We start from the raw sequence: 57,671 nt of genomic DNA, 5'->3' as shown, positions 1-57,671 counted from the left end.
CGAGACATCGCGACTTAGTTCAACCGTTACGCCCGGGTTCAGTTTCCAGGCCGACCGTACGGCCACATTGTTCAGCATTCGATACGGCGTTTTGTCTGTAAATCCGCCCCAGATGATCTCGTCATGCTGACCCGTTTGGCCAATGTAATCGCCATTGATTTCGACCACGTTGCGACCATTGTTGTCCGTAAATGTTGAGGCTGCATCTAGTTTGGCTACATGGTCAGTCGATAGGAGGATACCCGCTTCGGCATTACTCTGAAACGAGTTCTTTGAAAACTCACGCAATTGAGCGCCTTCAGCCAAAAATAGACCGTAGCCATTGTTTTGAGCGAATAACGAATTTTTTACGGCCAACTGGCTCTCTTTGAAGAGGACCAATCCCGCTTTTTTATTGTCGAGAAGTGTCTGACTTCCGGCGTTACGTACTTCGACGTACTCCATTACGTTGGCGCTGCTTCCTGAGAAAAGCATGATACCGGTCCAAAAACCTTTCGTCTGATTAACACCATCGAAGCGGATTTTTTGATCGGTGGTTCCTTGAGCAATCAACTGACCACCGTTTGCAGTAATATCGAACCGAACGTCGCGCTCGAAGGCAATAACTACGCCAGGTTTGATGGTCAGTTGGTGCTTAACGGCAATACTTTTGGTGACAATATAATCCGGTAGGGCAGGATTCAGGATGCGATCTTCCAGCACCGTCTGTACGGTAATATCGGCATTGATGGTGATGGGTTGAGCTACCGATGCTGAGATCAGCACATTATCGGTGCGCGTTTCTTTGCCGTTCGAGATCGTTAGCGTCAGTTCGTATTCGCCAACTTCATCGGGTTTGAACGTAGGTGTGGCGGTTGTAGGGGCCGTTAGCGTGACTGCGCTTTTGGCGGGTTTGCGAATAATCGTCCACTGATAGGTTAGGGGAACTCCCTGATCATCACGAGAACCTGTTCCGTCGAGGGTTACGAGCTGCCCTACCTGAACAGGCTGGTCGGGGCCGGCATTGGCAGACAGACCAGAAATAGGATCAATTTTATCGTGTTTACAACCTATGAGATACAGACTGACTAAGAGCAGCATGAATCGGCGGAGGCCGAAGTAAGAAGCAGACAGCGTTTTCGTACTATTCGACGTACGTATGCTTTGTCGGGTAATTTTTGTTGAAGAGAACATTGTATTGTTGTTTAGAAGACGTATTAGAAAAATGATTGAAAACTTAGTACTTAATGTTGACTGCGATTGAGGTAGACGTGCCCGCTAATAGGAATTGTGCGAACCGGATTATCGACTCCACCCAGTGGTAGCAACGTACCTGTAAATGTTAGCTCGGCTAGCCTATCGCGGTCGAATCGTTCCACTGTAACCTGACCCTGGGTTAGTAGTGGTTCGGGGGTTAACCAGGCTGTAGAGCCGTATGACGAGTAGATGAATTGGTTCGATGCATAAGTCACTATGCCTAAGCCATACTGTTCTGGCAGACTATAGCCTAGTTGGAAGCTGCCTGAACAGTCGCCATAGAGAGCGATAGATAAGTAGGTTGTACTTCCTGACCCTACATCGAGATACCAGAATTGAGTCTTATCGCGCTCAGTAAACTGGCAGTCGTTTATGTTGTCGTATCGTCGGGTATGGCCATCGAACGTAATTTCGATATGGCTATTCCCTTTAGTAAGAATGGAATGGCCGGCTGGTTGATGGCTGTTGGATTTTAGATGGGGTGGTCCTAAACCCATCAACAAAAAATGATTGAATGTCATGTAATCAGGAATCGTATAAGAGATGGTAGATGAACCTTTTATTGGATCGAGCGGAAATACCGGTAGAGAGAGGCTAGTTCTTTATCGCTGTACTGAGCCGTCATCTTCCAGGGCATATCATCGTTGCTGATCTGATGGCCCTTTGGCGTTTTGCCGGTACGTAGGGTATTCACAAACTGAGCTTGAGTCCAGCGTCCCACGTTACCTGTACGGGTAATATCCGGTACGGGCGGCTGACCGGGCACGAGTGGTTCGCCACCTTTCAGGGAAGGCTGATGGCAGCCTGTACACGATACGGCCAGGTATTTACCCTGCGCAACGCCTTCGGTCGTATCCACGTGAGCTACTATGGGTTTGGTGTGATCAATTTTCTCGACCGATAGGAGAGGCATCTTGTCCAGGTATGCCATGATATTCACCACAGGCCCGAGATCATTACTCGGAAGGATATGATCAACGGCTGGCGCTTGCTGACAATAGGCAATTAAGGCTTGTAAATCGGCTTCAGCCAGTAACGTAGATTCATGCGAGGGCATGAACAAGAGCGGCCGCCCCGATCGATCGATGCCGTGTCGGAGGGCAATGAGCCAATCGGCGGTGCTGTAGTCGGCAGGTAAGCCTCCTTTGCCTTTAGTTAAATTGGAAGCAACCAGTCGACCCAGAGCCGGGTCGTCGATCATCATTTTTCCGGCCAGATTAGCGCCGTGGCATTCAATACAGCCTTTAATTGTGGCCAAATGCTCGCCCTTCTTCAGGGTTGTGCTATCGGGCGAAATGGATAAAGTTTCTCTGGCGAATGAATAAGTTTTCTGGCTGCGTTGGCTAATATTATAGGCCACAAAGCCATAAGCCAGCGACCCAAGGACGATTAGCGTTAGTAGGCCGAGGCCTAACCATTTGCCGATTTTCCGAAGTGCGTTCATGAGGATCAGTTGTAAAAGTGTCCGTCGTTTGACTGGGACAAAATTCAGCTTCTGACACTCCTCGGTGCCTACGCACAACGGATTAGCACCTACGCGGTAAGGATTATCCTGACTCTGGTTAAACCAGAGCGTTCATCGGATAACAGTTTATACCCGGAAATAACCAGTCTAAATATACGATATAACCGTTCAGGCGAAAGGGGTTGAAGTAGAGCTGGGCAATCCTCTAGATTTACGACTACATCTGATCGGGTAATACACAAACCGACCGCTTTTCTTTTCAACTTATGGGCGCTCCCGTTCTAGAAGCAAATGCGATTTTTGACCCGCAATTTTTAGAGCCTCTATCAACCAATTCACTTGTAAAAACGAATTCACCAGGAGCGATACCTGGCTCTCCGGAGACGGGCGTTTGTTTTCAACACCCTGAAGCTGGGCAAGTTCGAGGCAAACACACAAGCTTTTCTCATCTCCAGCTTTTGGATCTTCACTGGCAGACGCATACTGATTTTACGCTGCTGGATCCCGATCCTGTCGAAACAATTAGCCTGAATTTTGTCGTAGAAGGTCGGCTGGATTCGCGGTTCAAGGGCTTGTCGCATAAGCTGCCGATGCGCGATCGAACGCATAATCTGGTTCACACGCCGGAGGCTGGCCACGTGAATCAGATCGGGGGAGGACAGAATTTATCGATGCTTCTGATTGATCTGGATAAAGATTTTTTCAAGTCATCAATTGGGCATGATGACGCCTGGAGTGACGCAGTACATACCGATTTGGCACATGAACGACCCATTACGGGGAGTTGCGAGATACATTCAATCACTCCACAAATGGCTTTTTTGATTGACGAAATTCGGAATTGTCGAGCTATAGGCCCTATGCGTAACCTCTTGATTCAGTCGCGCGTACTGGAATTAGTAGCGCTTCAGATCGACCAGTTTCGAGTGCCCATTAACGCAGCATCCGATCTGCTACCGGCTGACGAAGTCGAGAAATTGTTTCAATTAAAGGCTTATCTCGATGCTAACTTTCTGGCTGATCATAGCTTAGCCCATCTCAGTCGATTCTGTACACTGAATGAGTTCAAAGTAAAAAAGGGCTTTAAGCAGCTGTTCGACACTACCGTATTCAATTACCTGCGCAAGTTGCGTATGGAACATGCCGGAGAATTACTGCGTCATCACAGTCTATCTGTTGATGAAGTAGCCGACCGATTGAACTACGAACATTCACAGCATTTTTCGATTGCGTTTAAAAAGTATACCGGATATACGCCATCTGAGTACCAGCATGGCCGATTGCTAGTCTAATGAGCAATTCTAAAGGCATACGGTGTCATCGAAACTCAATTGTGTTTATGATCTGGTCAACCCTTTACCAGATAATTTGTTACTTGTTGTCAATCGGGAACAGTCATATTTTCGTACTTTGAGCGTACATATGATTGAAAATGTATTTCCTCTCGTTACTGTTTCTGCTTTTATCAACTAGCCTGCTGGCACAACCCAAAGGATGGCGGGAACTGACGATTTCGGACGGCTTGTCACAGGGGATGATTTATGACCTCAAGCAAGACAGTAAGGGCTTCATCTGGGTAGCTACCAAAGATGGATTAAACCGCTACGATGGGCATAATTTCGCCATCTTCACCCACGATCCCTATAATAAGTACAGCATTTCGGATGATGCCTGCTCGGCGCTGCTGATTGATCGTCGGGGGCGGTTATGGGTTGGAACGCTGAATCAGGGACTGAATCTGTATGATGCCCAAACGCAGCGATTTTACCATATTGATATCAATGACCGGCGTTCTGCCAACGCGGGCAACTACGAAATAAGGCTACTGTCCGAGGACCCCGAGGGAAACATCTGGGTCAACACCAATCAAAACAAGCTCTTCAAGATTACGTTGCCGGACGAACTGAAAACGGGCTATCCCAGAGTCGTTAACTTTACCAGTCAGGCAACGTTTGGGCAGATTCCTCTGGTCGGGATGTCTGGCAACCCCTCCGTTCACCATATCCAGTTTCGGGCAGATGGTTCCGCCATCGTGGGAACTACGGCTGGTATGTGCGCCTTCAACTGGCGACGGATGGCAGATATGCGGGCTTTTAACCGACCACTTGATGTTTTGCCCCGGGATTGGGTGGTGAGTGATGACGCGGGCGCGGGGGATTACTGGTTCTCGGCGACGAACGACCATATCCATGCCTGGCGGGGAACCACGCACAAAACCATTCGTTTGCCCCGCGAGACCGTCAGCGTGATGGTGAAGCTGGTTGATTCCAACACAGTGGCGGTGGCCACGCTGGAGTATCTCTGGCTGATGTCACCCGCTCAGTTACTAACGCAGGAAAGCCTGAGCTCAGCCAATGCCTTTACGGTTATGCCGTCGGGCCTGTATGGCCTGCGAACCCTGACCAAAGATGAAACCGGGCTAGTCTGGATAGGTACAACGGGTTACGGCCTGCGCGTCTTTAACCCGACGGTTAAACGGTTCAGAACGTACCTGCCCCGGACTTCCCTGACCTACCTTTTCGAGGACCGACAGGGACGCTCGTACGTGCGCTTCATGGAGCAGTATGGTCAGCTGGACCGCGCCAACAACCGACTCGTTCCGTTCTTACAAACGAAGTTGCAACGCGAACACCAGCGTTTTCTAACGCAGAGCAGAGCTGGATTTTTTTGGACGTCCAATACGGACGATAACCTTGGCGTGCATTATTTACGCAAATACTCCGCCGATTGGCAGTTGTTAAAAACGTATCCCTTACCGACTCAGGCGGGGCTGGGTATTTATTTAAATCAAATCATTGAAGATCAAACCGGCCAACTCTGGATTGGTGCTACCAAAGGCAAATTACTCCGCTTTAATCCGGCAACAGAAGCGTTTACGATGTACAGTTATGCCCATCTGTTACCCCAGAGTGGAGCCGAAATAGAAACCTATGCCCTTTACTTCGACGGGCTGGGCACGCTTTGGATCGGGACGCCCCGAGGACTGTTCAGGGCCGATCATCCGCTCACAAAACCCAGTTTCTCACGGTATAAAAATAGCTCCTCAGACCGACAGAGCCTTAGCAATGATGTGGTGTCGAACATGGTTGATGATCCTTATGAACCGCTACATTACCTGTGGGTCAGTACCAAAGGCGGGGGGCTGGAGCGACTGGACAAGCAAACGGGTCATTTTCGGCATTTTACCGAAGCACAGGGATTACCCAACAAAGTAGTCTATGGTATCCTGGTCGATTCCTTTAAGAATTTGTGGATGAGTACGAACCGGGGATTGGCTCAGCTTAACCCCCGAACCTTCGCCTTTCGTACGTTCACCAAAGCTGATGGGTTACAGGACGACGAGTTCAATACCGGTTCATTTTTCAAAGCGGCTTCGGGTAAACTACTATTTGGGGGCGTGAACGGGTTAACCGAATTCGATCCGCGAGAGATCGTGGGACGTGTTATCCCTGAGGTACACATTGTAGGTCTACGAATTAATAACGAGCCCGTAACAGCTGGTGCCCCTGATGGTATTTTGCCCAAAAGCCTCGAAAGCGCACCGGCCGTCAATTTATCGTATGATCAGAACGGGGTAACGCTGGAGTTCGCGGTGATGGATTTTACCAACCCCGCCAAGAATCGCTACCGCTACCAGATGAGGGGAGTTGACGACGATTGGGTAGAGGGTGGAACAAACCGATTTGCCAACTACGCGCAACTACCCGATGGCAACTACACATTTCAGCTGATCGGCTCCTCCGACGGACAGCACTGGAGCAAACCTGTCGAGCTTCAGATTCGCGTCCATCCACCGTTTTACCGTACCTGGTGGGCTTATTTGTTGTACACGATCTTTCTGGCAGTCGCCGTCTGGCAGTTCTTTCGGGTGCAGACCCAGCGGCTGTTGCTCGAGCAGCAGATTGTTTACGAGCAGAAGGAAGCGACCCGGCTGGCCGAGTTGGACGGGCTGAAAACGCAGTTCTTTACCAATATCAGCCATGAGTTTCGCACGCCCCTGACGCTGATTCTGGGACCGCTTGCCGACCTTCGACAGCGCTTTCCAGCGGAAGCCGCCCTGGGATTAATGGAACGGAATGGGCAACGGCTACTTAATCTGATCAATCAGCTTCTCGATCTCGGCAAGCTGGAAGCGGGACAGTTGCGGATCAAAACCGAGTCGGGCGACCTGGCTACGTTCTTCCGCACCATGGCCTACTCGTTTCAGTCGCTGGCCGAAAGCCGACAGATTACGTTTTCTTTTCAGCAACCGGAAACAGAATGGTGGGCCGGCTTTGATCGCGATAAACTGGAAAAGATCGTAACGAATCTGCTGTCGAATGCCATCAAGTTTACCCCGTCGGGAGGAGACGTCGGGATGACAGTTGATTACCCGCTTGATGCCAACGAAGAAAACGTACGGTTTACCGTGCGGGACACGGGTATTGGTATCGCCCAGGATCAGTTGGCGCATATTTTCGAGCGGTTTTATCAGGTCGACGGGCAAATCAGTCGGTTGTATGAGGGTACCGGTATTGGGCTGGCGCTGGTCAACGAACTGGTAAAGGTGATGAACGGAACGATCACTGTAACCAGTGTAGAGGGACAAGGAACCACCTTCATTGTATCGCTTCCTATAACCACTGTCCAAGCGGGACAAACCATCCGGTCATCCTCCCCCGAAGAGGCCATGCCGGTTCAGTGGGGGCAGCTAAAAACGCAGCCGGATAAAACCACCGTACCCCCATTACCGGCTGCCGGCGAAGACAACCCGGTGCTACTCATCATTGACGACAATGCCGATATACGTGTTTACGTACGCAGCATCTTTGAGGCCGACTACCAGATCATCGAAGCGACCGACGGTCAGGAAGGGTTAGCCGTCGCCACATCAACGTTACCCGATGTTGTGGTCTGCGATCTGATGATGCCCCGGCTCGATGGGTTTGGCTTCTGTCAGGCACTGAAAACGCAGGAAGCAACCAGTCATATCCCGGTCGTCATGTTAACGGCCAAAGCCACCGTTGAAGACCGGATCGAAGGGTTTGAGCGGGGGGCGGATGATTACCTGACCAAGCCCTTTAACCGAACCGAACTACAAACCAGGGTACGGAATCTGATTGAGCAGCGGAAGCGACTGTATGGCTGGTTTAGTCAGCAGCGCAGCGTAACGGATATCGTGGTTGCTGATGGCGTTGACACAAACACCACGGTAACGGATACAACGCAGAAATCAGTGCCGGCGCTGACTTTGCTGGCGACTGAGCAAGCCTTCATCGACCGGCTGACAAGGATTGTTCATCAACATCTGAGCGAGCCGGATTTCAGCGTCGAAGCGCTCGCTGACGCCATCAACCTGAGCCGTTCCCAATTGCATCGAAAGGTAAAGGCATTACTCGATACGTCGCCGACTGGCTTCATTCGGGATATCCGATTGGCCAAAGCGGCTGAACTCCTTACCGAAGGCAACCAGAGCGTAACGCAGGTGGCGTATGCCGTTGGCTTCGATAACCTGTCGTACTTCGCCAAGACCTTTCAGGAACGGTATGGGGTCTCTCCCTCCCAATACGGCCGAGCGGCCACTTCACCCTCCTAGATCAGCGATTTTACCTTAAAAAGCCCGAAGAATTCGGGCTTTTTTTGTGCCATGCGACGAGGGTGTTAATCAATGCGACGAGCGCGTTAGCGCCTGAGAGCAGCTAGGTGATACTTGCCGCATACTTTCTCCTATCGTTGATGAAACCAAATTTCTACCTTCTTTTCCTGGTAGTGCTTGGCCTAAGTGGACCCTTAGCCAAAGCGCAAACCACGTTCACCGTTACCAACACGGCCGATGCGGGCGCGGGCAGCCTGCGCCAGGCCCTGCTGGACGTAATGGCCAGTTCCAGCCCCGCACCCTTCACCATCACCGCCAGCGTGAGCGGCACCATCAACCTGGCCAGCGTGCTACCCGATATCACCCAAGACATCGCCTTCATGGGGCCAGGAGCCAGCAACCTCACCGTGCGCCGGGCCTCGGGCGGGGACTACCGTATTTTTAATATCCCCAACAACAACACGGTCAGTTTTACCGGCTTTACGATTGCCGACGGGAATGCCAACACCGGTGGGGGCATTGCCAGTAGGGGACCATTGAGTCTATCCAACTGTATCCTGCGTAATAATACGGCTTCCGTTGGGGGAGGAGTGTATGGCGGAGCGGCCACTTCCCTGACCAACTGTCTGTTGGTGGGAAACTCAGCTGGCAACGCGGGCGGAGGAGTGGGCGCCGAGACAAACCTCAACCTGACCAACTGCACCTTCAGCAGTAACTCGGCTGGTCAGGGCGGGGGCGTGTACATGGATGCCGGCACGGGTCTGTTTGTCAACGCTACCTTCAGCGAGAATAAGAGTAACTCCGGGGGCGGAGTCAACATTTGGCAAAACGCTACGCCTACCTTCATCAACTGCCTGATTGCGGGTAACACCAACGCGGAGGGCACAGCTCCTAACGACGTTTTTCAATCAGGTAGTGTCAGCCCTTCTTCATCCTACAATGTGATCGGTGCAGTGGTCAACAACACCCAAAACCTGCGCAATGGGGTCAACAACAATCAGGTAGGCGTCACTGCCCTGCTGGGTGGGCTGGGCAACTACGGGGGTGGGCTGCCGACCTACGCGCTGTTGCCGGGTAGCCCGGCCATCAATGCGGGTACGGCCAGTGGCGCTCCGACTACCGATGCGCGGGGGCTTGGTCGGGTAGGCGTTCCCGATGTAGGGGCGTTCGAGTCGCAGGGCTTCAGCCTGGCTCTGACGGCCGGCGACAGCCAGAGTGCCCTTATCGGAGCAACCTTCGACCCCCCCCTGACGGTTAGCGTGAGCAGTGCCAACGCCGAGCCCGTGGCGGGTGGGGTGGTTACGTTTACGGGGCCGGGATCGGGTGCCAGCATCAACCCCACCTCCGTCACGGCCAGCATTGCTGGCACGACGGCTACCGTCTCGGTGACGGCCAATGCGACGGCAGGTGGTCCTTATTCGGTGACGGCCAGTGCCCGGGGGGGTATCTCCAGCGTGGCCTTTAGCCTGAGCAATGTTTTTTCGTCTTTGTTCATCCGTTACGTCAGGCAGGGGGGCACGGGCAGCGGCAACAGCTGGGCCGATGCCTCGGGCGACCTGCAAAGCCAGATCAACTTCACTGGTGCCCTACAGGTGTGGGTAGCCTCGGGAATCTACAAGCCCACCACCGGCAGTGACCGCGAAGCGAGTTTCTCGCTCAAGAACGGGGTGGAAGTCTATGGTGGCTTTGTGGGCACGGAAACCGACCTGAGCCAGCGGGGGGCGGTGAACCCGGTGACGGGCAGTCCCTCCAGCAGCACCCTCAGCGGGGACATCGGCGTCGTAGGCGACAACACCGACAACAGCTATCATGTGATCAGCAACCGCAATCTCAACGGCACGGCGGTGCTGGACGGTTTTCTTATCAGTGGGGGCAGGGGCAATAGATTTAGTGACTCCGGTGGGGGTATGTCGAATACCAACAGCAGTCCGAGCGTAACCAACTGCTCGTTTGTCAATAATTCCGCTTCTCAAGGCGGGGGGATGGGTAACGTTGACAACAGCCGTCCGAGCGTAACTAACTGCTCGTTTGTCAATAATTCCGCTTCTCAGGGCGGGGGGATGAATAATGATAACAACAGCAGCCCGAGCGTAACCAACTGCTCCTTCCTTACTAATTCCGCTTCTCAAGGCGGGGGGATGTATAACATTAACAGCAGTCCGATTTTAACCAACTGCACCTTCCTCAATAACTCCGCTTCTTCCAGGGGCGGGGGAATACGTAATCTCAGCAGCCGTGCAAGCTTGATTAACTGTGTGCTGTTCGGCAACGGGGGGAGCAATACGATTTATAATGACAATTCAAGTCTGACCGCCCGCTACAGTCTCTTGGAGGCTTCGGTAACCGGCTACACCGATGGGGGCAACAACCTCACCACCACCACCAGCCCCTTCGCTTCTACCGGCTCGGCCCAGCTCAGCAACTGCTCGCCCGCCATCAACGCGGGTGACAACCAGGCCTACGCCACCGCCAACGGCCCGGCTACCGATCTGGCGGGCAACCCCCGCTTATTCAACAACGGCACCATCGACATGGGCGCCTACGAGTATCAGGGTGAGCCCATCCGCATCACCCTCAGCAACCCCGCCACCACCACGGCGACCCAGGGCGTGGCTTTCAGCCAGTCTCTCACCGCCCTGGGGGGCAGTGGTCCCTACAGCTTCAGTGTAGTGGAGGGCAGTCTGCCGGGCGGGCTAAGCCTGGCCACCACAGGTGAGCTGAGCGGCACGCCGACTCAGGCGGACAGCTACTCCCTCACTGTGCGAGCCACTGATGCCAATGGTTGTTCGGGCACGAGTGCGTATACGTTGACGGTGCAACTCGATTCGCCCATCCGCTACGTCAAGCAGGGGGGCACGGGCAGCGGCAGCAGCTGGGCCGATGCCTCGGGCGATCTGCAGAGCCAGATCAACTTCACCGGTGCCCTACAGGTCTGGGTAGCCGCGGGAATCTACAAGCCCACCACCGGCAGTGACCGCGAAGCGAGTTTCTCGCTCAAGAACGGGGTGGAAGTCTATGGTGGCTTTGTGGGCACGGAAACCGACCTGAGCCAGCGGAGGTCGGTGAACCCGGTGACGGGCAGTCCCTCCAGCAGCACCCTGAGCGGGGAGATTGGTGCAGCGGGTGACAGCAGGGACAACAGCTATAATGTGGTCAGAAACAATAATCTCAACGGCACGGCGGTGCTGGACGGTTTTCTCATCAGCGGGGGCTATGGCAATGCTCCCAGCATTGTTAACGGCAATGGGGGGGGGGTGTATAACATTAACAGCAGTCCAGGCATAGTTAACTGCTTGTTTGTGGGCAATTATGCTTTTTATGGCGCGGGGATGAATAACAATAGCAGTAGTCCGAGCTTAACCAACTGCTCCTTCCAAAACAATTCGGCTTCTCAAGGCGGGGGGATGTATAGTGTTGGCGGTAATCCGAGCTTAACCAACTGCTCCTTCCAAAACAATTCCGCAATTATTCACGGCGCGGGGATGCATAATAGGGGCGGTAGTCCGAGTTTAATCAACTGCTCCTTCCTCAACAATACCTCTTCTTCATCTTATGGCGGGGGGATGAGTAATGACGAAAGCAGTCCAAACCTAACTAACTGCTCGTTTGTGGACAATTTCGCTTTTTATGGCGGGGGGATGTATAACATTAACAGCAGTCCAAGCTTAGCCAACTGCTCCTTTCTCAATAATTCCGCTTCTTCCCAAGGCGGGGGGATGTATAATTCCTCCGACAGCCGTCCAAACTTAACCAACTGTGTGCTGTTCGGCAACGGGGGGGGCAATACGATTGGTAATGATAGTAATTCAAGCCTGACCGCCCGCTACTCGCTCTTGGAGGCTTCGGTGACAGGCTACACCGATGGGGGCAACAACCTCACTACTACCACCAGCCCCTTCGCTTCCACCAGCTCGGCTCAGCTGGGGCCCTGCTCACCCGCCATCAACGCGGGAAGCAACCAGGCCTACGCCACCGCCAACGGCCCGGCTACCGATCTGGCGGGTAACACCCGGGTGTTTGGCGGCACCATCGACATGGGCGCTTACGAGTATCAGGGTGAGCCTACCCGCATCACCCTCAGCAACCCCGCCACCATCACGGCCAGCCAAGGCGTGGCCTTCAGCCAGTCCTTCACGGTCGTGGGAGGCAGTAGTCCCTACAGCTTCAGTGTAGTGGAGGGCAGTCTGCCCGGCGGGCTGAGCCTGGCCACCACAGGGGAACTGAGTGGCACACCGACGCAGGCGGGCAGCTACTCGATCACCGTGCGGGCCACCGACGCCAACGGCTGCGCGGGAACAAGTGCGGTCTATAGCCTGACGGTGACTGATGCCACACCTACCATCGCGGGCCTGTCGGCCAGTCCAGCCGCGGTCTGTGCAGGTAGTCCAGTGACGTTCACCGCCACCATCAGCAACGTAACGGGCAGCTACAACTACACCCTCACCAACGGTAGCAGTCCCCTATCCGGCACCGCTACGGGCACCGCTTTCAGTCAGAGCCTGACGGCTGCGGGCACGGGCAGTCAGAGCTTTACCCTGACGGTGGAGCAGAGCGGACAAAGTGCCCAGGCAACAACGGGTGTGACGGTCAACGCGACTCCTACGGCGAAATTAACCAATAATGGTCCCTTGAGCTGCACGCTGAGTAGTGTAACACTGACGACATCGGGGGGAACGTCGTATAGTTTCAGCACGGGAGCCACCCCGATAGGTACCAGCAATCAGGCCACAGTGAGCACCGCGGGTACGTACTCCGTGACGGTCATCAACGGGGTGAACGGTTGTTCATCAGTAGTATCGACTACCGTAGACCAGGCCGCCACAACAAGGCTAACCTGGACGGGGCAGACCAGCACCGACTGGAATACGGCCGGTAACTGGTGTCCGGCGCGGGTGCCACTCAGTACGGATGATGTGGTCATTCCGGCAACCCCGCCTAACAAGCCTGTTCTGGGTACCAACGCCGTGGCCAACTCGGTGGAGGTGCAGAGTGGGGCATCGCTTGCTATCACAAACGCGGGAATACTAATCCTCAACGGGTCAAGATTAATTGGAAACAATACCGTGACCTTGTTCACAAGCGGAACCGTTGTTAATAGTGGGCAAGTGGTTGTCGGTAATTTGTCGTCAGCTACCGTAGGTCAGTTAGGGGTGTTGAACCAGGGGGCGTTCCAAAACAACACGGGCGGCAGTATCCGTATTGACCGGACAACCAGCCACGGCATCCAGAATACAGGCACCGCTACCAACTCCGCTACTATCACCATCGGTCAGTCGGCGTCTATTGGTGGAAACGGGCTATTCATTAACGGCACGGGCTCGTTCAGCAACATCGCCGGAGGCTATATCCAGGTCGACAACGCGGGAATCAATGGTATTCGATTAGATGGTGGTACGTTCACGAATGCAGCCGTCATCCAAATCGGTAGTTATTCGGCTGTAACCAGCTACGGCATCTTTATATTAAAAGGAACAGATACGTTTACCAATGCCGATGGTGGTGCTATTACTATCAACCGGACAGGTAATAATGGCGTGCTAAACAATGGAACATTCACGAATGCCGCAACACTGACCATCGGTAACGTCGCTTTTTCCGCGCAGGATAATATTCAGACCGTTGGTACATTCATTAACACAAGTACGGGGGTAATCTATGCCGCCCGGACAGCCAATAGTAACGGGAACGGTATCTGGAACGTGGCGAACTCCTCCTTTACCAATAGCGGAATGATCAGTATCAGATCCCTTTCTATTACGGGCGGTAACGGTATCCTTAACGCCGGAACCTCCTTCGCTAACCTGGCCGGGGGCCGTATTCAGCTCGACGGCGTGCTTCGGGGAGTAGTCAACCGGACTACCTTTACCAACGGGGGCGAGATACGAATGGGTGACAACGCACCCTTGGGCGAGCGGGGGATTCAAAACACAACCAACAACGCGCTATTTACTAACCTGGCGGGGGGAGTAATCAGTATCGGCCAAGCGGCCTATACCCGGGACGGCATCACCAACGAGGCTGGTAATACCTTTACTAATTCAGGTACGATCAGCATTGGCACCTCGAGCAGCATTGCGGGCAACGGCATCACCAACGCCGGTACACTCAATAACAGTGCCTGCGCCACACTAACCGTTTTCGACAATGTTGCTAACAGCGGCAGCTTTACCAATGCAGGCCTGTTAACGGTCAGTACGACGCAGCCGCACACGAACACGGGGTCGTTCATCAACACGGGTGATATTGCGTATCCGCAGGGAAATCAAATCCCGAACGTGACGAATAATAACCCATTTGATGTGCCTGTCATTGGCTGTGTCAGTGGGATTAGTCCGGCGCTTCAACTGGGCGAAAACAGCAGCCAGCTTACCATTGGTACAACCTGGTATAAAGACCCGGCGCTGACTCAGCCAGCGGGCAGTTATGACCAGGCCAGTAACACGTTTACGCCCAGCAATCTGGCCGCGGGCAGCACCACAATCCTGTATTTTTCGGTCAACTACGGCGCCAATGCCTGTACCAAAACCGAATCGGTGACGGTGACCCTAACCCCTCAGGTAACGGCCAGCATCAGTCCAGAATCGGCTATACTAACCTGCGCCAGTCCTACCGTAAGCCTAACAGCCAGTGGAGGTACCAGCTACATTTGGGATGATGCTTCAACCAACCCTGTTCGGACGGTAAGTGTGGCTGGTACGTACTCCGTAACGGTACTTTCGGGCAGTGCGTGCTCAGCCGTAGCCAGCACCACGATTACCAGCAATACAGCGACTATCGCCGTGAGTAACCCCACTATTACCGCGGCCACCCAAGGCGTAGCATTCAACCAATCCTTCACGGTCGTGGGAGGCAGTAGTCCCTACAGCTTCAGTGTGGTGGGGGGCAGTCTGCCCGATGGGCTGAGCCTGGCCACCACAGGGGAACTGAGTGGCACACCGACTCAGGCGGGGAGCTACTCGATCAGCGTGCGGGCCACCGACGCCAACGGCTGCGTGGGAACGGCAATCTATAGCCTGGTGGTGACTAATGCCATACCTACCATCGTGGGCCTGTCGGCCAGTCCAGCCGCGGTCTGTGCAGGTAGTCCGGTGACGTTCACCGCCACCATCAGCAACGTAACGGGCAGCTACAACTACACCCTCACTAACGGTAGCAGTCCCCTATCCGGCACCGCTACGGGCACCGCTTTCAGTCAGAGCCTGACGGCTGCGGGCACGGGCAGTCAGAGCTTTACCCTGACGGTGGAGCAGAGCGGACAACGGGCTGCGGCTCAAACCAGCCTCACCCTGAGCGCGGCACCGGCACTGAGCCTGAGCAACACGGGACCCTTGTCCTTCACCAACGCCAGTGTCAGCCTGGTGGCCAGCCCTGGCTTTGCCCGCTACGTCTTCAGTTCTGGGGCCAGCCAGCCCGGTGGCACTGCCAGCAACACGGCCCAGGTGAGGGCGGTGGATGTCTACTCGGTGACGGCCACCACCAGTGAAGGCTGCTCGGCCACGGCCAGCACCACCGTAGTAGGGGGCGTCAGTAGTCTGACGGTGTGCCGGGGTGGTACGGTGGTGATTAGTGTCGCGGTGAGTGGCAGTCCGGTCAGGTACGAGTGGTACAAGAACAGTCTGACCACGCCCAAGATCATGGAGACCCCGCAGTTGTTTCGGGGCACGGCCACCAGCAGCTTAACCTTGATCAACGCCCAGAGCAACACCCAGGGTGACTTCTACCTGAAGGTGACGGATGGATTGGGGACAGTTACCATCTACGGTCCCTACCGGCTGTATGTAGATGGCAGTTGCCGGGCTCGTGTAGGGGCCGAAACGGTCATAGATGAATCGCCTTTAGCGGTGGTGCTGGCTCCCAACCCTCTTCAGCAAGAGCACTTACGGGCGGTGGTGAGAGGAGGGGAAGGGCGCTCGTTGTCGGTGAGCTTGGTGGACCTGCGGGGTCGTCTGGTCCGTCAGCAGATCTGGTCAATGTCGGGCTCGGTGGAGGAGCTGGACTGGGAGTTGGCAGGTCAGCCTAGTGGGGTGTATGTGCTGGAGGTGATCAGCGGCTCGAGTGCTGGTGGAGCTGGTGAGCGCCGGAGCGTGAAGGTGATCAAGCCCTAGAGGAGGGAGACTCTCTGTACTAAAAGACGCCCGGCTGGAAGGTCGGACGTCTTTATCGCTTTATGGTTCGATAACCTCCCTAAATGGTTCTGCTTTAGGTGATTTATTGGGTTCCTACGGTCTAAAAGACCTAAATGCCGAAAATGGAAAACCACCAAGGGCCAACTCATCCGAGCTTTAGGCCCACTATAACCCGTCAGCAATCCCTCCTGCCTGGCGGGCTCATGGATGAAAACAAATATACCCCACAACTTCCAACAATGGAGGGAGATGTCCAATAATTAAACGGTGAGTGGCAGTCTGGCCCAACTACTTATTGAGGGCGAACTAAACGTAACGCAGGTGGCGTATGCCGTTGGAATCGATAACCTGTTTTACTGCGCCAGGACCGTTCAGGAACGGTATGGGGTCTCTCCCTCCCAATATGGCCGAGCGGCCACTTCACCTTCCTGGACATCGATTTTACCCTAAAAAGCCCGAAGAATTCAGGCTTTTTTTGTGCCATGCGACGAGGGTGTTAATCAATGCGACGAGCGTGTTAGCAGATTTTTTCGCCAGGTGACTACTTGCACCACCATCTGGTGTACACCTACGCGCCTGGTGGTACCCCAGCCAGCTCATTGCTTATGAAAACAAACCTACCGGTTAACCAGCCTGCCGCTGACGCGTCATCGGATCACCAGTCAGATGATGGCTTTGCTCGACTCTACCAGCAGTACGTCGGTAAAGTATTTCGGACCTGTCTGTCGATGACAAAAGATGAAATGGCGGCTCAGGACTACACTCACGACATTTTCCTCAAAGCCTTCGAGAAGCGTAACACCTTTCAAAATCGCTCCTCCTTCTCAACCTGGCTGTACGCCATCTCCTACAATCATTGCCTGACGAAGATCCAGCAGGACAGCCGCCGAAAAATGGAGCCACTGACCCAAGCGTGCAGCGCCCAGCTGGCCAGCGAGGAAACGGATGCGGACTCACTTCTTCAGGTGCAGGAAGCAGCCCTGAACCGGTTGCCAGCTGAGGAGCAGAAGTTGCTTCGCCTGAAGTATGAGCAAGGCTTATCGACCCAACAAATCTGCCAGCAATTCAGCCTGTCAGAAAGCGCCGTTAAGATGCGGCTGAAGCGGAGCAGGGACCGGTTACGGTCGGCGCTTTAGGCCGACGGGGACCTGGCTCCGGTCAGGTTTAGTACAATCTTTTTTCTTGTCGCCAACAAGCTATAGCGATGGGGCTGATTTAGTAATAACCTTCTTTCTTGCTTTAGTTTATGAGCAGTAACCTCTACATTTTTTCCTGCTTCTCTTCCCGGCGCTCCTTTTTGGTAAAAGCGCTCCAGGTTAGCCTTCTGCTGGTCACTCTGCTGGGGGGCGCTCTGGTCGGACACGCGCAGGAAAGCGCACTACCGTCTTCGCATTGGGCCAACGAACTGGCTCAACAAACTGACTCTACCCGCAAAGCTGAGGTACTGCTCTTCATGGCGAAAGATCTCGAACCCAGTAATCCAAACGGCGCACTTACCTACGCTCAGCATGCCCTCGACCTCGGTCAAAAGCTCAACGCCACCAAAGTAATTGGACTGGCGGCTCTGCAACTCGCCAGACTTCACACCACCCTCGGCAACAAAGCCAAAGCCCGGCGATTTCGTAAACGGGCTGAGGAAACGCTGCGCTCGGTTGATCTAATGGCCGAGTTGAACCGGCTCGAAACCCAGAAAGCACAGGCCGAAGAAACGGCCGCCAACTCCCGGCAGGCCGTGAGTGCGTTGAGTACCGAAGCCCAGCAAAAACAGACCCTGCTGAGCAAGCAAGGTCAGCAACTCTCGCTGCGTACGCAGCAACTCCAACAGCAGGGTAAGCTCATGGGGCAGAAAGACCAGCTCATCGGGCAAAAAGATCGGGTAATTAGTCAGAAAGATTCAATGCTGACCATGCGGGAATTGATTTTGCGGTCTCAGCAGGATCAACTCCAAATTCTTGAACAGGAGAAAGCTCTCAAAGCCGCCGAAGTTGAGCATGAACGCGCCATTCGGAATGCCCTGCTGGTGGGGGCTGGCCTGCTGATAGCGCTGGCGGTTCTACTCTGGCGACTCATTATCAATAAGCAACGCGCTAACCGCGAACTGGGTCAAAAAAACACCCAGCTCGATCTGGCCCGTAAACGCTCCGATGAGTTACTCCTCAACATCCTGCCCGGTGAACTGGTTGATGAGCTGAAGGTTCAGGGCATTACTCGCACCCGCCACCACGAGGAGGTGACGATTATGTTCACCGACTTCCGCGACTTCACCAAAATCAGCGAACAACTCTCGCCGGTTGATCTGGTGCAGGAAATCGACTACTGCTTCCGCCACTTCGACCACATCATCGGAAAGTACCCCAGTCTCGAAAAAATCAAGACCATCGGCGATGCTTACCTGTGCGCGGGTGGGTTACCCGCGGCCCACCCCGATCATGCTCACGAGATGGTAGCAGCCGCTCTGGAAATCCGGGACTTCATTGGCGAACTCGAAACCCAGCGCGCGCGCGAGGGCAAAATCGGCTTTCAGATTCGGATCGGCATTCATACCGGACCGGTGATTGCGGGGGTGGTAGGCGCTACCAAGTTTGCCTACGACATATGGGGCGACACGGTCAACACGGCGGCCCGGCTCGAATCAGCCAGTGAGCCGGGGCAGGTTAATATTTCCGGTGCTACCTACGAACGGGTACAGACACGGTTCAACTGCCGACACCGGGGTGAAATAGCCACCAAGAATAAAGCTAATATGCGCATGTATTTTGTTGATAGCCAGTAGGTTTAGTTTCCAAGTTCAGTGATCAGTCAAATCCCGTTATTCCATGAGGCTTGCAATCGAACCCTTAGTTAACGCCCATCAGAAAGAACAGCTACTGACGAACCTGCATCGCATTTTTGGTCAGTTTGATACAGCTATGCTCGCCATGCTCGAACCCATGCTGGAGTGGGTGGAAATCAGCGGAGGTGAAGTTTTGTTCCGGCAACACGAACCCGGCGACTGCCTGTATTTCGTTATCAGTGGTCGGTTGCAGGCATATATAATTGATAAACAGGGGAACCATCAGGTAATGGGTGAGATCATCCGGGGCGAAACCGTAGGCGAGATGGCCATATTCACCGGTGACCCGCGCAGTGCGACCATTGTAGCGCTGCGTGACAGCGTTTTGGTGAAATTATCCCAAAACGCCTTTGAACAGGTTATTGCCGCCTATCCTGCCGTGGCAATAAACGTAACCAAACTCATCATCAACCGGCTTCGTACCTCGCAGGAGCAGCCCAAAGCAGCCGGGTCAGACGTAACCTCACGCCCAACCCGGTCGCACCCGGCCAAGAAACCCGTTAACATCTGTGTGCTGGCTCTGCACAACGGCCCGGCAGACTCCATCAGCCCGGCTTTGCGGCTAGCGGGCGAGTTGTCGCCACTGCTGCGCCGGAAAGGAACGACCTTCGTGGTGTCGAGCGATGAGGTAAACGACGTCTTCAACCAGCCTAACTTCGCTCAAGTTGACAAAGACAATCCGGTAGCGTACCGTCAGCTAAGTCAGTGGCTCGACGATCAGGAGTCGCAGCACGAGTTTATGCTGTACCTTGCGGACCCGTTCCGGCCCGACCAGTCGGGAAATGGCCTTCCGGTTCTCTCGGAGTGGACGCGCCGGTGTTTGCGGCAGGCCGACGAAATTCTGCTCCTGGCCGATGCCACCCAGTCACCCGACCTGACGCTCGTCGAAAAGCACTATCTGATGAATGAACAGTGGACGGGCGCTCCGCACACGCTGCTGTTGATGCATCCGTCCGAAACGACCCATCCGCGTCATACGGTTCACTGGCTGGCCCCGCGTCCGGCGGTGAAGCGGCATTATCACCTGCGCGCCGGACTGAAGCGCGATATGGCCCGGTTTGCCCGCATCCTGAGCGGCACCTCCGTTGGGTTGGTACTGGCTGGGGGCGGGGCCAAAGGCTTCGCCCACATTGGCGTTCTGCGGGCGTTGCAGGAGTGGGACATTCCGGTTGATGTTGTCGGTGGGACGAGCGTGGGTGGGCTGGTAGCCGCTACGTTCTCTTTTGACGAGGCCATAGAGCCCACTACCCAGCACCTCCGCAAAGCCGCTCGTTTCAACCCTACCAAAGACTACAACGTTCTGCCGTTTATTTCGCTCATCCGGGGCCGGCGCATCGAGCAGATGATTCAGACCTGCATTAGTGATTTCACCGGCAACCCGACCCCCTACATTGAAGATAGCTGGCTAACTTTTTTTGCCTTGTCGAGTAATTACACGCGTGCCCGCGAGGAGATTCACACGCGGGGCCCCATGCTCAAATACCTGCTGGCGACTTCGGCCATTCCGGGGGTATTTCCGCCCGTAATCGACGGCGATGACCTACTGGTGGACGGTGGGTCATTCAATAATTTTCCCGCCGATGTGATGAGCCGGTTCGGGGTGGGTAAGGTCATCGGCGTGGACCTGAACATCGACAAACCCCGCAAGCTGACCATGGAGCAGATTCCCAGCCCGACGAGCCTGCTGCGGGATCGGTTTCGGGCTAAACGACAACGCAAATACCGACTCCCTTCGCTCTTATCGCTCATGCTCAATGCGACCCTGCTATACAGCAGCGCCCGGCGTAACGAAAACATTCGCCATACTGACCTGTATTTCAACCCCGATGTGAGCCGCTACGGCATCATGAACTGGGCCTCGTACGATCACATTGTGCAGAAAGGCTATGACCATGCTGTAGAGGTGCTCAACAGTCTTCATCCCGATGAACTTGCCCGGTTACGGGCATAAGTAACCGCATTCATGCAAACCCAACTTGCCTGCCAGTTTATGCTGGATACTCTGACCGCACACCTGTCCCCCCTGCTTACCTACCACAGCGTTCATCATACGCAGGACGTAATGAAGCAAGCTGACCGGATCGCCCGGGCCGAAGGAATTACCGACCCTGATCTGCTGCACCTGCTCCAGACGGCAGCCTGCTATCACGATGCGGGATTTCTGAACGTTTACGCCGAACACGAGGCCGAAAGCTGCCGGCTTGCCACGCTGCACCTGCCAACGTTTGACTACGCGCCTGCTCAGGTCGCCCAGGTTTGCCAGCTTATCCGGTCGACGCGGCTCCCCCAGGCGCCGTCTACGTTTCCCGAGTCCATTCTATGCGATGCGGACTTAGACTATCTCGGGCGCGACGACTACGCGCCGATTAGTCATTCACTTCTGTCGGAGTGGCTGGCCTACGACTGCCTGGCCGATCCTGCCGACTGGGTTTCCATTCAGCGGTCGTTTCTGGGTAGTCACCGGTATTTCACCGCAACTAATAAGCGTCTTCGCGAAGCTGGCAAACAGCGAACGTTAGCTACGCTTTAGACTATGTTTTGAATAGTCTAAAAGCGAGAGTCCGCCTTATTTTGGAGTTACCAAGCTACCGCCCGGCGGCCCGGCAAGATTATGAACGAATCGTATCAAGAATTGACGGACTCTCAATGGCAAGTTATTCAACAAATTCTGGATGATAAACGCCAACGATAGCATTCACTTCGAGCCATCATTAACGCTATTTTATGGCTCAATTACACGGGTTCCCAGTGGTGTGAACTCAGTAAAAAGATAGGCTCCCAACTGCCTTGGCAGAGTGTTTATTACCACTTTCAGCAATTCAAAAGAAAGCCACATGGGAGCGAATTCTGGATAACTTAGTAGTCAAAGAACGAAAACGGCAAGCCAGAAACGCCACACTGAGTCTGCTCACTGTTGATAGTCAGGGCGTTAAGATTGTGCAGTTTATTGAAGAACAGACAGGGATTGACGGCAATAAGTGCATCAATGTGGGGCCGCCCGTGCGGGCGTAAGCGTAGCCTTGCAGTTGATCGATCAGGCTTGATTTGGTCACTGGCGGTGACTTCAGCTAATACCTCAGATAACGAAGTGGGGAAATTGGTAATCGATCGGTTGCGTAACAAGGTACCTCGCTTAGAAGTAATTGCGGCCGATCACGGCTATAAGGTTAGTTTTGTTGAGTATGTTGAGGCACAGAGCTGGCAAGTGGAAATTGCCCAAAAGCCCGAAATTGGTCGTGGCTTTGTGGCGGACGAGAATCGGTGGCCGGTTGAGCGCAGCTTCGGTTGCGGTTCCCCGCCGGGACTCAATTTCCGGCGACGTTTATTTCGGGATGTGGAGAAAAGCGTAGAAAGTTCGGAAGCGATATTGCGAATGGCCTTTATTTCAATTCTAGTCAACAGGCTTACCAAATGAAACTTCAAAACATACTCTTAAACTTCCACCATTAATCCTAGAAAGTGTTAACCGACTTCCGTGCCCAGTTACTTTGTACCATATACCATTAGAAGAATAGCAGGTAGAAAACGCTCCACGTTTACATGTGCCGCAAAACGGTATGAACTGAGATAGTCTAATAAATCGGGATACTGCAAGTGGTTAACTTCGCAGAGTCGTGAAAGAACAAAACAACCACGAGTCGGCTTCACGCCGAAAGTACGATTAAGACTTCAAAACGGAAGTCTTGCGCATGATTGCCAATGGGCATAGCGTGTCGCAAGTCACTCAGACACTGGGTGTCGGTGAGAACCTGTTGTATCGTTGGCGTAGCCAGCAAGAATCGTCCGAGGGATTGGCAAAGGGAAAAGAAAAATCGACTAGTGGACTAGCAGCCGAAGATGAGCAATTTCGCCATCAACTGCGACAAGTTGAACAGGAGCGGGAAATTTTAAAAGCTTCGACTGCATTGAGATATACTACAATCGGATGCGGAAGCATTCATCGCTGGGTTACAAAAGCCCTGAACAGTTTGAGCAGGAGTATTATGCAAAAACTTGCAAGTTCAGTGTGCCGCTAAATCCGACCACCTCAATGAGTCATACAAATCCTGTATCTACTGGGGCGCTAGCCTTAACTGGCTAAATAAGATATGCTGAAACCAGTATCTACTTCCCAGCCAATCTGTTCCCGCACATGGAGAAGGCCATCTGGATAACTGAAGACTGGTCTGTTGAATGCATTGTAACGATGCAAACAAAACGGCCACCGCTAATGGGTGGCCGCTTGCTAACTCATAACCTATAAAAGAGCAACTTCACTACTGTTCCAAAATCGCATTACGCTTGCATGACAAGCTATCAATGATTTAGCGCAAGTGAGCGATTAAGGCAAATTTGTAAAACAGCGTTGATTGATCTTTCTCAGACTTACCCAGTAACGGGTTTAATTTATCAAAAAACGTCCCTGCTCTACGTAATCGGTCAATTTATTAACCGACTGACCTGATCCGTAACGCATTAGATGAAGGGTGCAGCCACAAAAAAGCCCAGCTATTTCGCGATACCTGGGCTTTCCAATTCTATCCACACCATAAAGAGGGCTTGCCCTCTTATGCTCACCAAATGTAATGACTTTCGCAATACAGCCTCGTTCTTTGCCTAAATATGTCAAAAAAATGACTATAAAATACCTGTACGGTAGCAGTATATACGAGAGATATCAATTATGATACTTAATAACTGGGCTAAGTATACATAATACTGGCAAGGCATTAGGATTGGCACGACTGACCTAAATCAGGACAGGCCAATTACAAATAGCTTGATCGCTTCATTATCAAAATCTATAGCTAATTTAGTATAGCGAAACTCAGTGCAATCGGGTGGGTATGCTGGTTAACGGGTTGCAATGTGTATTTTTAACCAGTAAGTGAATCGGATAATAAACGTGAGGGCCTTATGGCTAACGGAATAGAGCTGCCCCATCCTGATATGGCCCTGGAGAACGAGCGTCTGCAACTGGCCTTACAAGCCGCTGGTGTGGGTACCTGGGACTATAATCTGGAGACTGGTTTTGCCCAGTGGTCCGCAATTTGTAAACAACTGTTCGGTTTGCCTCCTCAGGCACCTGTTGATGCTGCCATTTTGCTGAACCAGGTACATCCCGATGATCGGGAACGGGTGCGTCAGGCTAATCTCAGGATTCTAAGTCCGGAAAGTGATGGGGAACACAACGTCTTATTCCGTACAATCAGCGAACAGGGGCAGTTGCGCTGGGTGCAGGCCAAAGGCAAAACCATCCGTAATGAACACGGACAGGTTCTTCGGTTTAACGGTGTTGTCTTCGATATAACCGAGTTAAAGCTGGCTCAGGAAGCCCAGATCCGGAGCGCTCAGGTGCTGGAACAGCGGGTTGCCGAACGAACGCAGGCGTTGAATGACGCCAACCGGCAATTAAAGAAATCGAATGATAGCCTGACCGAATTTGCCTACGTAGCGTCGCACGATCTGCAGGAGCCGCTCCGCAAAATTCAGGCATTCGGTGATCTGCTGAAAAGCCAGTATAGTGATCAGTTGGGGAGTGGAGCCGATTACCTGGAGCGTATGCAAACGGCTTCGCTGCGGATGTCGACTTTGATCAAGGATTTGCTGACCCTTTCCCGGCTTGCTTCCCAGCACGAAGCGATTGCGCAGGTTTCACTTTCTGAACTGGTTAAGGCCGTGCTGTCCGATCTTGAGCTAACGATTCAGGAGACGGCGGCCGTGGTCACGATCGATACCCTGCCTGTTATCGCCGGGTATCGATCGCAATTAAATCAGCTTTTTCAGAATCTATTGACAAACGCGCTGAAATTTCACCCGCCCGGCGCTACGCCTGCTGTCTGGGTGCAGAGTCAGATTGTGCAAAGCGATGCATTGCCGGAGGCCGTTAAGCCAACCCCAGGGACTACTCGCTATCATCGCATCGACGTCGTTGACAACGGCATCGGCTTCGACCAAAAGCACGCCGGACGTATCTTTCAGGTGTTTCAACGGCTGCACGGCAAAAGTCAATACGTTGGTACGGGCATTGGATTAGCCATTTGCGAAAAAGTGGTCACTAACCACGATGGAAACATAACGGCGACCAGCCAGCCGGGTAACGGCGCTACGTTCAGCGTATATCTGCCCGCCTATGAATCCTCCGTCGAACCGCTATAACGTTACGTAGCGTTTGGTAACCTACCCGGCTCAACTTGCTACTTAGTACCGGTGAACGTCAGGGAAAAAGGGGCGCTTGATGTACCGCTGCTGGCTCCCGTTAATACGGCGTTCAGTGTTTTGTCTGCGAACGTACCGCTTCCGCTTACATTGTACGCAGTTGTGTAGAGAGTGGCTGACGTTGCCGGTATTGTAAACGCATTGTTGTTCAGCGTAGCTGGCAGCGTTTGACCTTGAAACTCGAGTGTTATGCCATTATTGACCGAAGTCGACTTCGAGACTGTAATGTCAGCGGGTAAGGTGAGGGGTTGAGTTGTTAAGGCGACAGAAGCCGAACCTTTGTACGTACCTACGTATTGGTCGCGTGAGTCGGAGGGAGTCTCCGTAGTTGATTTACTGCAGGAAAGGAAACCGGTAACGAGCAGCAGACAGAAGGCGTGTTTTAACATGCTTGACAGGTAGTAGAGGTGAACGATATATAAATTTCGGGTATTCAGTAAAGCGATCACTGCCGACAACCGGCCAACGGCCAGCCTGCTTATCGGTTAAGGCATGAGGTATTCGACCGTGGCCTGATCAAGTGTTTTGGCGTATCGGTCAACAACTTCGCTCAGTCGCTGAAAACCGGTTTTAGCCAGTTCGCTGGCCGATGCCTGATAAACCAGCGGTTCACTGGTGGAGCCTGAACCAGACGAGCCCTGTCCCTTGAAGACAACAACACTGTTTTCGACCGTGGCTACGATACGTACATTAACACCCTGGACTACGTTGTAGGCGGTTGCAATGGTGCCCTGATCTTCGTCGGCGGTTTCTACATCGAATCCATGATCTTCCAGAAACGTTAACGTCGATTCGAACAAAGCCGAATCCGCTACCGTAGTGGTTACTTCAATGCCCTCGGCCCCCTCTGGTATCGGCTGCGAACATACTACGAATGAAAAGGTAAACAGGCAGAGGAGAGCGACAGCGAGCTTCATCAATGATAGGGGAGGTTCAACAGATTTTCGTTGAAGTATGGGTTGGTATCCGGGCTGTCGGTACCCTTAATGATTAACGCTGGATTCTGTTGTTCATATTCCTGGATACAACGTTCGCCTGATTCAGTGAGCTGATAATAAGGCTGGTCACCGCCCGGCCCATGAACCGCTCTGATTAAATTATTACCCAGCAAAACAGCCAGACAATAGCTGATCATCAGGTCGTCGAAGGGGACCTCTCGGGTTAGCTGCTGACGAGTAACCGGCTTAACAATAGCAGTAAGCGTATGATACTGACCAAACGTGAGTAGCATCGTTTTATCTGTTTTACCCATAACGCTTTCGTGAACCGATTGGTACATTCACGTTATAGATAAACCTAACCTGTTTAGAGCCTGCAATATACTAAGTACAAGCGGTGTTTTCCACGAATTCGACCTATCGGTCACGTAAACAGGACTAATACCGACGTTTTCAGCAACTACGTAACGTCCTGATTGGATGTAGTACGTAAAAATGTTTATTCGTAAAACAGTAGGTTTACAGTCGCGGGCCCCGTCCGCGAAAGCCTTTTGATAAACGGATCAGTAAGTGGCTCCGGCTATCTCGTTATATATGAACTCCAGGAACAGAAAACCAGCGGTGTATTTTATTAACCCGGTTTATTGGCAGGGCGTTCTGCCGCCTGAGCCGATAACGCTTACCGGTACTGCCGATATAGCCAACGTACTCGTATGACCTACTTTCGAATTATATTGTATTACACCGTAGCGGGCCTGATGGCCTGGGGCTGTAGAAGTTCAACTCCAGCGGGCGCGAACACCGCCCGTAATCAGATTGCCACACCCGTGCTGGTCATGCCGGGCGATTATCCCGATCCATCGGTGACTAAGATCGGAAATATATACTGGGCTACAGCTACCTCGTCGAACTGGTTTCCGGCTTATCCATTACTTAAATCAACGGATCTGGTGAACTGGCAGACGACGGGCTTCGTATTCAGCAAAAAACCAGACTGGGCCGATTATTACTTCTGGGCACCGGAGCTAACGTATGACAACGGCCGGGTCTATGTCTACTACACCGCTCACAAAAAGGGCGGCAACCTGTGCGTGGCGGTAGCCAGCGCCGACAAACCTGAAGGACCCTACCGCGATCATGGACCGTTGGTCTGCGAAGCCGACGGGTCAATTGATGCGTTTCCTATGCGCGATGAAACCGGCAAATTGTACCTGATCTGGAAGGAAGACGGCAATAGCGTCGGAAAGCCAACGCCAATCTGGGCGCAGCCGATGAACGAAGAACGTACCGCCTTGACCGACGAGAAACGTGAACTGTTCCGGAATGATGCACCCTGGGAAGCGAACCTGGTCGAAGGCGTATCGATCATAAAACACCAGAATTACTATTACGCGTTTTACGCAGCTGCGGGCTGTTGCGGACCGGGCTGTACCTACGCGACCGGCATTGCCCGCGCTAAGAACTTGCTCGGTCCCTGGGAAAAGTACAGCAAAAATCCCATCATGACGGCCGATGCAATCTGGAAATGCCCTGGTCATGGTACGCCTGTCGAACGAAACGGACGTAACTATTTTCTTTACCACGCCTATAATAAAGAAGAGGACGTTCACGTAGGCAGACAGACTTTACTGCGCGAATTTCGCTTCACGGACGATGACTGGCTGGCTTTCGAGGGAACTGCTCAGCCGGTTTCAACTGCACAACCTACCGTGCAGGAGGAGTTTAACGATAATACCTTGTCAACCGCCTGGAACTGGTCTGTTTTCCATCAGCCGACGGTCTCCGTGCAGAATGGACTGTTGCGGTTAATGGCCCAGCCTGATAAAATTGGCGAGTACATAGCGCACCGCACAACGGCGGGCAACTATACGGCCCAGACAACCATACGCCGGCAAATCTCTACTGCCGAAGCGGGGCTGGCTTTAATTGGTGATGACGATAACGCTGTGGGCATATCCCTCGCAAACGGACAAACAACCGTCTGGAAGCGCGAGAAAGGCGTTGATCAGAAGCTGGCTACGGCGAACGTAGTGACCGGGGAAACCATAACGCTGCGTTCAACCGTGAAGAATGGAAAAACCATTTCGTTTGCTTACAGCGTAGACGGAAAACCGTTTGTCTCTGTGGACACCAGCCCTATTGATGGCTCTTTTCTGCCACCCTGGGACCGGGCCGTACGCGTCGGTTTAACCGCAAAAGGCAATCGTGAACAGGCCGCCTTATTCGATGCGTTCACCATAACGTCTGAGTAAATACAAGTAGAGAAAAGTCTGCGTCCGGCATTACGTATCGGAGCAACACCTGCTGACGACCTATTTGCAGGTCGTCACTACCGTCAGGCTGGCATTGGTAAAGCTGTTAGCAGTTGTGAAAGCCGCTATCTCATCATCTCCGCATACCTTTTGTTCGTTCCGGTTTACCTGGCCCGTCGGTCCGTAGGTGAGCGTTTCGCAGCTTTTGCAGTTCTTTTTCTTAAACACTCCGCCTTCGCAGGAGGCCAGCACAAGTACGGCTACGGCCGCTGTCCCTAAATGTTTCATACGTGTCTTGTTGCTCTGGCAACACTGGTGAACGGTTGTATAACTGAATCCAATACAGAGTGTTGGGTCATTCGTGACTTCGAGTACGTATACTACAATGCGGGTATTTCGTACTAATAGTGAATAGCCGATTGGGGTAACTACTTAGGCTATGTATTTGAGCGGATTTGCCGTTTTATGTGAGTACTTACCCTCGTCCATGTATTGGCATTAAGCAGGCTGATTCGTCTGTTCAGTGAAATAAAATTGGCATTCAGCGCGCTTGGCTTGCATATAATTAATAATCAAGACAGTTTTACAGAAGCTTGTCGTATACAGTTAACCAAAACCTAAGTAGTTCATGAAGCGAGTATTTTTTACAGTTGCTATTGCGTTGGCTTCGTTCGCAACGTATGCTCAAACCACCTGGGGCATGGATAAAGCCCACTCTAAACTTGGGTTTACCGTTACCCACCTGGCCCTGACGGAAGTAGATGGTAATTTCAAAACGTTCGACGCAAAAGTAACGGCTACCAAGCCTGATCTGTCGGATGCTATATTTGAACTCACGGCGGATGTAAACAGCATCAGTACGGATAACGAACGGCGCGACAATCACCTGAAGAGTCCTGACTTTTTCGATGCCGCTAAATACCCAACCATTACGTTCAGGAGTAAATCGTTCCAGAAAGTAGAGGGTAAAAAATACAAAATCATGGGCGATCTGACCATGCATGGCGTAACCAAGCCCGTTACGCTCGATGCGGTCATGAACGGTCCGGTAACGATGGAGAACCCACGCGGTAAACAGGAGAAAGCTGGTTTCAAAATCGCCGGTACATTAAAACGCTCTGATTTCGGCGTCGGCTCTTCGTCGACTGTCGTGGTGAGCGATGAAGTTGAAATCAAAGCCAACGGTGAATTCGCCAAGCAGGATCAGGCCGTATCTGAAGTGAAAAAGTAGATACGTTCGTTTCGATAACGGAGCCCGCTGACAAGTAGTTTAGGCTACAGTCAGCGGGCTTTTTATTGATAACTGTCGTGAGAGTGTTAATGTGGGTTATGAGCAAAAGTTGCCGTCGAGAAAACGCGCATCAGCTTTTGATTCACCACATAATCTGTCACGCACGTTGTTTACTCACTGTTCATCTCGCCATTTCGGCTACAATTAAACAAACGTCTTTTTCTATAGGTTAACAATCATATTAACAGCGTACACTCAACTTACTCAACGATATGGCACATACTCATTCGGCTCCACGCTGGTGGCTTTTACTAGTTAGGGGCGTTCTGTACATTCTGATCGGCGCATTCATGTTTGTGTTTGCGAGTTCGTATACCGCGCAATCGGGGCATATTATCGGCGTGCTGGCCATTCTGGCCGGGGTTTGCCAACTTGCCTTTTCATTCACAAATCGGGGCACGGAGAGTAACAACATGTGGGGCATCCTGCACGGAGTTGCCGATTTAGGCTTTGGTATTGCCATGTTCATCTATTCGCAAGGCACTATCAAAGGATTTGTCGATGTTCTGGGCTTCTGGGCCATGATGTACGCCTTCTTACAGGCGGTACAGGCTATGTATGCGTTCCTGTCGGCGCGTGGCGGTACAGGCGTTAATCTGCCCAGCGTTCTGGTTCACTTTGCCAACGTACTGATCGCGGGTGGCTTAACCTTTACGTTGCTACTACGTCCGGCGGGCTTTGACTCGACACTTGGTTACGTCGGCGTTTTTCCAATTATTCTGGGGGCGCTGATTATTGTGTTGACTCAGCAAATGCGGGCGCAGGCCGATCGGGCGTCGTATCAGCACTAATCAGACCAGTTTAGTCAATAAAAAAGCCACAGCGATCTGTGGCTTTTTTGGTATTTGTTACATCATACAGAAACCATTGGCGTGTTAGGTTCCGCTGGCAATCTGTTCTTCCTGTTGTTGCCGAACCTGCTGCCCAATCGATACGTACTCGACCTCGCAGGGATAGCCAAACAGGCAGTTATCTTTGATCTGCCGGGCCACGCGTTCCGGTACCATCTGCTCCCAGCCATCCTCCCCCTGTTGAATCATCTCCAGAACATGATCGGTTGAGATGTGCAGATTCTGTTCGTTATAATCCGTAATGTCCTCGATCTTATCGTTCCGCACGAGGTATTGGAACAGCGGCTCCAGCGTCGGCGGCAACTCGAATTCGTTGCAGGTGTAGATGCTGCCGTTTTTCAGCGTCGGATATACGAACAGCTTCACTTTTCGGCTGAACAACGTAGCAAACGACTCCAGAATGCCCCCCGGCAGAAACTCGTAGTGACCCTCTTCAAAGATGTATTCCAGATTCGGAATGCCGACAATCAGGCCGATTTTCAGACGGGTTAGCCGCGCCAGATACGCCACCAGCTTATAATACTCCAGGTAATTGGAAATCATAACCGTCTGGCCCATCGAACACAGAATATCGACCCGATCCAGAAAATCTTTCTCGTCGATTCCCTGATCGTTGGCTTTCAGGTTGTGGAGCGTTAACTCAGCCATCGATATAACCCGGCTTGCGTCAACGTCTGATTCCACTTTGAATTGTTTGATGCCATTCTCGATCATGTCCATCTGAACGTTGGTGACCGGACGTAACCGTCCGCGCATGACCAGAATGTGCTTTTTGTATAGGGCTTCCGACGGTTGTAATACCTGACCATCGGGACCGAACAGGGCGGCATCCGTAAATCCGTTTTTGACCAGGTGCAGGCTCATCAGCCGGTTGTCGACGTCCGAAAAGTCGGGACCGTTGAACCGAATCATGTCAATCTGAATGCGCTCGGGTGCCAGATCATCCATGAGCGAGAGCACGAGCGTTTCCGGTGATTTGGCGTAATAGTAGCAACCGTAAATCAGGTTGACGCCAATAATGCCGAGCGCCTGTTGCTGCAGGATGTTCTCGTTGTCGAGCATCCGAACGTGGATGATCACATCGTTGTAACCGGCCTGCGGATTCAACTGAAAGCGACAGCCAATCCAGCCGTGCGCATCGTTCGTTTTCTGGTAGTTCAGGGCAACAACGGTGTTCGCAAACGCAAAGAAAGTTGTGTCGGAGCCGCGTTTCTCGGCCAGCCGTTTCTCCAGTAAGCTGTATTCTTTGGTGAGCATTTTCACCAGTCTCGATTCCACTACGTAACGCCCGCTTTCTTCGACACCATAGATGGAGTCGCTGAACGTCATATCGTAGGCTGACATCGTTTTGGCGATGGTACCCGAAGAGCCACCCGCCTTAAAAAACATCGCAGCCGTTTCCTGACCCGCGCCAATCTCGGCAAACGAACCGTAGATTTTCCGGTCAAGATTAATCCGTAATGCTTTTTGTTTTGTGCCAATATTCTTCTCGTACATGATCTTGGCGGCTTGCTGATGCTAAATATACAGACCAAACAAGACAAAACTCGTGCCTGTCTGTCTTTTCAACATCGGTTGTTGATGGGTTGTTTCCGGAATGTTGACCAGCATTTTCGGAAAGAGTTTAATCGTCTGGTAAAAGTCCAGAAAACTCAAAAGGCAGTTATATAACTGCCTTTTGAGTTTTCTCGTAACGCAAGGCTGTTAATGACTTACACCCGGTGCATCGGCAAACATGTTACCACCGGCGGCCTTGCGATCGAGCGAGGAGCCGACACCCGGCAAGGCGTCGATCACGGTTGGAGCTGCCCGGCGGGCCGTACGCGAGCCGGTGATCTGACCGATGGCCTCGCTGAGTAAAGTCTCATTGATGTCGCCAAACGCTTTCATGCCGATGATCGGCTCCGTCACTTCAACGGATGGGGTAAATCCACCGGCATAATCGGTAAAGCCGTCGGCGTTGGCCGACTTAAACGTAAGGGGCTGCATACCCCATTTGATACGTCCCGATTTGTCGGAGATCGTGATTGAGCCAACGTTTTTGCCGATCGTTTTCAGACCAATCGTCGTCACGGTCATATAGGGGCGGAGGCCATTGATGATCAGCTCACTGGCGGAGGCCGTGCTCCCCGTAGTCAGGACATAGACCCGGTTCAGGTTCGCGCCGATATTGTTTGGCTTGCTCACAAAGTGCTGCGTATTCCAGTTCGGACCGTACCGCTGATTATAATCGGCCGTAACGGTATTGTTCCACTTCTGTGCGTAATACACCTTCGAGGCATCAACGTTTTTGCCGATCAGGCTAGCCAGTTTGGTCGATGAGCTAACGTAGCCACCCCGGTTGTAGCGCAAATCCAGAACCAGTTCGGTAACCCCTTTCTGCTTGAATTGGCCGAAGATGTTATCGAGCTTACCATCATATTCGTTGGCAGTACTGCCATTGGCACCCGGTATAAACTGGTTATACACCACATACCCGATGGTTTTGCCGCCAATAGTATATGTAGTATCCAGCAGAACGGGGTCTTCCTGAAACACCACAGCCATCACTTGTTTCGTCTGCGCATTATCAACTACGGCTCCATTGGCCAGCGACGCCATGCCAAACGTTATGACGTCACCGGAGAGCAGATCCTGGTAGTTGGTAGCAGTCATCGGCTGACCGTTAACTTTCGTGAAGATGTCGCCCCGCTTTAGACCGGCCTGAGCCGCCGGTGAGCCGGGCAGGACGTATAGAACGGAGCCGATAACGTTCGCTCTGGTCTGATCCCGGTAAAATAGTTTATACTCCATACCGGTCGTTTTCGACTGGCCGCTCAAAGACGCCTGCAACTCCTGAGCGCTTTCCTGAATCCAGGAGAACCGGTCCCGGTCAGGATTGGCGGTGTTTGTATAATCGTAGAGCAGGGACTTAAAGAAGTTATCGGGTGTTAATGACTTATCTGGATTCGTCGGAAGCTTGTCGTTCCAGAGATAATAGTAATTCATGTTGGCCAGAATCCAATCGTTCACTTCCTGCGTGGTTACTGGGCCGGAGGTCACGGTCGACGAAATACCCGCCGTTGTGGGGGAAGGAGTGACGTCTGTTTCTTTCTTGCAGGAAGACATCAAAAAAGCACCTGAAACGGCTAAAAGCAGCGCCTGACGTAGGGCACTTAGTTTTCTCATAGATAGTTGTTGAAGAGCAGCTTAACTGTGCTAATAAATAACGAAAAACGGCCGGAAATAATTTACCAGAAGACCGTTAAAGGTCTAGTTTGTTTCAATATTCGTCAACAAAACTCAGGCAAAGGCGTCTTCGATGTGCTTCACCCGAAACTCGTTATGTCGCATAGTGATCGCGATAATATCAAAGCGCAGATCGAACAGCCAGTTGTTCGCAAATACGTAGTGCTCGGCCGCTCGCATGACCAATTTTGCTTTCGTATACGAGACAAACTCTTCGGGGTTGCCAAAGGATAGGTTGGTGCGGGTCTTAACTTCAACAAATACCAGCAGCTTGCCCTTCCTGGCGATCAGGTCAATTTCGGCGTGCTGATGGCGGTAGTTACGGGCTACTATTTCGTAGCCGTTGTCCTGAAGGTACCGAACGGCATGGTCTTCGCCTTGCCTGCCGGTTTCGTTGTGCTGGGCCATGGATGGTATGGATTACAGGTTACGGATCGAACGAAAGCCGCCGTTCTCATTGTTATCAATAGAATGCGGTTTGCCCAGGGTAAGGCGTTCGATCAGTAAAACAAGGCATAGTCAGGTGAATAAACAAGTAGAGGTGCGGCAGTTAGGTATGGTCGAGTACCAGGCCGCCTGGGATGAACAGGAGCGACTGTTCGCGCAGATCGTAGCGCAGAAGCTCCAGAATCGAACCACCAGCGTGGGCGATCAGCAGATGACGCCGAACTACCTGCTGTTTTGCGAACATCCGCACGTATATACGCTTGGCACCAGCGGCCATAAAGACAATCTGCTGATTGACGAAGAGCGGCTGGCCCGCGAATACGGCGCTACGTTCTTTAAGATCCGGCGCGGGGGCGACATTACGTACCACGGGCCGGGGCAACTGGTCGGTTATCCGATTCTGGATCTGGATAACTTTTTTACGGATATCCATCAGTATATGCGATTTCTGGAGGAAAGTATCATCCTGACACTGGCTGATTATGGCCTTCGGGCGGGGCGCATCGACGGGTTGACGGGCGTTTGGCTCGGCCACGACGATACGCAGCCGGACGGTCCGGCCCGCAAGATCTGCGCGATGGGCGTTAAAGCCAGTCGTTGGGTAACAATGCACGGATTTGCGTTGAACGTCAACACAGATTTGCGTTATTTTAACCATATTGTCCCCTGTGGCATCACCGACAAGGCCGTTACGTCACTGGCAGCCGAATTAGGTTGGGAGGTTCCACTCGGTGAAGTAGCCGAACGGGTACAACGGCACCTGGCGGAGTTGTTTGCGATGGAGTTAATTCAGGAGATTGACACGCAGCGTGTGTTGCGTTAAGATCGTCACAGCCACCTGCCCTGTGCAGCGGGCAACGAAGTCTGACCACGCTGCGTCATATACGTACAGGAATGAAAAAAGACATTAATTTTTTGCCCGTTGAGGGCGTACAGATTGTGATTGCCCGTAAGGAGAATATAGCTGGCGGCTACGACTGGCAGGTGTACCTCATTAACCAGAATAGCGTATCGATCAAGACGGTATTTGTTACGTCGAAAGGCTATGGCCTGAAAGACGAGGAAGAACAGAAAACATCCACACTTCGACACTTTTTCGTGGAAGTACAGCCCGGAGCGCACGAGATCGTGGAAACGATTATGTCCGATGTTTTCCATTTGAACAACGAGTACTGGGTTAGTTATTTTATTGATGATCAGATTTTTGACAAGAAGTTTATCTTCGTGCCTGACAGCATTGTCGAAGAAAATCTTGTGACTGTTCCTGCCTTGGGACTGGAGGGGATTTTGCACGAGTAAGTGTCGCGGAGCGTCCGCCTGTTCGCTTAAAGCCTATGCCGCAAACCGTATCCTGGAAACGTCGACTTAAGAACGTTCTGTTTATTGACCTCAAGACAGTGGCCGGTGCGCCGTCGCTGTTATCGGTCGATCCGCGTTTACAACGGCAATGGGAAGAAAAAATCCGTCATTTCAAGAGCGAAGATGAGGTGTCGGCGGCTGGTTGGTACGACCGTCGGGCATCGTTTTACGCCGAATTCGGCAAAATTATTTCGATCGGGGTGGGCGGCCTGTTCTTTAACGAAGGCGATCAGCCCCGGCTGAAAGTAAAGATTTTGAGTAACGATGATGAGGAAGCTCTGCTTACCGATTTCCTGACCATCGTTAACCGCTACCCACCCGGCGAGCTAACCTTTTGTGCGCACAACGGAAAAGAATTTGATTATCCGTACCTGTGCCGACGGTTGATGGTGAATGGTCTGCCGCTGCCACCCTCTTTGCAAATATCGGGGAAGAAACCCTGGGAGATTCTCCATAAAGACACTCTCGAATACTGGCAGTTTGGCGATAAACGCCATTTTGTGCCGCTCGATCTGCTGGCCGCCGTGCTGAACGTACCGACGCGGCCGCTGGAATGGATGGGGGACCGCACCAGCGAAGTCTATTACCGCGAACACGACTGGGCACGTATTGAACAGTACGCCCGTGACTCAGTGGTGATGCTGGTACAGGTGTACCTGCGCATGGTAGGCGCTCCGCTCGTAGCCGACGAGCATATTGTTATGAGCGATTGATCAACTGCACTAAACTCTTGCTCGATTAATCGCTTTCATAGAAACCACGGGTTAACGCCCGTGAACAAGAAGAATGAGAAACGGAAAACCGAAACAAAATAAATATAACCGGCCTGGAGGGCCCCGGCCCGCCGGGACTGGCCAGTCGTCGCCGACACGCTCTCGTGAGAAAGGGCTTGAAAAACAGAATAAGTCTGGATATGGTCGTTCTGTCCAGCAGGCCAATCCAGGCCGGGCCGATTCGTTCCTGGACGAGATGAAAAACGACCTGATGGCGTTTTTTCAGATTAACAGCGAGCAGTCATTCACGCAGGACGAAGTGCTCGATCATTTTGGCACCAGTGACCGGCGAATGAAACTGATCATGCACGGGCTCATCGGTGAGCTGACCGACGAGGGCTCCCTGGTTCGTTTGCCCAATGGCAGCTACCGGGCCGATGCCGACGCCAATGTGGTGGAAGGCGTTGTCGATCACGTCAACTCGCGCTTTGCGTTCGTCGTACCGGCTACCGCAAACGGGATTCGGGGTGACCGCGATGACGACATCTGGGTATCAACCGAAGACCTGAACGGAGCCGTGGATGGCGACCGCGTGAGCGTTGTCCGATTTGCCGATTCCCGGAATGGATCGGGCGGACGTTCCCGGCGGAGGATCGAAGGCAAAGTAGCCAATGTTATCGAACGGGGACGTACCGAACTGGTGGGGCGCATTGAAGTGTGGCCGACCTATGGCTTCGTGATTGCCGATAGCAAAAAGATCTACGAAGACATTTTTATTCCGAAGGAAAAGCTGGGTGGTGCAAACGACGGCGAAAAGGTCATTGTCCGGCTAACCAAATATCCGCAGCCAAATAGTAACAAACAGCAGTTCGAAGGCGAAGTGGTTACGGTGCTGGGCGTAGCGGGTCAGAATAATACCGAAATGCACGCTATTCTGGCTGAGTTTGGCTTGCCCATTCACTTCCCGGAAGACGTAGAGCGGGAGGCTGAAGCCATTTCGACCGACATTCCGGAAACCGAAATTGCCAACCGGCGCGACATGCGTGATGTGACTACGTTCACCATCGACCCCGTTGATGCCAAGGACTTTGATGATGCCCTGTCGGTGCAGATTTTAGATAATGGTAACTACCAGATTGGGGTTCACATTGCCGACGTAACGCACTACGTAGTGCCAGGCTCGAAGCTGGAAAGTGAAGCTTACAGCCGAGCTACGTCGGTGTATCTGGTCGATCGGGTTGTGCCGATGCTGCCCGAGAAACTGTCGAATGGTCTGTGTTCGCTACGTCCAAACGAAGATAAGCTGACGTTTTCGGCCGTTTTCGAAATGACGCCGGATGCGCACATTGCGAAAGAATGGTTCGGGCGGACGGTCATCCACTCAAACCGGCGCTTTTCGTACGAAGAAGCGCAGGATATTCTGAACAACAGCAACGGTGATTATCTGGCGGAACTACAGTTACTGAATGAACTGGCCTATAAACTGCGCGATGAGCGGTTTAAGCACGGTGCCATCAATTTCGAAACGGTTGAGGTGCGGTTCAAGCTGGATGAAGATGGAACTCCCATCGCCGTGTTTCCCAAGATTCGGCAGGATACTAACAAACTCATCGAAGAATTCATGCTGCTGGCCAACAAGCGGGTAGCGGAGTTTGTGCATTCGTTGTCGAAGAAAGGCAAGGGACGCTCGGCCGACGGTGAGGAAAATACGATGGTCTACCGAGTCCACGAAGGGCCGGACGATGACAAACTACGTGGCTTCGCTGATTTTGCCCGTCGACTGGGCTACAAGCTTAACGTTGACGATGAGCATCTGTCAAGTTCGATGAACCGCTTCATGGAAAGCATTGAAGGCAAACCCGAAGCGAATATGTTGCAGCAACTGGCGGTACGTACTATGTCGAAAGCGCGGTACAGCACCGAAGACCTGGGCCACTTTGGGCTGGCGTTCCGGCGGTATTCGCACTTTACGTCGCCCATTCGGCGCTATCCCGACATGATGGCGCATCGACTGCTGCAACACTATCTCGATCATGGTAAACCCGCCGATCGCGAAGAATACGAAGAGCGCTGTCGGCATTCATCGGAGCGCGAACGGATGGCGGCTGAAGCGGAACGGGCCAGTATTAAGTACAAGCAGGTCGAATTCATGAGCCGCATGCCGCACGACCGCACCTTTGAAGGTGTTATCTCCGGCGTTACCGAATTTGGTTTCTTCGTCGAGATTACAGAGAACAGTTGCGAAGGACTCGTGCGGATGCAGGATTTGAGCGACGATTATTACGAATTCGACAAAGACAATTATCGGATCATCGGGCAGCGCACCAAGAAGATGTACACGTTTGGCGACCAGGTTGAGGTGCGGGTGAAAGAAACCAATCTCAGCCGCCGGAGTATGGATTTCGCCCTGGTTGGTGATAAAGCCGCCAGACGCCAGGCCGATGATGAGTTCTCAGGCCGCTCCGGTCGGCGTGACAGTCAGCGGGGTTCGAGATCGGCTAAAACAAACAGTGCCTCCTCTTCACGGCGGGGGAGTAGTTCGAGCCGTCGTGATGCCCCTGCGGCAAAGGGTGAGAACCGACGCGGTGGTCGCGGACGACGGTAAGCGATCAAGTCAGGGCCCATTGAACCACAGGTAGTTCGATGGGCCGTCGGCGTATATGCGGTGTTGTTAGCCGCAAATCTTAAAGACAGACTTGTGTTTTAGGTCCAGAATCCGCTATATTTGCACCGCGTTTAGGGGACGCCCCAAACGGAATCGCTCCCGTAGTTCAATGGATAGAATTATGGTTTCCGGTACCATCGATAGGGGTTCGAATCCCTTCGGGAGCACAGAGTATATAAAAAGGCTAATCAGGATTAGAGTCAATATGGCTCAAAATCAACTGATTAGCCTTTTTTCTTTATGCCGGAAAAATAATATCGTCAACCATCCGTCTATTACCCAAACAAGCTCACCGATTCAAAACCAAATAAACCCAGTACTGAAAATACCGGGTTTATTTGGTTTTGAATCGATTTGAGAGAATCTTGTTAAGGCTTAACCACCTTCACGCTTTGCCGTTGGGCGGGTAGCCCGTTTCTGGCTTCGCTGATCACCTGCAACAGATACATCCCGCTGGCCTGACTGCTCATGTCCCACTCAAGCACTTGCAGAGCTTCGGCCTGCTGCCAGTGCTGCTGACGTATCGGCTTACCGCTCACATTAATCAGTTCTACCTGCAACGAGTGCCCTGCCGCTCCCCGTACCACCGCCCTAAGTCGGTCCTGCTGGATGGGGTTAGGTGCCAGCTCGACCTGTAAAGGTGTTTCAAGTTGGGCCACTTCACGAGCCCGGCAACTAGCGTCCACCGTTAAGCGGTAGGGCCCGTACACCTTTATCGCATTGGAGCGGTCAGTGACTTTCAGATAGAAGTTACCTTGGGTATTGCTCTGGGCGTTAATCAACGTTAGGCTGCTAGTCGCCGTACCTCTGAAGAGCTGGGGCGTCTCCATAAGTTTAGGGGTGGTCAAACTATTCTTGTACCACTCGTAGCGGATGGGATCTCCCTCCACCGCTACGTTGATCACGGTCGTTCCACCCCGGCAGACAGTAGGGTTGTTGCCCCCAGGTACAGTGGTAGAAGTTATGGTTGAACAGCCGTTGTCCTGCCGAATTACCGTCACCGAGTACACCCCCGCCGTGGTTACCAGCGCCTTGTTGCTACTGCCTTGTTGAGAAGCACCGTTGCTGAACGTATAGCTGTAGCTTCCGCTTGGGGTAGCCGTTGCAGTGAGTGTCACGCTGGTGTTGGTAAAAGACAAGGGGCCGGTATTGGTCAGACTAATACTAGGGCTTATCGTGCTACTTGTTACCTCGGCAGTGGCCGTGGATGAACAGCCACTTGTCGTAGTCAGCGTCACCGAGTAGAGCCCGCCTTGAGTGGCAGTTGCCGTGCTGGCGGACCCGGTCTGGTTTAGGCCGGGCCCCACAAAGGTGTAGCTGCCCTGGTCGGGGGAAGTGGCTACTAGGCTGACGCTGAGTTGGCTACAGGTAAGTGGTCCGGTAGCGCTCAGACTCACGCTGGGAGTAGGGTTAACGCTCAGGTTAAAGGCGGTGGAGGTGAGGCTGGTAACCGAGTTGCTGACAACGACCCGGTACATTCCTGTATCGACCGTCTGCGCACTAGGTAGCGTCAGGGTAGCCGAGGTCTGACTGCTCAACAGGGTGTTGTCTCGATACCAGGCATAACTACGGGCAGGGCCAGTGGCAGAGACGGTAACCGTTATTGTAGACCCAGCACAGACAGTAGAGCCGCTAGACAGCGGAGAGACGATTGAAGTCGGACAGCGGTCTTCTATCTCTTCTCTGGAGTTGCAGCCAGTATTATTGGACGAGATTCTTACTGTACCCGGCGGGTTTGCCAAGTAGCGACAGAAAATCTCAATGTTACATTGGCTTAGGTCATCGTTGTTCTCAATCCTCAGATTGCCCCCAATGCTGGTCAGGCTGCTTAGGGCAGATATACTGGTTAAATCGTTGCTTATAATCGTAAGATTTCCCCCAATACGAGTTAAATTCTCTAACCCTGACAAATTGTTCATAGAGCCATTTCTGGAGAGCGACAGATCGCCTTCAATGCTAGTCAGGCCCCTTAAGCCGCTCAAGTCACTCAGGTCAGAATCATCAATGACCAGATTTGAAAGGCTAGTTAGCTTCTCCAGACCCGCTAAACTGCTTATAGGGGTGTTACGAATGCTTAAGCTTCCGAGACTAGTTAAGCTGCTTGAGCCCGTTACGCTGCTGAGTACCCCGTTAAATGCGATATCGAGGTTTCCCGCTCTTGTTAACTTTTCCAACCCGTCCAGGCTACTCAGTTGATTGTTATTAGCAACATACAATTTGCCCTCAACGCTGGTTAGATTACTCAAGCCACTCAGGTTAATTAAGTTGTCGTTGTTATCTATATATAGTCCCCCAACGGTGACTAGTGTTTCAAGTCCTGCCAGGTTACTCAGTAGCAGGTTTTTCTCGATGTCTAATCTTAGTCCAACACTGCTCAGGCTACGTAAGCCTGTCAGACTGCCCAGTGACTCATTATCTACAATGTCTAGACTCCCCCCGATCGTTTGTAAGGCTCCCAACGCTGTCAAACTGGTGATGTCCGTTCCGCTAATTGTGAGAGAGCCACTGAAGTTAATACAGGATGCGGGGAATTGATCGACCTGTTGCTGGCTTGATAACGCAATATCTCCGATTGGACATTGGGCCTGAATCCGATATAAGCATGTACACAGTAGTAATAGGGTGTGTAACAGCCGAGCGGTTTGCGGTAAAGGCAGTACCATTACTCGGATGGGCGACCCAGTGCGTAGAGTTGATTTCATGAACATTTAATGAGTTAGATTGTGGGGCAAACCTAAGCAGGCCGATAGGTCAAAGTCTATCACAAATGTTCCATTTTTTGTACTATTGTTCCATTTTGCTGCCTGCCAGCAACTTTGTATCTTCGTTGCCACCTTTGGTTGTCAATTGAAATTGGTTTTGCGTATACTTCTGTTGTGGCTGGTTTTGCAGGCAACATCCTCGCAGGCTCAGCAGGTGATGCCTCGCCTTGTTGGGAAATTTGCCGTTCCCCCTACCCTCAACTTCAATACGGTAGGCGCTACTCAGGACGCCCGGGGGAATCTGTGGTTTGCTACCAATGATGGTGTCGTGCGCTTCGATGGCCATCAGTTTAAAGCGTACCACGATCCGGTGCTGCGTCAGGGCGACGACTACTTCCACGTAGTGCCCTCGCCCGATGGGCGCATCTGGTGCAAACTGGGCCGGGGCAGTGCGCTGTCGTATATCGACCCTACGCTGGATCGGATCGTGCGCATTCCGGATTCAACCCGCTTAGTACGGGAGTACCTGTCGCAGTGGCGGAGCAACTACGTCTTTGCCGATGCCGGCGCTATGGTGTGGATTGCCCTGCGTCGGCGGGGGCTGATCCGCTTCAATCCCCGTACCTACGCCGTTGAGAAAATATTCGATCAGCCCGACGAAGCCGCCCGCTGGATTACCCAGGATCGCGCCGGAACCATCTGGTTCACGACCAGTAAAGCGGTGTACGCCTATAATCCGACCTCTCGGGCGCTGAAACGCTACCGCAATGAGCTAGGCTCCCCGAATCGAAATAAATCGGTTCCGTCGGACCAGGTGTTTGGAATTGGCATTCACGCTCGGCCCGATGGTACCATTCTCGTAGGTTTGAGCGATGAGGTAGACGTAATTCACCCGGCTACGGGGCAGGTGACCCATCTGGAACTTATGCCCAACAAGTTTTATCCGAACCAGATTCCCCTTGACTTCCACGAAGACCCGCAGGGAAATACCTATTTCAGAACCTCGACGACCTGCTACCGATACACCCGTGAGGGAAAGCTGGAGCAACTGGAGTTCGGTGGGCTCTCGGCTCCGGTTTTTCACCTGTTCCCAAGCCGCAACAATCGGCTTTGGGTTACCTCCGGGCAAACCCTGCTGGAATACGACTTAGCGCATATACGTCCGCTACCCGCCTTTAACCTGATCGACGTAGTCGTTAACGGCACCCGGCTGGAAAAATCCAACGATCGTCGGCGGTTCGTCCGTGATTCGCTCGGTCACCCGACGCTGACAGTTCAGGAGGGCGATCTCATTAATATCGATCTGTCTCCCTATATTGACGACGTGACGCGGGCATTCCGGCACCGGCTTGAAGGTTACGACCAGCAGTGGAACGTAATAGAGGAAGCAGCCACTTCGGTTTCGTATCAGTTGTCGGCAGGAACGTATAAGCTGCTGCTCAATCGGTTCATCGTGCCGCATAAGTGGGAAAACGAGGTGTCGCAGCTGACCATACTGGTACGGCCGCCGTTCTGGAAGACTGGCTGGTTTCTCTCGCTTTGTGGTATAATGGTTGCTGGAGTAGGCGTCGTTCTGTTCCGTAGCTGGAAGTTACGTCAGGAGTTAGCCCGTAAGGCTTTCGAAACGGCTACGTTACGCGAACTTGATGAGCTGAAAAGTCGCTTTTTCGCCAACATCACCCATGAGTTTCGGACGCCCCTGACCATCATTCTCAATGCTACTGAACAGTTGGAAACATTTGACTCCCGGAATGTGGAGCGGTCCCGTCTGGAGGCTTCTATTCAACGAAACGCCTGGCAGCTCCTGCGGCTGGTTAACCAAACCCTGGACCTGGACAAGCTGGAGGCCGGTAAGCTTGAGCGTCGGGACCAACTCGGCGATCCATTCGCCTTTGTCGAGCAGGTAGTCGAACAGTTCAGGGGATTGGCTCATCAGAAGCAGATTACGTTGGACTGGGTGTCGACTCCGCTGGCATCGAACGGGGAACTGTTCTTATTTGATGCGGATAAACTCGAAACGATTACCTATAATCTGCTGGCCAATGCCCTCAAGTTTACCCCCGACGGTGGACGAGTAAGCGTTGAGCTAAGCATTGATAATGAACACGAGCTGCAACTGCGGGTAAAAGATACTGGCATCGGTATCCCGTCGGAGGCCTTGCCCAAAATCTTCGAACGCTTTCATCAGGTCGATAATTCGTCTACCCGAAGCTATGCGGGAACAGGCCTGGGGCTGGCTCTGGTCAGTGAACTAACGAAATGGCTGGGAGGATATGTTCAGGTAGACAGCACGCCCGAACTGGGTAGTACCTTTACCGTCACCCTGCCACTACGGTCCAACGCCAGCCCGGACGATACGTTGGTTGTACTGCCAAACCAGAGTCCGGTTAAGTTCACTCCATCGGAATCTTCTTTTCCCGCGAAACCTACCTCCGCTACTGAACAGCCTGACCAGTATATGCAAGACAGGGTGCTTACCCAGCCTCTGGTGCTGGTAGTGGAAGACAATGATGAGTTACGCACTTATATGCAAAGTTATCTGACCACTCACTACCGCATCCTCACGGCGGTCAATGGGCGTTCAGGACTGGAAGTGGCTACTGCCGAAGTGCCTGACCTGATCATCAGTGACGTAATGATGCCTGAGATGGATGGCTATGAACTGGTCAGTCGGCTCAAGGCAGACGAACGTACCAGCCATATCCCCAGTATCCTTTTAACGGCCCGCTCGTCGGCCGACAGTCGGCTGAAAGGCTTAGGAGCCGGGGCCGATGATTATCTGATAAAACCGTTCAGTCTGGAAGAGTTGAGCCTGCGCATACGTAACAACCTGCGTACCCGGCAAAACTGGCAACGGCGGTTGCTTGCTCACAGCGAGCCCGAAGCGACTGAACAAATGGACAGTTCCCCTCTCGACAAAGAAGCGCAGTTTCTGGCCCGGCTGCGTGGGCTCATTCTTGGTCACCTAACCGACGAGAAGGTAGACGTTGACTGGCTGGCTGAGCAGGTACGGATGAGCCGCACCCAGCTCCACCGGAAACTGACGGCGCTGACGGACATGAACACGACCCGATTTATCCACAGCGTTCGACTCAGTAAAGCGATTGAACTTTTACAAACCAGTGAGCTCAATATAGCCCAGGTAGCGCAGTCGGTTGGGTACCGTTCACAGTCGTATTTCAGCAAAGTGTTTCAGGAACACTATGGCTACGCGCCAATGAAGCTGAAAAATTAACTCAGATGACTACGTCTCGATACGTAGTCCGTTGAGCTGCAAACTCCGCTAGTTGGCGTTTTTTACAAGATGTTTCTGCTCAATGCGCTGGTACAGTTCTTTGCCGTACGTATCGTATTCGAGAAACGTATCGGGCTTGACCAGGTAATCGGCCGCACCCAGCGCTAAGCATTTGGCGATGACCGAAGGGGTAGACGAAGTTGAGGTAATGATAACGGGTAAGTGTCCGTAGGCAGTTTGGTTCTGCAACGCTTCCAAAACCTCATAGCCGTTCGTTACGGGCATGTTCAGATCCGATAGAATCAGATCGGGTAACCCGGTTTGATTGGTTTCGAGCCATTCTAACAACAGACGCCCATTTTCGGCCTGCGCTACGATATCGAACAGACCGGTTTGCTCAATGCCCTCTTTCATAAAGAGCCGTTCGTCGTCGTCGTTTTCCACTATAACAATCTGATACTTTTTCATTCCTTCAAAAGCTTGCCAGCTTGATTAAGTGTAAAATAAAACGTTGTGCCTTTCCCTAGTTCTGATTCAAGCCAAATCTGACCACCGTGCCGCTCAACAACCTTTTTGCAGATCGCCAGGCCAATGCCCACTCCGGGATAATCTTTGGGAGTATGAAGCCTGCGGAATACGTCAAATACTTTCGTTAAATCGTCGCCCGCAATGCCAATGCCATTGTCCGATACGCTAAACCTGACCTGATCGTCAACAAGCCGGGCGCTGATAGTAATATGAGGTGTTTTTCCCGCCGTAAATTTAAGGGCATTATTAACCAGATTTTGCAGCAACTGAATTAACTGCAGCCGGTTTCCCAAAACATGATCAACCTCCAGGCGAAGATCAACGTGAGCCTGGCTTACCTCGGTTGAAGCTTTCACGTTCTCTAATACCTCCCCGACCAGCGACTGAACATTCAATTCTTCCAGCCTTACCTCATCTTTGCTAAGCTGCGAATAGTGCAACAGATGCTGAATAAGCTCTTTCATGCGGGAGGCCGCCTGGATCGATTTGCTGATGTAATTGTCTACGGTCTGCCTGGCTTCAGGTTGCAGTTCCTGCTGAGTCAGCAGCAGAAAACTTTTGATGGTTCGCAGCGGCTCCTGCAAATCATGGGAAACAATAGACGTAAACTTTTCCAGTTCTTCGTTGGCCGCGGCTAGTTCGACATTACTGGCCTGCAATACGGTGGTCAACTGGCGGTAGCGTTCGTAGCTTTCGCGTAAAGCCTCTTCGGCCTGCTTGCGTTCGGTCAGGTCCTTCGTAATCTTCGAAAATCCAATGTGAATACCCTGGGCGTTGTAAACGGCTGTAATCACTACGTTAGCCCAGAAAGAACTGCCATCTTTCCGAATTCGCCAGCCTTCTTCCTCGTACTTGCCTGTGGCCAGGGCAATGGTTAATTCACGGGCTGGCTTCCCATCTATGATGTCGTTTTCGGGGTAAAAGATCGAAAAATATTTGCCGATAATCTCCTCCGTCGTATAGCCTTTGATGCGACGAGCGCCTTCGTTCCAGTTGATAACCCGGCCTTTTTCATCGAGCATAAAGATCCCGTAGTCGGTAATCTGATCAACCAGCGACCGGTACTGTTCTTCGCTCTGGAGCAGGGTTTCCTGGGCCTGTTTGCGTTCGGTCAGATCCCGGGTAACCTTTGAGAAGCCGATGTGCTGGTTCTGTTCGTTGTACAGGGCGGTGATAACAATATTCGCCCAGAAAACTGCGCCGTTCTTTTTCACCCGCCAGCCTTCTTCCTCATATTTACCCGTCTGACGGGCGATGACCAGTTCACGGGCCGGTTTCTGGGTAGCCAGGTCTTCAGACGTGTAAAAGATGGAAAAGTGCTTACCCAGAATCTCGCTGGACGAATAGCCCTTAATGCTTTTGGCACCCTCATTCCAGGTGCTGATATGCCCTTCTGTATCCAGCATAAAGATGGCGTAATCTTTAACGCCTTCCACCATCAGCCGGTACCGCTCTTCCTGCTTTAGCAGATAAAGTTCCTGCTGTTTAGCCTGGGAGCGATCTTCGAGCAGACAGCAGTAGCCGATGAACGTATTGTGCTCGTCCATCAGACAGCTAAGGGTAATCTCTCCCCAGAACTGGGTCTGGTCTTTTTTATGCCGCCATCCCTGCGCGATAAACTGACCGTTTTTCCGGGTTAAACTCAACTCATATTCGGCTTTGATGGTGTCAAACGTAGGACTATACACCAGCGAAATATGCTGATTGAGCAGCTCACTCAGACCGTACTGGGTAATGTGGCAGGCCGCAGCATTGGCAAAATTGATATAGCCATCCTTGTCTAGGCTAAAAATAGCATGGGGTAAGGTCTGAAGCAGCAAGCCGCTATCGGTACGCATAAGTAAGGTGGTAGAGGGGCAGTAAAGTTAATGCAGGGGAATTAAAAAAGTGCTATAGGCCAGCCTGGCTGGAAGTAGCGGCTTTATTGACAAAATACCCGGCTATCTACAGGTCTACAAGGCGTAACTCCAATGTATATACGAATGATTGGTTTCGGTGGTAGGCCTGCGTTACGTGTGTCTTTGAAACTCCGGGACAGGCGTTGATATCGACGTTGGTTAAAAGCGGTCATAAGATACTGAGCAACTTGCGGATGAAAGATCCCGCCGAAACTATCGATTTAGCACGGAATTTGTACACTGGCTGTAACGAATTATAAACTATGTGTAACTGTATATCAGCCAGTAACGGCTGCGAACAATCATAAAGCCTGTAAGCCGTCAGTGTTATGAAAAACGTCTTCCATTCATGCTGCATTTGTTTACTTACCCTATCCGGCAGTTACGTATCAGCGCAAAACAACTACGTAGTGAACACACCGAATTCTGATGTGCCAGGTTACGACAATATGCTGATCGGGCCCAACTGTGGCATTAGCATTACGACTGGTTACAACAATGCGTTTATGGGTATTCGGGCGGGGCAGAACAACACCACCGGCTACAGCAACGCGTTTCTGGGTGCTAATTCGGGCCGCTCGAACACATCGGGAAGTAATAACGCGTATCTAGGTGTTGACGTCGGTTATTTTAACACCACAGGCAGCAACAACGCTTTTATAGGATACAGCGCCGGTTTCTCGAATACCACCGGAAACAACAATACGTTCGTGGGCGGGCAGTCGGGGCTTTCGAATACGACCGGGCTTAACAATGCGTTTGTAGGAACATCAGCGGGGTACAGCAATACGACCGGGCGCAACAATACGTACGTAGGAGATAAAGCAGGCCGAAACAATCTGGTGGGAAGCATGAATACCTTTCTGGGACCACAGTCCGGTTTCAACGCGCAGGCTGATTCAAACACCTTTGTAGGCTACCAGGCAGGGTATAATACAACTACCGGTCAGGGTAATACGTTTTTCGGGATACTGTCGGGAAAGGGCAACATGACGGGTAGTCGGAATACCTTTGTGGGAAACCAGGCCGGCCCTACAACCAGCTACGGCAGCGACAACGTATACATTGGCTACAGCAGCGGTCAGCATGACCGCGGCTCCCGTAATACGTTTCTGGGTTACCGGACGGGTGTCGCGTTAACCGCGAATTCCGAGCCGCTCAGTAATGCCACAGCCGTTGGTGCCGGGGCCAGTGTGGCTGTGAGCAATGCGGTCGTGTTGGGAAACCAGGCTAACGTAGGCATTGGCACCTCATCGCCAACGGCGCGGCTGCATGTAGAGAGTGGTCAGCCCAACGAGTCAGGTTTGCGGCTGGCCGACTTAACCGCCCACAGCCCCGTCACGCAGGCGAGCGATGCGTTCTTAACGGTCGACGAGCAGGGATACGTAAGCAAGGCCCGGTATCATCTGAAAATCAACACGGTCAGTGAGTGGAGTGATAACGTGTTTTCTCCTGCGTATCGACTGGCTCCCTTGGAGGAAGTAGCGGCTTTTATTCGGAAACAGGGTCATTTGCCCGGCGTTCCCTCAGCAGAAGCTGTTAACGCTACGTTGCTCGAAAAGATCGAAGAATTAACTCTGTATGTAATCGCCTTACAGAAGGCCGATCAACAGAAAAACCAATCGATCGACCAGCAAAATCAACGCATAAAACAGCTGGAAGCCCTGGTTAATAAAGCGCCTAAATAAACACTAGAGGAAGTGTACACAACCAGATTTTGCTTTACTCCTCACAGCAGAGGCCGACTCTTAGTGCCTGCTTCCACAAGCAGAGAAGACTAAGAGTCGGCCAATACGCTTTATCAGTATTCACATTAGTTGACCACCGTTACTTCAAGAACAACACTCGTTCGGCGGGTATCGACATTGGGGTTGAAGCCAATTGTCATTAAATAATTTCCCGAGTAAGTCATTGTAGACTGGTTGATAGGCGACCGCGCACCAGGGTAGACGTTCAGTTCGCGCACCGAGTACGTTTTGGCCGGGTCGAGGCCTTGCAGCCGGATGGAGCCCGCAGTGCCGGCTTTATACCGGTTGTTGGTCAGGTACGTGAACCAGACAGCCTGATCCTGCTTTTCGTTAACGTACATCAGCGACGCTACGTCTCCCGCATAGGGCGAAGCTAGCCTGTACTGGTCGCCCTGCCATACGATGCCCTTGATACGTTCGTAGGTTTTCAGGGCTTCCTGGCTGAACTGAAGTTCTTTCTCGTCGAGTTTGCTGACCACAATGTCATAACCCAGCTTACCCATCATGGCTACGTCTGTCCGGAACTTTATGGGCTGTTTGCCCCAGTCGGTAACGTGGTTACAGGTAGCAATAGCCGGGAAGAAGTAGGAGTAATTCCATTGAATAAACACCCGCTCCAGGCCATCGGTGTTGTCGCTCGGCCAAAATTCGGTGAAATAACGTAGTGCGCCGTAATCGACCCGGCCACCCCCGCCCGAACACAGCATCATTGGCAGCTTAGGGTACTTAGCCTGCAGCCGCTCCAGTACCTTATAAAGGCCCTGTACATACTCAACGTACAGATGAGATGGGTTCGGGTTTGTAGCCGAGAATGCGTTGTAGATTACCGCGTTACAGTCCCACTTAATGTAGCCCAGCGTCGGGTTTTTGCCCACGATGCCATCGACAATACCGTACACGAAATCCTGCACTTTGGGGTTCGTCAAATCGAGTACCAACTGGTTGCGGAAGTAGTACTCCTGGCGATTGGGTAGTTTCAGTACCCAGTCCGGATGTTTTTCGTAGAGTTCGCTTTTAGGGTTGACCATCTCCGGTTCGAGCCAGATCCCAAATTTGATGCCGGCACTTTCGGCCTCTTTTACCAGATAACCAAGCCCATGCGGCAGCTTATTGACGTTTTCCTGCCAGTCGCCTAAACCGGCGCGGTCGTTGTTTCGTGGGTATTTGTTGCCGAACCAGCCATCATCGAGCAAAAACAGGTCGACCCCCAGCTTCTTACCGTCTTTGAAGAGTCCCGTCAGCTTTTCTTCGTTAAAGTCAAAAAAGGTTGCTTCCCAGTTGTTGAGCAAGGTCAACCGATTGCCCTGCCCCTGCGGAATCCGGAATTTGCGCGCCCAGCGGTGCAGGCTACGGCTGGCGGTTCCTTTTCCGGTATTGGAATAGGTGAATAAGAATGCCGGAGTGGTAAACTCCTTTCCCGGCGCTAACGTATACGCCGAGGCATAAGGATTAATGCCCGCTGTCAGGCGCAGGTTATGCAGGGGGTCAACCTCGAACGCGATCTGATAATTACCCGACCAGGCCAGCGTACCCGCCATAACTTCGCCTTTGTCTTCCTGGGCGGGTTCGTTCAGAGCTACCAGAAAGGAAGGAGGCTGGAATAAATCGGCGCGGGTGCCCAGCTTCGTATCCAGTATTTTGATGCCTTCCGTCAGCGGTTCCTCCGTGGGGTTCATTTCATTGGCCCAGTCGCCGTGGAAATGGGTGAGGTAATAGTGCTGGCCGGGGATGTACAGATTCGCCGATGCGTATTTGTGCAACGTAACGTTCTTCTTTTCGGTGTGCCGGATGGTTGACCACTGTTCAATTACGTCCTCGTTCTGATACGCTTTGTAGTACAAGGTGACCTCAAACGGATACTGCGGATCTTTGAGGTAAACGGCCGTTTGGATAACCCCCTCAGCAACCGATTTCTGCTCGTGCCGAACGTAGCGTAGGTCCAGCGACGGATTGCCGTCGGCATGGGTCACCTGAATCGCCGGTTCCAGCAAGTTCCGACTTCCGGCCGGTGTATAGACCGAGTTATACAAACCGGTGTAATCTTCACCGCGTTTTCCATTGGCTGGAATTCGGGCGTATTCTTCCGGGCGACTCAGCCGCTGGCCGAAGTGAACAAGGGTTGGGTTCTGATCTTTATCGACCCGAATCACCAACGCGGTTTTACGGGTTTCAATCGTAATGTGATCGTCGCCCATTGCCTGTTGTACAAACAGAAATAAAGTGAAAACGAGAACTAGTATGCCAGGTCGCATGAAAGATTTTACTGGGGAATTTAGTAAAAAAGACTACCGAACAGGTTGCCCGGTAGTCTGCAGGTTAACGCGGAAAAATGAGGGGTATTGATACGTAGTCGGGAGCGTATGCCTGCTTTAGAGTAGCTTCAGCTCTAGCTTCCGCCAGCGCACTTTGATGCCGCCACCATCGTGAATCTGTAACGCCACCGAACCGTTGGCCTGACCGATCTTTTCGTCGTGCAGATCAACCATCGACTGCCCATTAAGATACGTCTGCACATGGTCACCTTCCACCCGAATACGCAGCGTATTCCATTCACCTGGTTTAAGGATATTTTCTTTCTCGTCGGGAATCTGTACCATCCAGCCGCGGCCGTACGATTCGTAGATGCCGCCCGTGTCGTGGTTCGGCGGGGCTACTTCGACCTGCCAACCCGAAATTTTAGTGCCCTCGATGCTGGAGCGGAAAAAAACACCGCTGTTGCCGTTCGCTTCCTGCTTGAACTGAAGAGACAGGTCGAAGTTTTTGTATGGCTGTTCCGTCGCTAAGTAGCCGTAGCCTTTGTCCGGGCCGCTTTCGCAGATGAGTTCACCATTTTCGACGTACCATTTTTCGGTACCATAGATTTTCCAGCCATTCAGGTTCTTTCCGTTGAACAGGCGAATCGTTTTGGTTGGGGCCGTGAAGGCGAACAGGGCCAGCAGCAGGCCCAGAGCAGCGAGTTGTTTCATTGTGGGTTGACGTTATTGGTAAGTACTAGGGTTTAAACGTAATGAATTACTCATTTCTTTTTGAGTTGCAACACAAATCCACCCCCTGGCGCCATGTGTATATTCAGGGAGTCGGCCCGGGTAACGGTTCGTTGGGTGAACTGGTAGTCAACCGGGTTCCGATCGGCGTTGATACCGTCCAGGCAACCAACTACCTCATACGTACCTGCGTCCAGAAAACTAAGCGGTAAAGATACATCACGAGCCGTCCAGTTGGTTAAGGCACCCACAAACCAGTCATTACCCTGCCGACGGCCCGTGACGATGTACTCGCCAAGCTGAGCGTCTAAAATTCTGGTATCATCATACGTAGTAGGTAAGCGCCCCAGGAAGTCCATAAAGCGCGGCTCCAGCAAAGCCTGCGATGGATTTCCCGAAAAAATAGGGATCGGACTATCGTAAACCACAAACATCGCTAGTTGATGACAGCGCGTCCCCTGCGACATCACCTGACCCGCAATCGGCCGAAATTGCTCTTTGGTCGCATTGCTGAGCAGACCCGGTTCGTAATCCATTGGGCCCGATACCATCCGGATAAATGGCAGCAAGACGTCATGGTCCGGCGTGGGCTTGTTGCTCCAGATGTTGTACTCCGACCCTAACACCCCTTCGCGCGTGATGGCATGCGGATACGTTCGCTCGAAGCCCGCCGGTTTATACGCTCCGTGGTACATGATCATGATTTTCGCCTTCGCGCAGGCTTCGGCCACCCGCGTGTAGAAGTTCACCATCTTCTGATCGTCACGGTCCATGAAGTCGGTCATGATGAAATCGACACCCCAGGCCTGAAACTGCTTCAGCGCGGGTTCCAACTGCCGGTCGAGAGTAGCAGCCAGCGTCCACATACTGAGCCGGATTCCCTGCGAACGGGCGTAGGCGACAAGCTCCGGAATATCCAGGCCGGGCGTGATCTTGAATAGATCCTGATAATCTGACCAGCCCGCATCCAACAGAATCCGGTCGAAGCCGAAGCGTTTTGCCCAGTCAACGTAATACGTATATGTAGCCGTGTTGATACCCGCCCGAAAGGGAACGTTGAACAGGTTGATGTTCGTAATCCATTCGTCGGTGCACTTTCCCGGCCGAATCCACGATATGTCCGTCAGGCGGCTCGGCGTAGCCAGTCGGTAGACCAGATCCGATGCGGGTAATTCCCGGTCGGTACCAATCACCAGCGCTCGTCACGGGAACGTTCGTGTACCCGTTGTCCGGGCGATGAAGTCGGCCCGTTGCGAAACAACCCACTGCGGAAACTCACCGGGCATCAGTCGTTCGGCCAGTGGATACTGCGCAAATACGCCTGTCAGCGACGCTCCCTGGCGGGCCAGAAACATACCCGGATAATCCAGCAGGTCTGATTCCGTCAGCACAATTCGCGGTCCCGAGGCTGGAGCAACCAGTACGGGCGAAAAGCAAAGAGCGGTGTCCGCTATCTCGCTGAGCGACCGAATCTGATAGGGTTCTTCAAACGAGGTATGGAACCGATCGACGCCCGGACGCGGCTGCACGGCGGGGTAATAAACGGTTGGATTATCGGCGAATGTAAAGCGGGCAGTTTCGTTACGTATAGTAATCGAGTCGGGAAACAAAGTACTGAATCGATACGCTACGCCATCGTTATACGCCCGAAACTCAAGTGTGTACTGGTCGCGAAACGTAAGCCGCAGCTCTGTGTACTGATCAGCCACTACCCGGCGTTTTGTCGCAACGGGGGCCAGAATTGAATCACGTACTATCCGAATCTGGCTGCGTTGAGGTTGCGTGCCGACGCCGAGTACACGCCCGTCTGCTAACGCCATCGCAATAGTCGATGGATGTATTAACTGCTGTCGATCGTGGCGTACCGATAAACGAACGCTGTCAGTAATCGCAACGACCAACGTAATGCGGCCGTTGGGAGACGTAATGGTCCGCTGAAAAGGTCGTGGTGCACCATAAGCCATACCGTACAGAACCAGCAGCGGAACAAGCACGTAGCGTTTGCAGGAGTGAGCAACCATAATCATTCAGCAACCGAAAGCGATCACTTCGCCATAAGTACGCATACTGGAGAAGGGACTTTCACCGATTGACCCGTGTAGGTCAGCCTGCCCGTCTTTGCATCCCGCTTAAAAAGCGTAATGTTATCCGTATCCTGATTTGCCACGAATACGTATTCGCCTTTGGGGTCGATCAGAAAATTACGCGGTGTTTTGCCTTCGGTAGCCTGATCGCCTACTTTGGTTAGTCGACCATCGCTCCCAATCGCGAAGATGGTCAACGCATTGTACCCCCGGTTCGACTGGTACAGGAATTTGCCGCTCGGATCAATGTGAATGTCGGCGCTGGTGTTTTGTGCGGTGAAGTCAGCCGGTAAGGTTTGTACGCCATCGTCGAGTACGGTCAGGGCACCAGTTTTGGCGTTACGTGAGAAGACTGCTACCGACGAAGTAAGTTCTTCAACGAGATACGCGTACTTGCCATTCGGATGAAACGTAAAGTGGCGGGGACCCGAACCCGGCTTTACTGTTACGTATGGCGTTTGAGCGGGTTTCACCTTGCTTGCCTTCAGGTCGGGTTCAAAAATATGCAGTTTATCCGTACCCAAATCCGCTACGTACACAAACCGGTTATCGGGCGCTACAGTGGCCGAATGCACATGGGCTTTCTCCTGCCGCTGTTTGTTCGGACCGGTTCCGGAGTTTTGCACACTATCGGTTGGAGCCGCCAACGTACCGTCGGCATTGATGGGCAACACCGCCAGGCTTCCTCCTCCGTAGTTAGACACGAAGGCCGTTTTACCGGTTTGGTCAACACGGATATGGCAGGGGCCACTGCCCAGCGACGACTGACTATTTAGAAAGCTGAGTTTACCGGTCGCCTTATCAATTGCGTAAGCGCTGACGGCTCCTGCTCTGCCCGGTCCGGAGGCCTGACCTTCATTCACCGAATACAGAAAACGACCCGAGGGGTGAATCGCCAAAAAGGACGGACTTTTCAGGCCCGGTATAGACTGCAACTGCTGCATCGTTCCGGCCTTCCGGTCAAACTCGAATACGTAAATGCCCTCACTCCCTCGAACGGAGTACGTGCCGATATACATGATCTCTTTGCGGGATTGAGCAGTGGTCGATAAAGCCATTCCGAATAACGTAATGCCAAGACAAATCAGAAATTTATGCATATAATTCAGGAAGAACAGAAGAGAAAAGTAATAAGCAGACACAAACTACCGACAGAGGAATAAATTGAGCAAACAATCGATCTATTATTCGATTTTAAAGGTTATCAAGTCTGTGCTGGCTTCCTGTTTTGATGAGTTTTCGGGAACTCGGCAAGGAAATATTCGGGTGAGAATACTTTTAGATGAAGCAGTCTGTTGGAACGGTTAGCCAGAATCTACTTACTTTTGCAGAATGATTAACCCGTTATCAGTTAGTCTGTATTGATTAAACCTAACTTTTCGTTACCGTCAACATTACCCCTTACTAGTATGAAACGAGTATTAATAGTTTTTGCGGCCGTAGCTATGCTTTCCTCGTGTAATAGCAAAAAGCGTCTGGCTGAAATCAAATCATTGCAGGAGGCCCGCGATAAAGCCGTTGCCTCATTGAACGACTGCGACCAGCGTACGGCAACCCTACGCTCACAACTTTCCGCCAAAGACACTGATCTGCAGGGAAAGGATAAGCAAGTAAGTGATCTGCAAGCTCAGGTCGACTACCTCAAGAAGACCAACACCAACCTGTTGGATCGTATGTCTGACCTGTCGATTGTGAGTAAATCAGGCGCTGAAAGCATTAAAAAATCGCTTGAAACGCTCAACGAACAAACCAAGTACACCAACAATCTGAACGCTAGCATTCAGCGGAAAGATTCGTTGAACCTGGCACTGGTAATGAGTCTGAAGCGGTCGCTGGACGACATCAACGATCAGGATGTTCAGGTTGAGGTGAAGAAAGGTGTAGTATACGTATCGATATCGGATAAGCTGTTGTTCAAATCGGGCAGCTACGACATTACGCCCCGCGCTGAGTCCGTATTAGGTAAAGTAGCGAAAGTGGTGAACGACCACAAGGAGCTGGATATTCTGGTAGAAGGTCATACCGACATCGTACCTATTTCAACTGCGTCGATCAAGGACAACTGGGACTTGAGCGCGTTACGGGCTACATCGGTAGTACGTACGTTGCAGGGCAAATTCGGCGTTGCGCCGGAGCGTATGACAGCGGGTGGCCGTTCGGAGTACAGTCCTAAAGATGACAACACGACCTCGACCGGACGTCAGCAAAACCGTCGTACTGAAATCATCATTACGCCGAAGCTTGACCAGTTCTTCAACCTGCTATCCAGCGGACAGGCTGGCAAGTAGGCCAAGCAAAAGTACGTTATCAAAGAAAAACCGCCTGTCGTTCGACAGGCGGTTTTTCTTTGATAGAAAGGCGAAGAAAACTATTCGTTATGCTTAGGCTCCGGTTCTTCAGGCAAGACAGATTCTGATGTCGACGTTGCAGCAGCATTGGGCTCTGACTCCGGTGCGGAATCTTGGACCTCGTCAGTTGTTGAATCAGCAGCTATGGGTTCAGCACCATCCGTTTCGCTTAAGTCAGCAGCAGGCAGAACCGACGCTTCGACCGGATCAGGACCCGAAACGGGCAGCATACCATGATCGGCAGAGTATTCGCCGAAGAAACGGCGCTGAAAAAATAAGATCAAACAAACCCCAATGAAAATACAGGAATCGGCGATGTTAAAGATGGGAGTCGAATAATATTGCCCGCCCCAGACTGGTACCCATTCGGGTATAAAGCCTTCCCATACGTCCACAAAAATCATGTCGATTACCTGGCCATGGAACCAGGGCGTTGGAGAACCGTACGGAGCGTTGTTTAAGAATACACCGTAAAACGTGCTGTCGATTACGTTGCCCACTGCACCTGCCAGAATCATAGACATCGCCCAGAGTAATCCGTCGGGTGCTCCACGATGTGCCAGGTGAACCAGGTAATAGCCAATACCGACCATCGCGAACAGACGAAACACACTCAGTAGCAGTTTGCCGTATTCGTACCCCAGTTGCATACCAAACGCCATACCGGGGTTAAGGACGTAGTGCAGCTTAAGCCAGTCGCCAACTACTTTGATCTGGCCGGCAAAGCCAGGTGCCATATAAAAATGTACCGCCAACTTAACGCCCTGATCGATGGCAATTAACAGTAACGTAAGCAGGAAAAACTTAAGAGGACTTTTACGAATCATAAAAAAAATGACCCAACCCGAAGGTTGGGCCGTTTACAAAATGCCTAATCAGCGTGACCAACACAGTATGCCGGAGAAACCAGCATCAGATCTTACAACCCTTACGCCGTTTCAGTTCGTTCGTAACCAGCTTAAACTCC

42 protein-coding genes, 1 tRNA gene and 1 pseudogene (2 of these 44 cut by a window edge) are annotated in these 57,671 nt (G+C 52.3%); 24 read left to right on the top strand and 20 right to left on the bottom strand.

Annotation, left to right across the window (positions count from 1 at the left end):
• The 3 genes in view from ACYVBJ_RS26950 to ACYVBJ_RS26940 are tightly spaced (at most 50 nt apart) and all read right to left on the bottom strand, a layout consistent with a single transcriptional unit that may run on beyond the window.
• On the bottom strand, nucleotides 1–1,173 hold the 5' portion of the coding sequence (locus tag ACYVBJ_RS26950) for a right-handed parallel beta-helix repeat-containing protein (protein WP_460985393.1). Its footprint begins 363 nt before the window's first position; 1,173 of the gene's 1,536 nt are visible here — the first part of the coding sequence; it begins with the start codon at nucleotides 1,171–1,173; its stop codon lies beyond the left edge, outside the window.
• A 50-nt stretch (nucleotides 1,174–1,223) separates the two neighbouring features.
• Nucleotides 1,224–1,757, bottom strand: a complete 534-nt coding sequence (locus ACYVBJ_RS26945) for a hypothetical protein (RefSeq protein WP_460985392.1) — start codon at nucleotides 1,755–1,757, stop codon at nucleotides 1,224–1,226.
• Nucleotides 1,758–1,795: 38 nt separating this feature from the next.
• Nucleotides 1,796–2,680: a c-type cytochrome gene (locus ACYVBJ_RS26940; RefSeq protein WP_460985391.1), complete on the bottom strand. Its 885-nt coding sequence runs from the start codon at nucleotides 2,678–2,680 to the stop codon at nucleotides 1,796–1,798.
• Between the two features lie 287 nt (nucleotides 2,681–2,967).
• Between ACYVBJ_RS26940 and ACYVBJ_RS26935 the strand changes: the two genes are divergently transcribed.
• The 13 genes and pseudogenes from ACYVBJ_RS26935 (at nucleotide 2,968) to ACYVBJ_RS26875 (ending at nucleotide 25,373) form a co-directional block, all read left to right on the top strand.
• A complete protein-coding gene (locus ACYVBJ_RS26935) occupies nucleotides 2,968–3,993 on the top strand; it encodes a helix-turn-helix transcriptional regulator (RefSeq protein WP_460985390.1) in 1,026 nt (341 codons plus the stop codon).
• Between the two features lie 140 nt (nucleotides 3,994–4,133).
• A complete protein-coding gene (locus ACYVBJ_RS26930) occupies nucleotides 4,134–8,276 on the top strand; it encodes a hybrid sensor histidine kinase/response regulator transcription factor (protein WP_460985389.1) in 4,143 nt (1,380 codons plus the stop codon).
• 140 nt (nucleotides 8,277–8,416) lie between these two features.
• Entirely contained in the window at nucleotides 8,417–16,381 is a 7,965-nt protein-coding gene (locus tag ACYVBJ_RS26925; protein ID WP_460985388.1) for a putative Ig domain-containing protein, read from the top strand.
• A gap of 288 nt (nucleotides 16,382–16,669) precedes the next feature.
• Nucleotides 16,670–16,852 carry an AraC family transcriptional regulator gene (locus ACYVBJ_RS26920; protein ID WP_460985387.1) on the top strand — a complete coding sequence of 61 codons (183 nt, stop codon included), beginning with the start codon at nucleotides 16,670–16,672 and terminating at the stop codon, nucleotides 16,850–16,852.
• 155 nt (nucleotides 16,853–17,007) lie between these two features.
• A complete protein-coding gene (locus ACYVBJ_RS26915) occupies nucleotides 17,008–17,538 on the top strand; it encodes an RNA polymerase sigma factor (RefSeq protein WP_460985386.1) in 531 nt (176 codons plus the stop codon).
• 110 nt (nucleotides 17,539–17,648) lie between these two features.
• On the top strand, nucleotides 17,649–19,175 hold the full coding sequence (locus ACYVBJ_RS26910) for an adenylate/guanylate cyclase domain-containing protein (RefSeq protein WP_460985385.1): 1,527 nt from the start codon (nucleotides 17,649–17,651) through the stop codon (nucleotides 19,173–19,175).
• 43 nt (nucleotides 19,176–19,218) lie between these two features.
• Complete coding sequence (locus ACYVBJ_RS26905) at nucleotides 19,219–21,186, top strand: patatin-like phospholipase family protein (protein ID WP_460985384.1); 1,968 nt, start codon at nucleotides 19,219–19,221, stop codon at nucleotides 21,184–21,186.
• Nucleotides 21,187–21,198: 12 nt separating this feature from the next.
• The gene (locus tag ACYVBJ_RS26900) at nucleotides 21,199–21,765 is read left to right on the top strand and encodes an HD domain-containing protein (RefSeq protein WP_460985383.1); all 567 of its coding nucleotides are present in this window, start codon (nucleotides 21,199–21,201) and stop codon (nucleotides 21,763–21,765) included.
• Nucleotides 21,766–21,942: 177 nt separating this feature from the next.
• Entirely contained in the window at nucleotides 21,943–22,095 is a 153-nt protein-coding gene (locus tag ACYVBJ_RS26895) for a transposase (RefSeq protein WP_460985436.1), read from the top strand.
• The gene (locus ACYVBJ_RS26890) at nucleotides 22,023–22,247 is read left to right on the top strand and encodes a hypothetical protein (RefSeq protein ID WP_460985382.1); all 225 of its coding nucleotides are present in this window, start codon (nucleotides 22,023–22,025) and stop codon (nucleotides 22,245–22,247) included. Before ACYVBJ_RS26895 ends, ACYVBJ_RS26890 begins: the two co-directional genes overlap by 73 nt.
• A 28-nt stretch (nucleotides 22,248–22,275) precedes the next feature.
• Entirely contained in the window at nucleotides 22,276–22,650 is a 375-nt protein-coding gene (locus tag ACYVBJ_RS26885) for a transposase (RefSeq protein ID WP_460985381.1), read from the top strand.
• A gap of 265 nt (nucleotides 22,651–22,915) precedes the next feature.
• Nucleotides 22,916–23,077 (top strand): annotated as a pseudogene (locus tag ACYVBJ_RS26880) (transposase); the annotation flags it as partial.
• A 1,054-nt stretch (nucleotides 23,078–24,131) separates the two neighbouring features.
• Nucleotides 24,132–25,373 carry a sensor histidine kinase gene (locus ACYVBJ_RS26875; RefSeq protein ID WP_460985380.1) on the top strand — a complete coding sequence of 414 codons (1,242 nt, stop codon included), beginning with the start codon at nucleotides 24,132–24,134 and terminating at the stop codon, nucleotides 25,371–25,373.
• Nucleotides 25,374–25,411: 38 nt separating this feature from the next.
• Here ACYVBJ_RS26875 and ACYVBJ_RS26870 read toward each other — a convergent pair whose 3' ends face one another.
• The 3 genes from ACYVBJ_RS26870 to ACYVBJ_RS26860 form a co-directional block, all read right to left on the bottom strand.
• Complete coding sequence (locus ACYVBJ_RS26870; RefSeq protein ID WP_460985379.1) at nucleotides 25,412–25,822, bottom strand: hypothetical protein; 411 nt, start codon at nucleotides 25,820–25,822, stop codon at nucleotides 25,412–25,414.
• A 96-nt stretch (nucleotides 25,823–25,918) separates the two neighbouring features.
• Nucleotides 25,919–26,350: a hypothetical protein gene (locus ACYVBJ_RS26865; protein ID WP_460985378.1), complete on the bottom strand. Its 432-nt coding sequence runs from the start codon at nucleotides 26,348–26,350 to the stop codon at nucleotides 25,919–25,921.
• On the bottom strand, nucleotides 26,350–26,664 hold the full coding sequence (locus tag ACYVBJ_RS26860) for a hypothetical protein (RefSeq protein ID WP_460985377.1): 315 nt from the start codon (nucleotides 26,662–26,664) through the stop codon (nucleotides 26,350–26,352). Before ACYVBJ_RS26860 ends, ACYVBJ_RS26865 begins: the two co-directional genes overlap by 1 nt.
• A gap of 420 nt (nucleotides 26,665–27,084) precedes the next feature.
• Here ACYVBJ_RS26860 and ACYVBJ_RS26855 point away from each other — a divergent pair, with 420 nt between their 5' ends.
• The gene (locus ACYVBJ_RS26855; protein WP_460985376.1) at nucleotides 27,085–28,623 is read left to right on the top strand and encodes a family 43 glycosylhydrolase; all 1,539 of its coding nucleotides are present in this window, start codon (nucleotides 27,085–27,087) and stop codon (nucleotides 28,621–28,623) included.
• A gap of 60 nt (nucleotides 28,624–28,683) precedes the next feature.
• Here the strand turns inward: ACYVBJ_RS26855 and ACYVBJ_RS26850 are convergent, their stop codons facing one another.
• A complete protein-coding gene (locus ACYVBJ_RS26850; protein ID WP_460985375.1) occupies nucleotides 28,684–28,911 on the bottom strand; it encodes a hypothetical protein in 228 nt (75 codons plus the stop codon).
• A gap of 340 nt (nucleotides 28,912–29,251) precedes the next feature.
• Between ACYVBJ_RS26850 and ACYVBJ_RS26845 the strand changes: the two genes are divergently transcribed.
• Together ACYVBJ_RS26845 and ACYVBJ_RS26840 are read left to right on the top strand one after the other, a co-directional pair.
• Entirely contained in the window at nucleotides 29,252–29,854 is a 603-nt protein-coding gene (locus ACYVBJ_RS26845; RefSeq protein WP_460985374.1) for a YceI family protein, read from the top strand.
• A gap of 272 nt (nucleotides 29,855–30,126) precedes the next feature.
• Nucleotides 30,127–30,705: a DUF308 domain-containing protein gene (locus ACYVBJ_RS26840; protein ID WP_460985373.1), complete on the top strand. Its 579-nt coding sequence runs from the start codon at nucleotides 30,127–30,129 to the stop codon at nucleotides 30,703–30,705.
• An 84-nt stretch (nucleotides 30,706–30,789) separates the two neighbouring features.
• Here ACYVBJ_RS26840 and ACYVBJ_RS26835 read toward each other — a convergent pair whose 3' ends face one another.
• The 3 genes from ACYVBJ_RS26835 to ACYVBJ_RS26825 all read right to left on the bottom strand — a co-directional run bounded on the left by ACYVBJ_RS26835 (nucleotide 30,790) and on the right by ACYVBJ_RS26825 (nucleotide 34,401).
• Nucleotides 30,790–32,262 (bottom strand): TonB-dependent receptor, encoded by a 1,473-nt coding sequence (locus ACYVBJ_RS26835; RefSeq protein WP_460985372.1) that lies wholly within the window; start codon nucleotides 32,260–32,262, stop codon nucleotides 30,790–30,792.
• Nucleotides 32,263–32,469: 207 nt separating this feature from the next.
• Nucleotides 32,470–33,933 (bottom strand): S41 family peptidase, encoded by a 1,464-nt coding sequence (locus ACYVBJ_RS26830; protein WP_460985371.1) that lies wholly within the window; start codon nucleotides 33,931–33,933, stop codon nucleotides 32,470–32,472.
• 114 nt (nucleotides 33,934–34,047) lie between these two features.
• Entirely contained in the window at nucleotides 34,048–34,401 is a 354-nt protein-coding gene (locus ACYVBJ_RS26825) for a YraN family protein (RefSeq protein WP_460985370.1), read from the bottom strand.
• 115 nt (nucleotides 34,402–34,516) lie between these two features.
• Between ACYVBJ_RS26825 and lipB the strand changes: the two genes are divergently transcribed.
• The 5 genes from lipB to ACYVBJ_RS26800 all read left to right on the top strand — a co-directional run bounded on the left by lipB (nucleotide 34,517) and on the right by ACYVBJ_RS26800 (nucleotide 39,344).
• Nucleotides 34,517–35,263 carry a lipoyl(octanoyl) transferase LipB gene (gene lipB / locus ACYVBJ_RS26820; protein ID WP_460985369.1) on the top strand — a complete coding sequence of 249 codons (747 nt, stop codon included), beginning with the start codon at nucleotides 34,517–34,519 and terminating at the stop codon, nucleotides 35,261–35,263.
• 71 nt (nucleotides 35,264–35,334) lie between these two features.
• On the top strand, nucleotides 35,335–35,739 hold the full coding sequence (locus ACYVBJ_RS26815) for a hypothetical protein (RefSeq protein WP_460985368.1): 405 nt from the start codon (nucleotides 35,335–35,337) through the stop codon (nucleotides 35,737–35,739).
• Nucleotides 35,740–35,774: 35 nt separating this feature from the next.
• Complete coding sequence (locus ACYVBJ_RS26810) at nucleotides 35,775–36,512, top strand: 3'-5' exonuclease (RefSeq protein WP_460985367.1); 738 nt, start codon at nucleotides 35,775–35,777, stop codon at nucleotides 36,510–36,512.
• A 73-nt stretch (nucleotides 36,513–36,585) separates the two neighbouring features.
• On the top strand, nucleotides 36,586–39,117 hold the full coding sequence (gene rnr, locus ACYVBJ_RS26805) for a ribonuclease R (protein WP_460985366.1): 2,532 nt from the start codon (nucleotides 36,586–36,588) through the stop codon (nucleotides 39,115–39,117).
• A 155-nt stretch (nucleotides 39,118–39,272) separates the two neighbouring features.
• Nucleotides 39,273–39,344: transfer RNA gene (locus tag ACYVBJ_RS26800), tRNA-Arg, on the top strand.
• A 201-nt stretch (nucleotides 39,345–39,545) separates the two neighbouring features.
• Here ACYVBJ_RS26800 and ACYVBJ_RS26795 read toward each other — a convergent pair.
• Nucleotides 39,546–41,879 carry an immunoglobulin domain-containing protein gene (locus ACYVBJ_RS26795; protein WP_460985365.1) on the bottom strand — a complete coding sequence of 778 codons (2,334 nt, stop codon included), beginning with the start codon at nucleotides 41,877–41,879 and terminating at the stop codon, nucleotides 39,546–39,548.
• A 157-nt stretch (nucleotides 41,880–42,036) separates the two neighbouring features.
• Here ACYVBJ_RS26795 and ACYVBJ_RS26790 point away from each other — a divergent pair, with 157 nt between their 5' ends.
• Nucleotides 42,037–45,114: a hybrid sensor histidine kinase/response regulator gene (locus tag ACYVBJ_RS26790; RefSeq protein ID WP_460985364.1), complete on the top strand. Its 3,078-nt coding sequence runs from the start codon at nucleotides 42,037–42,039 to the stop codon at nucleotides 45,112–45,114.
• A gap of 48 nt (nucleotides 45,115–45,162) precedes the next feature.
• Here ACYVBJ_RS26790 and ACYVBJ_RS26785 read toward each other — a convergent pair whose 3' ends face one another.
• Nucleotides 45,163–45,582 (bottom strand): response regulator, encoded by a 420-nt coding sequence (locus ACYVBJ_RS26785; RefSeq protein ID WP_460985363.1) that lies wholly within the window; start codon nucleotides 45,580–45,582, stop codon nucleotides 45,163–45,165.
• Nucleotides 45,579–47,480, bottom strand: coding sequence for a PAS domain-containing sensor histidine kinase (locus ACYVBJ_RS26780; protein ID WP_460985362.1), 1,902 nt, complete (start codon nucleotides 47,478–47,480; stop codon nucleotides 45,579–45,581). Before ACYVBJ_RS26780 ends, ACYVBJ_RS26785 begins: the two co-directional genes overlap by 4 nt.
• A 389-nt stretch (nucleotides 47,481–47,869) precedes the next feature.
• Here ACYVBJ_RS26780 and ACYVBJ_RS26775 point away from each other — a divergent pair, with 389 nt between their 5' ends.
• The gene (locus tag ACYVBJ_RS26775; protein ID WP_460985361.1) at nucleotides 47,870–49,228 is read left to right on the top strand and encodes a hypothetical protein; all 1,359 of its coding nucleotides are present in this window, start codon (nucleotides 47,870–47,872) and stop codon (nucleotides 49,226–49,228) included.
• 125 nt (nucleotides 49,229–49,353) lie between these two features.
• Here ACYVBJ_RS26775 and ACYVBJ_RS26770 read toward each other — a convergent pair whose 3' ends face one another.
• From ACYVBJ_RS26770 to ACYVBJ_RS26750, 5 genes are all read right to left on the bottom strand, one after another.
• The gene (locus ACYVBJ_RS26770) at nucleotides 49,354–51,540 is read right to left on the bottom strand and encodes an alpha-galactosidase (protein WP_460985360.1); all 2,187 of its coding nucleotides are present in this window, start codon (nucleotides 51,538–51,540) and stop codon (nucleotides 49,354–49,356) included.
• Between the two features lie 117 nt (nucleotides 51,541–51,657).
• Nucleotides 51,658–52,254: a 3-keto-disaccharide hydrolase gene (locus tag ACYVBJ_RS26765; protein ID WP_460985359.1), complete on the bottom strand. Its 597-nt coding sequence runs from the start codon at nucleotides 52,252–52,254 to the stop codon at nucleotides 51,658–51,660.
• Nucleotides 52,255–52,304: 50 nt separating this feature from the next.
• The gene (locus ACYVBJ_RS26760) at nucleotides 52,305–53,465 is read right to left on the bottom strand and encodes a glycoside hydrolase family 97 catalytic domain-containing protein (RefSeq protein WP_460985358.1); all 1,161 of its coding nucleotides are present in this window, start codon (nucleotides 53,463–53,465) and stop codon (nucleotides 52,305–52,307) included.
• Between the two features lie 9 nt (nucleotides 53,466–53,474).
• Nucleotides 53,475–54,293 (bottom strand): glycoside hydrolase family 97 N-terminal domain-containing protein, encoded by an 819-nt coding sequence (locus ACYVBJ_RS26755; protein WP_460985357.1) that lies wholly within the window; start codon nucleotides 54,291–54,293, stop codon nucleotides 53,475–53,477.
• 23 nt (nucleotides 54,294–54,316) lie between these two features.
• Entirely contained in the window at nucleotides 54,317–55,456 is a 1,140-nt protein-coding gene (locus ACYVBJ_RS26750; protein WP_460985356.1) for a lactonase family protein, read from the bottom strand.
• Nucleotides 55,457–55,765: 309 nt separating this feature from the next.
• Here ACYVBJ_RS26750 and ACYVBJ_RS26745 point away from each other — a divergent pair, with 309 nt between their 5' ends.
• Nucleotides 55,766–56,644, top strand: a complete 879-nt coding sequence (locus tag ACYVBJ_RS26745; RefSeq protein WP_460985355.1) for an OmpA/MotB family protein — start codon at nucleotides 55,766–55,768, stop codon at nucleotides 56,642–56,644.
• A gap of 80 nt (nucleotides 56,645–56,724) precedes the next feature.
• Here the strand turns inward: ACYVBJ_RS26745 and ACYVBJ_RS26740 are convergent, their stop codons facing one another.
• Entirely contained in the window at nucleotides 56,725–57,531 is an 807-nt protein-coding gene (locus ACYVBJ_RS26740; protein WP_460985354.1) for a lipoprotein signal peptidase, read from the bottom strand.
• 85 nt (nucleotides 57,532–57,616) lie between these two features.
• Nucleotides 57,617–57,671, bottom strand: partial view of a proline dehydrogenase family protein gene (locus ACYVBJ_RS26735; protein ID WP_460985435.1) — the 3' end only. It continues 1,166 nt past the right edge of the window; the window shows 55 of its 1,221 coding nt (coding positions 1,167–1,221); its start codon lies beyond the right edge, outside the window; it ends in the stop codon at nucleotides 57,617–57,619.

It is taken from the genome of Spirosoma fluminis, assembly GCF_054778895.1.
Note: the sequence above shows the minus strand (reverse complement) of the source record. Positions and strands in the feature narration are given on the sequence as shown.

Bases quoted from the DNA above. Each gene is read 5' to 3' on its own strand.
- ACYVBJ_RS26945 (WP_460985392.1), bottom strand. From the start codon at position 1,757: ATGACATTCAATCATTTTTTGTTGATGGGTTTAGGACCACCCCATCTA.
- ACYVBJ_RS26940 (WP_460985391.1), bottom strand. From the start codon at position 2,680: ATGAACGCACTTCGGAAAATCGGCAAATGGTTAGGCCTCGGCCTACTA.
- ACYVBJ_RS26935 (WP_460985390.1), top strand. From the start codon at position 2,968: ATGGGCGCTCCCGTTCTAGAAGCAAATGCGATTTTTGACCCGCAATTT.
- ACYVBJ_RS26930 (WP_460985389.1), top strand. From the start codon at position 4,134: ATGTATTTCCTCTCGTTACTGTTTCTGCTTTTATCAACTAGCCTGCTG.
- ACYVBJ_RS26925 (WP_460985388.1), top strand. From the start codon at position 8,417: ATGAAACCAAATTTCTACCTTCTTTTCCTGGTAGTGCTTGGCCTAAGT.
- ACYVBJ_RS26915 (WP_460985386.1), top strand. From the start codon at position 17,008: ATGAAAACAAACCTACCGGTTAACCAGCCTGCCGCTGACGCGTCATCG.
- ACYVBJ_RS26910 (WP_460985385.1), top strand. From the start codon at position 17,649: ATGAGCAGTAACCTCTACATTTTTTCCTGCTTCTCTTCCCGGCGCTCC.
- ACYVBJ_RS26905 (WP_460985384.1), top strand. From the start codon at position 19,219: ATGAGGCTTGCAATCGAACCCTTAGTTAACGCCCATCAGAAAGAACAG.
- ACYVBJ_RS26900 (WP_460985383.1), top strand. From the start codon at position 21,199: ATGCAAACCCAACTTGCCTGCCAGTTTATGCTGGATACTCTGACCGCA.
- ACYVBJ_RS26875 (WP_460985380.1), top strand. From the start codon at position 24,132: ATGGCTAACGGAATAGAGCTGCCCCATCCTGATATGGCCCTGGAGAAC.
- ACYVBJ_RS26870 (WP_460985379.1), bottom strand. From the start codon at position 25,822: ATGTTAAAACACGCCTTCTGTCTGCTGCTCGTTACCGGTTTCCTTTCC.
- ACYVBJ_RS26865 (WP_460985378.1), bottom strand. From the start codon at position 26,350: ATGAAGCTCGCTGTCGCTCTCCTCTGCCTGTTTACCTTTTCATTCGTA.
- ACYVBJ_RS26860 (WP_460985377.1), bottom strand. From the start codon at position 26,664: ATGCTACTCACGTTTGGTCAGTATCATACGCTTACTGCTATTGTTAAG.
- ACYVBJ_RS26855 (WP_460985376.1), top strand. From the start codon at position 27,085: ATGACCTACTTTCGAATTATATTGTATTACACCGTAGCGGGCCTGATG.
- ACYVBJ_RS26850 (WP_460985375.1), bottom strand. From the start codon at position 28,911: ATGAAACATTTAGGGACAGCGGCCGTAGCCGTACTTGTGCTGGCCTCC.
- ACYVBJ_RS26845 (WP_460985374.1), top strand. From the start codon at position 29,252: ATGAAGCGAGTATTTTTTACAGTTGCTATTGCGTTGGCTTCGTTCGCA.
- ACYVBJ_RS26840 (WP_460985373.1), top strand. From the start codon at position 30,127: ATGGCACATACTCATTCGGCTCCACGCTGGTGGCTTTTACTAGTTAGG.
- ACYVBJ_RS26835 (WP_460985372.1), bottom strand. From the start codon at position 32,262: ATGTACGAGAAGAATATTGGCACAAAACAAAAAGCATTACGGATTAAT.
- ACYVBJ_RS26830 (WP_460985371.1), bottom strand. From the start codon at position 33,933: ATGAGAAAACTAAGTGCCCTACGTCAGGCGCTGCTTTTAGCCGTTTCA.
- ACYVBJ_RS26825 (WP_460985370.1), bottom strand. From the start codon at position 34,401: ATGGCCCAGCACAACGAAACCGGCAGGCAAGGCGAAGACCATGCCGTT.
- ACYVBJ_RS26815 (WP_460985368.1), top strand. From the start codon at position 35,335: ATGAAAAAAGACATTAATTTTTTGCCCGTTGAGGGCGTACAGATTGTG.
- ACYVBJ_RS26810 (WP_460985367.1), top strand. From the start codon at position 35,775: ATGCCGCAAACCGTATCCTGGAAACGTCGACTTAAGAACGTTCTGTTT.
- rnr (WP_460985366.1), top strand. From the start codon at position 36,586: ATGAGAAACGGAAAACCGAAACAAAATAAATATAACCGGCCTGGAGGG.
- ACYVBJ_RS26795 (WP_460985365.1), bottom strand. From the start codon at position 41,879: ATGAAATCAACTCTACGCACTGGGTCGCCCATCCGAGTAATGGTACTG.
- ACYVBJ_RS26785 (WP_460985363.1), bottom strand. From the start codon at position 45,582: ATGAAAAAGTATCAGATTGTTATAGTGGAAAACGACGACGACGAACGG.
- ACYVBJ_RS26780 (WP_460985362.1), bottom strand. From the start codon at position 47,480: ATGCGTACCGATAGCGGCTTGCTGCTTCAGACCTTACCCCATGCTATT.
- ACYVBJ_RS26775 (WP_460985361.1), top strand. From the start codon at position 47,870: ATGAAAAACGTCTTCCATTCATGCTGCATTTGTTTACTTACCCTATCC.
- ACYVBJ_RS26770 (WP_460985360.1), bottom strand. From the start codon at position 51,540: ATGCGACCTGGCATACTAGTTCTCGTTTTCACTTTATTTCTGTTTGTA.
- ACYVBJ_RS26765 (WP_460985359.1), bottom strand. From the start codon at position 52,254: ATGAAACAACTCGCTGCTCTGGGCCTGCTGCTGGCCCTGTTCGCCTTC.
- ACYVBJ_RS26755 (WP_460985357.1), bottom strand. From the start codon at position 54,293: ATGGTTGCTCACTCCTGCAAACGCTACGTGCTTGTTCCGCTGCTGGTT.
- ACYVBJ_RS26750 (WP_460985356.1), bottom strand. From the start codon at position 55,456: ATGCATAAATTTCTGATTTGTCTTGGCATTACGTTATTCGGAATGGCT.
- ACYVBJ_RS26745 (WP_460985355.1), top strand. From the start codon at position 55,766: ATGAAACGAGTATTAATAGTTTTTGCGGCCGTAGCTATGCTTTCCTCG.
- ACYVBJ_RS26740 (WP_460985354.1), bottom strand. From the start codon at position 57,531: ATGATTCGTAAAAGTCCTCTTAAGTTTTTCCTGCTTACGTTACTGTTA.